The sequence below is a fragment of the Burkholderia sp. BCC1638 genome, from assembly GCF_902833195.1.
In the GTDB taxonomy this organism is placed as follows: domain Bacteria; phylum Pseudomonadota; class Gammaproteobacteria; order Burkholderiales; family Burkholderiaceae; genus Burkholderia; species Burkholderia diffusa.
Genome location: NZ_CADFEC010000042.1, coordinates 1 through 43,513 on the forward strand (window position 1 = coordinate 1; position 43,513 = coordinate 43,513).

A 43,513-nucleotide genomic window follows, 5' to 3' on the forward strand; every position below is an offset into this window, starting at 1 on the left:
GATGATCGCTCGTTTCGGAAACCGGTGATCAGCGATCACCTTCGACCGAAACGGCCGATCACCATCAATCGGAACCACTGATCACGTTCAACCGAAATCGCTGATCACGTTCGCCGAAATACGCACCATGCGGCTCTGGCAGCGATGCCAACCCGTCTTTGTCGCCTTGCGACAGGCAAGCCCGACCTCACGGGAGTCGTACCGACTAGGACTTCACGACTTTCTTCCAGCGGTAATTGAATTGCCTCGGCGTGAGTCCGAGTATCTGAGCTGCGCGCGACTTGTTTCCGCTCGTGCGCAACGCTTCCTTAAGTTGCTCCGCCGTATGCGAATTGTTCGTCAGATAAGGCCGCGCGACGGAGGCGTGATGATGTCCCGGCAGCGACCGTTCCACCGAAGCCTTCTTATCCACGAGTTCCGCAGCGGGCATGAAGCGATCGATATCGTCAGCCTCCAGAATAGCTTTTTCCGCAAGTAGCACGACTCGCTCGATGAAGTTCGACAGTTCGCGAATGTTTCCTGGCCATGTATGCTCTTCCAGACGCCGATAGGCGTCGGCCGATAGGCTGACATTACGCTGGTTCGCCTGATTCGTCCGGTTGAGGAAATGCAGCGCCAACGCACGAATATCGCTTTTTCGCTCGGCAAGCGACGGGAGTGTGATCGGAATGACATTCAACCGATAAAACAGATCCTGCCTGAAGCGCCCTTCGCTCACTTCTTTTTCGAGCGTTCGATTCGTCGCCGCGACAAGCCGGATATCAACGCGAATCTCGTGCTTCCCACCGAGTCGTGTGATCATCCCCTCCTGAAGTGCGCGCAATAACTTGCCTTGCATCGACAAGGGTAACTCACCGATTTCATCGAGAAAAATGGTCCCCGACGACGCCTGCTCGAATAGGCCCTGTCGGCCTGTGTTCGCTCCAGTGAATGCACCACGCTCATACCCGAACAGCTCCGACTCGAATAGTGAGTCGGGAATTGCCGCGCAATTCACCTTGATGAATGGCTTGTCGCGTCGCCGGCTCGCGAGGTGGAGCGCCCTCGCGAATAGTTCCTTACCAGTGCCCGATTCCCCAAGCAACAGGACGCTAGCCGTCGCATCCGATACTCGTTCGAGCTCGGATATCGCCTTGAGCAATGGCGCCGATGTCCCGACGATCCCATAGCGAGCGCTTTCGTGTTCCAGCGCATGCAAAAGGATGCGATTTTGTTCTTCGAGTGCGCGTGTCTTTGCTTCGAGAATCGTCTGTAGTTGCAGCAACTGTCCAATCAATGTTGCGAGGATGCGTAGCATCGACACATCGTTCGCGATCGCGCGATGACGTGTGCGAATGCGATGGCAGGCGAGTACGCCGACCGTCTGATCGTCGATGCGAACGGGCAACGCGATAAACGAAACAGGACCCGGCGGTAGATCTTTGCGCGCGACAGCACGTGCAAGGAAAACATCGTCGCGATCGATATTTTGCACGATCACCAATTGTCCATGGGCGAGCACGTGGCCTGTCACGCCTTCGTCGAGACGGTAGCGGCCACGGTCGATTTCGGACCGCGTTAAGCCGTATGCATGCCTGATCCGGCAGGTCTCGCCATCGGGATCTTTGAGAACCACACGGCCACGATTCAAACCGAGCAGTTCCGACATCAAATGCAAGATCTCCCTCAGGACGATATCCGGAGTAAGGCTCTTCCCTACCAGATTCATGACATTCTGGAAGAGCAACATCTCCTGCTCGCGCCAAAACGCAGGAGAATCACTTTCACGACTCAATTGCTTGTCAGGAAGTTTCATACGGGACCACACACCAGAGCGATGCATCGAGTCTACTCGCGCCAATTTTCCCCGCACAATTCCGATCGCACCGATCGGTTCAAGGTTCGGGCTGGTTCACTCCGGGCAGCGACCGAAGCGGAATCAGCGGACTCAACACACAACTCATCAAGTGCACTGACCCCAACAGCAGCTTCTCGGCGCCTCTCGATTCTGCCTCCACATCGGTGACAATCAGGAGTGCCAGCGCCATCAGTCACTTCCAAAGGCTTCATGGCACTGCCGTTGTGAGGTCGGGCAACAGTCACAGCACAATTCTTCGATCCGGTCAGTGGAACAGCGGTGCATGCGAACTCGAAGCACGGCCGTGCCTCTGCGTCGCCTGGCAATTATCGGTGTAGCCCTCACACGCAACGTTTCAGAAAGCCACTCCTCGCCCTCTCAATCCGGCACTCGTTGGTCGACCGACGAGAATTGCCTGAAGGTAAGAAAAGACAATGTCAACAATGCGCTTCCGATACCAACGGCCAGCGGAAAAATCCAGTTGGCATGGGGCATGACCTGTGGCAAAAGACCGACCGCAAGCGCAGGAGTAACGTACACGCGACTGAGACGCAACGTCACGACCCCGGCCAGCATAGCAAGGATCGTTGATTCGAAGCCTGGTCCAAAGAGAGCGAGCGCAGCTACACCAGCCGCTGCTGTGATCATGCAAACACATGGCAATATAATAGGACGTTGCGCCCATGGCCATATGTCTGCGTGCGCAAACATCTCGAAAGCAATGACGACGAGGGGTGGGAAGAAGATCATCCTGATCCCCACCCACGTCGAAACAAGATATGCAAGCAGCAAGAATGCTGTAAAGAACGGCACCCATGTGAATTGCCGAGGTACACGCTCCAGTTCGTCATCGAGAACGTCAACCGGGCTAGACCGTGTTGAAAGTTCGCTGGCGGCAAAAAGCCCCTGGTGCGCCATCGACAGACCAGCGAGTAAGCAGGTTCCGACTAGTATCGAAGCAGGATACTACCAACTCGTCTCGCCTAGCGCCAACGCCAGAAAGCAGGCTGAAATTGCTGGCGCCACGGGTGATCGCAGTACCTTGATGATCGCGATCGACCCGAGGACGCATGCTGCGATCGACCAAGGTCCATATGGCATGTAGTGGGTAACAGCTACGCCCAACAGAGCTGCAATTACGGGCGTGATCGTGAGCATCAATGGCGCGCGCGCCCATATCCGCACGGCCGGACGAAGACGTCGTAAGAAAGCGCCGCAAGTTCAGGAAATAGGATCGACGCAATACCAATCACCGACGCAGCCTTGGCGATACCGCCCATGAAGCAAAGAGAGGCAAAGATGCCCAACAGGAGGATTCGGGAGTCTGGCTTGAACATGGAGCGGACTTCTCTGGAGCGCAGTAGGATTGAGACTTGTTGGACTTTCACCGCCAGGTCGCCTGAAAACCACGACACCATTGCGACTTGATCGTAGTTTTGCGTAGAGTCGACCGAACGGGCCACACAATGACTTTCATTGAACCCGGGGACTCAGCGGCGGAGTCTGAAGGAAATTGCAAAAGCGGGCGAGAGCCTCAGGGGACTGACCCGACCGTCAGCACGACGGTTTCCTCTAGTGGGAATGTCAAGCAAAAAATGTTCTTTTGAACACCGTGACTCGCACGCAAGAGTTCAATCTCAGCGAGAAATTCCAGCGGCTTTCAACGAGAGTCAGCGCATGATTGACGTTGTAGCTGCCGGTGGGAAGATAAACGAAAGGCTTGATGCCAAGATGGCGATTGCTGCCCGGATCGTTGAGCAACCACACTGTTCGGCGTCTTCGCGCGGGCCGTCTGACTGTCGATGAACAAAGGCAAGCGGCGTACTGCTCAACCCGTATCGCCGCCCGCGACCGGCAGCACCGTGCCGGTGATGTAGCTCGCCTCGTCGGACGCGAGGAACAGGATCGGCGCGATCTGCTCGTCGAGGCTGCCGTAGCGCTTGAAGTACGTCGATTCGGTCACCTGCCGCACGGCCTCGCCCATCCATGCCTGTTCCTGTGCGCTGTCGCCGGCCGCATTGCGCGGCACGCGGCGCGGCGGCGCGCTGGTGCCGCCCGGCGCGGTGGCGACGACACGAATGTTGTGCTCCGCGTACTCCATCGCGAGCGCCGACGTCAGCGCGTTGACGCCGCCTTTCGCCGCCGAATACGGCACGCGACGGATGCCGCGCGTCGCGTTCGACGAGACGTTGACGATCGTGCCGCCGCCGCGCGCGATCAGGTGCGGCAGCACGGCGTGACAGGTATAAAGCGTCGGCATCAGCGAGCGGCGGATTTCCGCGTCGATCTGCGCCGGCTCGAATTCGGCGAACGGGCGCATGCGAATCGCGCCGCCGACGCCGTTGATCAGGATGTCGATGCCGCCGAACGTCTGCACCGCATACGCGATCGCCGCGTGCGCGCCTTCGTAGGTTTCGAGATCGGCGACGAAGCCCGCCGTCTCGCCGCCGGGCGCCTCGGCCGCCACCTCGGCGACGAAATCCGCGCGATCGACGAACAGCACGCTGCCGCCCTCGGCCGCCGCGCGCAGCGCGACGCCTCGGCCGATACCCTGCGCCGCGCCGGTGACGACGACGACCTTGCCGGAGAATCGTTGCATAGTCATGCCGCCTTTGCCGTGACGTTGGGGGTGAACTTCTCGTAGTGGAAGCTGTTCGGCTTCACGCCTTCGTCGTCGAAATACTTGCGCACCGCGTCGACCATCGGCGGCGGCCCGCACAGGTACACGTCGACGTCGCCGTCGTTCAGCGCATCGGCCGGGATGTGCTGCGTGACCCAGCCCTTGCGCGGATGGTCCGACGCGGCATCCGCGATGACCGTCGCGAAACTGAAGTTCGGCAGTTTCGCCGCATACGCTTCGATCGCGTCGACCAGCACGAGGTCGAGATCACGCGTCACGCCGTAGATCAGGTGCACCTTCTGCTGCGAGCCGCTGCGCGCCAGCACTTCGAGCATCGACAGGAACGGCGCGAGACCCGTGCCGCCCGCAAGGAACAGCAGCGGCCGCTGCACCTCGCGCAGGTAAAAGCTGCCGAGCGGCCCGTGCAGTTCCAGCGTGTCGCCCGGCTGCGCCGATTCGAGCCACGTGCTCATCACGCCGCCGGGAATCTTCTTGATCAGGAAGCTGACCTTCGCGTCGGCCGGCGCCGACGAGAACGAATAAGAGCGATGCTGGCCGCTCGCGGGCACGTCGATGTTCACGTACTGGCCCGGCAGGAACACAGGCGCGGCCGCGCCGACGTCGAGTTCGAGCACGACGGCCGCGTCGTTGTGCTGCTCGACCTTCGTGACCGTCGCGGCAAAGCCGCTCTGCCCGGTCTTGCACGCGACCGACGAAGTCGGCACCGCGATCACGCAATCGCTTTGCGGCACCATCTGGCACGTCAGCACGAGGCCGCCGTCCTTTTCATCCTCGGTGAGCGCGTCGTCGATGTAGTCGTCGCCGAGGTCGTAGCGGCCGCTTTCGGCGCGGCACTTGCAGGTGCCGCACACGCCGTCGGAGCAATCCATCGGCAGGTTGATCTTCGCGCGGAAGGCGGCGTCGAGTACCTTCTCGCCGGCCTTGCAATCGATAAAGCGGGTTACCCCGTCCTCGAAATTCAGTGCAATCTTGTAGGTGGACATGGTGTCACCTCCACTTCTTTTCATGACAAAACAACAGCGTCAGACGTGGTAAACGTCGAGCACCTGCCGGATGTAGTCGTTCTTCAGCACGATCTTCTTGTGCGAAATCAGCAGCGCATCGCCTGCGCGGCGCAGCGTGACGAACATCGTGCCGAAGAAGTGATCGGTCACGCGGTAGCGGTGGTTGAGCGTGTGGAAGTTGTAGCGCACGTCCACCTCGCCGTCGCGCTCGGCCAGCACCTCGACATTCGTCACGTTGTGGCTCGTGCGCGGCTCGGGCGTCGACGCGCCGCTGCGCTCGGTCTTGATCCGGAACACGCGATCCTCGAGGCCGCCGCGATCCGCGTAGTACATCAGCGAGATCTGGCTGTGCGGATCGTCGGTCAACCGGTCCTCGTCGTCCCACGCAGGCATCCAGTATGTGACGTCCTCCGCGTAGCAGGTCAGCCACTCGTCCCACTCGCGTTCGTCGAGCAGGCGCGCTTCGCGATACAGCGTCGCGCAAATGGTCCGGTAATCGATGTTCATGCCGCCACCTCCCCGCGTTCCTTCTTCAGCGCATCGCGCATCACGTGCACCCAGTGTTCGTGCTGGCACACGAACAGCCCTTCGTCCTCGCTGCGCTCGCCCGAAATGCGCGGGTTCAGTCCCATTTTCCTCGCGTTGTCGTCCGGCCCGTCGACCCACAGCGGTGCGCCGCGCGACAGGTCGTTCCACATCGCCGTGATGCCCGCATAGCCAGCCTGGCACGCGCGGAATTCCTCAAGGTCGTCGGCCGTGCCCATCCCAGTCACGTTGAAGAAGTCCTCGTACTGGCGGATCCGAGTCGCGCGGTCCGCTTCGCTCTCACCCTTCGGCGCGAAGCAGAAAATGGTGACTTCGGTCTTGTCGACGCCGAGCGGACGCACTACGCGGATCTGCGTGCTGAACTGGTCCATCAGGAACACGTTCGGGTACACGCACAGGTTGCGCGTCTGGTTCACGATGAAATCGGCCTGCACTTCGCCGACGCGTGCCTTGATCTCGTCGCGGTGCTGGTACACCGGGCGCACTTCCGGGTTCATCGTCTTGGTCCACAGCAGGATGTGGCCGTTGTCGAATCCGTACACGCCCGCGACCGACTTGCTCCAGCTGTTCGCATCGACCGCCTTGGTTCCGGCTTCCTTCCGGCGGCCCATCGTGGCCGCGTAGTTCCAGTGCACGGTGCTGACGTGATAGCCGTCGCAACCGTTCTCCATCTGCATCTTCCAGTTGCCTTCGTAAATGTAGGAGGAGTTGCCGCGCAGCACTTCGAGCCCGTTCGGCGCCTGGGCGACGATCTGGTCGATGATGACGCGCGTCTCGCCGAGGTAGTCCTCGAGCGGCAGCACGTCGGCGCTGAGGCTGCCGAACAGGAAGCCGCGATAGTTCGCGAAGCGCGCAACCTTCTTCAGGTCGTGCGACCCGTGGGTGTTGAACTGCACCGGATACTCGGTGGTCTTCTCGTCCTTCACCTTCAGCAGCTTGCCGGTGTTCGAGAAGGTCCAGCCGTGGAACGGGCACGTGAAGCTGCCCTTGTTGCCGTGCTTGCGCCGGCACAGCATCGCACCCTTGTGCGCGCAGGCATTGATCACCGCGTGCAGCTCGCCGGTCTTGTCGCGCGTGATCACGATCGGCTGGCGGCCGATCCACGTCGTGTAGTAATCGTTGTTGTTCGGGATCTGGCTCTCGTGGGCCAAGTACACCCAGTTGTTCTCGAAGATATGCTTCATCTCCAGTTCGAACAAATCGGCGTTAGTGAAGATATCGCGGCGGCAACGAAAAACACCGGCCTGCCTGTCATCTTGCACTGCGGTCGACAGCAGATGATCCAATTCGTTAGCTCTGTCAATAATGATGGACATGTTTGCTCTCCAGAACGCGAATCTGATCGTGCACAGAGTTCGCGCATCTATGTCGAATGACTCCACATTTCCCCGATTGGCGGCAGTGCTAGCGCACCGCTGCCATACCGGGCAGTTACGCCGTGGCCGAAGCGCGCCGGCGATGGACAATCTGGTTATCAACGCCCTGAACCAGCGGGGTCAGCACGAAGTTGAACTCGATGTCCTGATATGTGTCGGCCTTCAGGCCCAACGCCGTACCACCGGTCATGTCCGCAACATGAGGAATCAGTTCCTCGCGTGTGGCGTACGCGAAGTCGTCCCAGATAAGCGGATCGCCTTCGATGTTGAACTGGGTCGTCAGCTTGCGGTGATTGCGACTGGTGACAAAGAAGTGCACATGCGCAGGACGATTGCCATGGCGGGCAAGTTCATTCAACAGCTGCTGCGTCGCACCGAGTGGCGGGCAGCCGTAACCAACCGGCATCAGCGTGCGGAATTCGTACCTGCCGTCGGCACCAGTCCTGACCGCGCCGCGCAAGTTAAATTCGCTTTGAGCGCCCGTCGGATCGAAATGCGAGTAAAAGCCCTTCGAATTGGCATGCCAGCATTCGACGACCGCCCCGGCAACGGGCTCTCCATCTGGTCCGGTGACAGTACCGCGGATGACAAGCGGGCCTGAATCCGCATCAGGATTGATGTCGATCCTGGATACACCATCGCGCAGCGGCGCCCCAGCCACATAAAGAGGTCCCTCAATGGTTCGCGGTGTACCGTCGTTAATGCCGATAGCCTTATCCTCGGCGTCCATGCGGATGTCGAGGTACTTTTCGAGTCCCAAGCCGGCAGCAAGAAGCGCAGCTTCTCCGTCCTGGCCGAGCTTGTTCAGGTAGTTCACGCCGGCCCAAACTTCGTCGGGCGTAATATCGAGATCAGCGATGGCCTTGAAAAGATCACCCAGCAGGCGATGAACTATCTCCTTGGCGCGAAGATTGCCGCTCGTGGCTTCAATATTGGCCGCGGCTTTCAGAAGGTCCCGTACTTCTTTCGTGTCGAATACTTTGGAATTCATAGCTACCATCTCCAGTTCTCAATCCTCAGAATAATTGACTGAAGTCACGCCCACCTACTCGGAATCATGTTCCTGAAAACTTCTGGAGAATCTCGAACGAATTCTTCTATTCATTCAATCGATCTCAAATCGTGGCGCAAACTGCAAGAGTGAAGTTCGTTTAGTCTATTTATACGCCCCACCCAGTCACAGCGTCCAATACTTTGGATAACAGACTTCTATATCAGCCAGGTATCGCGCGTACGCCATTGGCGTAATATCGCTCAGACTGCCCGAACGAATGAAACGTACACCCCCTAATGGAACAACTCAGTCGGCGACGCGCGGCAAGCTCCCGAAATACGTGGCGATGTTGACGATGTCGCGGTCTGACAGCGGTTTTGCCATCGCATTCATCGTCGGGTTCTGGCGCGTTTGCCCGTCGCGGTACGCGTGCAGCGCAGCCTCCAGATAGTCAGAATTCTGACCCGCGAGATCCGGCACACCAGGAATCCTCGCGATTCCGTTTGTGTTATGACAGGCGAAGCAGACCGCGGCGCGGCGCGCACCGGCACCTACATCGGGAACCGTGTCGATCGCCTGCGCGTGGGCAGCGTTATTAATAATCAGCAGCGTGAGACCAGCAAAAAGAGTCGATTTCATGTGAACGATTTCTGAAGCATTTACCGCAGATCAAATGAAGCTGTTGCGATACGAGATCGCAATCCCGTAGGCGAGGAACACGGCTATCCAGAGCCCAAGCACCGCCAGCGCTCCAGTACCAAGGCGCCCGACCGGGCGCTCGGCGGTGTAGCAGTTCTGGACCCTGCCCGCACGGTACAGCAGCATCAGATAGAAACCGCCGACAAACCCACCGATTCCCGTGAGCGTTGTAAAGAATAGGAACGTTGACGGCCAGTCGAAGTGGACAGGGTAGCTATGCACGTCATAGCCGAATGGTCGCAGGTAGGCAATGCGAATGACTTCCCGCCACAGCGAGAGAATTGCAAGCAACGCAACGCTCGCGACAGCCGGCAGGTAGCCATGCGTTTCCGGCGCGAACCGATGCATCCACCACGCCATCACGACCAGGCCAGCGACGAGCAACCAGCCAACCGGGTGCTGCGTGAGCCCGCTCGCGTGCGGCAAATCGGCTTGCCATGCGAGTGATGTCACGACAGACAGCGTAAATCCCCATCGAGCGATACGCTGCCCGAGTCCACACACGAATGAGAGATATCCCGGTTCACGATCGGCGCGACCGGCGAAGTATTGCGCGTAGACGAGCAGGAACACGCCGACACCCGGCACAGACAAGCCCATGATGAACAAGTAGCGCGCCCATTCAATCGCGTGTAGCGCCGCTCCGCGCGTATCAACAGCGCCGCCCTGCGCGTACCACTGAATCCACTGCTGCGGCAGAAGTTCCTGATAGGACAGTGCGTGCATGATGAGACCGTCTAGGCAGAACAGCGCGAGCGCACTCCATGCGTAAAGGCCGATACGCGCCTTAGAACCCGAGTGATTGCCGTGGTAGAAGGCGAACCAGCAGCAATAGCCGACGATTAGCGTAAAGATGAATGCAATCGCCCAGCGCCCAGACAGCACGTTCGACGTGTACCACTGCGGGTCGTAGATCACTTGCGTAAATAGCAAGGGGCCGACGCCGAGCACTATCAGTAGCGACACTGCGACCTTCGCAACCTTGGTCAACGCGAACGACAGCCGCTCCCAGTACGGGCCCACGCCACGCCGGTGAAACGCGACAATAGCGAGCCCAGCGCTGCCGAGCGCTAGATGCACGAATGCGATATGCAGGACCCAGGTAATCACCATCAGCACCTGAAACACGATCGGCTGGGCGGGCAGTCCAGCTGGATCGCGCATCGTGTTCATCACAGTTCCGATATCCATGGCCTTACTTCCTTGTCGATGCGGGTACGATCGACGCTTGTTGCTGTGCAATCATTCGGTTCACGTTTTTTCCGGCGTTCACCGTCGCGAGGTAGCTGGAGATTGCGCGGATCTCGTCGTCGGGCAAATCGATGCGTGGCATGTATGGCTGTGTGCCATGCTTGAGCGGGCCCTTCATGAAGGCGGCGATCATGTCCGCGTCGGGCGCATAGTGAAACTTGCCGGGCAGGTTTCGCAGCGGCCCGCCCGGCTCTAACGAGTGGCAATTCGCACAGGCCATCTTTGCCAGCAGCCGGCCTACCTCGAGTTCGTTCGCATCCGTCACGGCGCGCAGCCGGTCTGGCACGAATGGGTTCAGCTTCAGCAGACCGTATGCGGCGATCGTGTCGACCTCGGACTCGATCCCCTTTGCCGGCACGTCACGCGCGATAACCTGGTTGCCGTAAATGTACTGGCCGGCGACGTAAGGCTTACGCATCGATTCGCGCATCCGCTCCTCCGGCCAGACTCCAAACACCGCGATAAAGAGGAACATCGCCACCGCTAGCGATGTGGAGACCTGCTGCGGGCGCCACCACGCGAAGAGCAGCCACAGCGTCGCGACGACGAACACGCAAACCATCTCCTTGCCGTAGACTGGAAGAAGATTCGCGTTGAGCATAACAATCGCGTTATTCGGCAGCGTACGCAGGTAGTACAGGAACATCAGCACCGCGACGAGACCTCCGACGAGCCCAAGGGGGGCTAGCAAGCGCACGACGTCTCGGCGCTGGTCAAGGTCACTCACTCGGCTTGCTATTAGCAGGCCGACGACCGCGGCCATCACCAGCATCGCGCCGGTGCGCGTGCCGAGTTGGGCGAAGAAATTGACATTGAAGAATGCATCGCTCGTCGAGCCGGTCTGGTACCAGCGATCGCTTCCAGGCCACATCATGAACGACAAGATTCCAACAATCAGAAGCATCGTCGCCCACGACGCGAGCGCGAACGACCAGGTGAGCTTCAGGTGGGTCTTTGGATCGACCTTGCCGATCAGGTAGACGAGCGCGTATACGCCAATCACCTCGACAGTGAAGTAGACCCATTCGCTCGCCCAGACCCACACGAAGTTGTGGATTAGGCCGCTAACACCGCGCGGGCTCGCGACGGTTATCGCATACCAAATACCTGGACCCGTGATCGAGCCGATAATGTACGAGAAAACGAGTAGAAACATCCCGTACTTCTTGATGAATTCCATCAACTGCGGTTTGTTTTCACGATAGGCGCGTGTTTCGAGCAGGGCGAACAGAAACGATGCACCGACCGACGTATGGGACGCAACGACGTGAATCACGCCGATGATGCCCATTACCCAGGCTGTGCCAATGCCTGGAACGTAGAAAGTCGGATACATGCCAAGTACCGCCATACAAATATTCCTTTTCTTATAGACAACTACTAAAATCAACTGGCCGCTAAATCTCTCAGCGTACCGTCATATTTCACCTTCTCGCATCTCATAATTTCCCACGCAATGGTCGGTCTCGATCGAATGACCTCGTTTCAACTCAAATGAGCTTGCGCCAGACTGATAGCGCGTACCGTTCCACGGCTTCTTTCCATCAGCCACGGTTTAAGAACTGCTTGATGTATTCGCGTTCGCGTTGGCCAGGTACGTGCTCACGTGCCGATCCGAGCGTTTCTCAGGTGAGCTGTTGCCGCTGCGCTTCATGTTTCAGGTGACATGAGGCGTATCGTGATATCGACGACATTGTGAATGTCTGCGCGAGCCCCTTCTCGAAATCGAATATCTTGCGGGCGTGCGACAGCGACGTCACCACGCCAATGCGAGCGCCCGTTTGCTGCGGCCCGCGATAGACCACAACACCGCACCGAAAACAGCTGGTAAGCGCATTGGCATGACGTCTGCAACCTGCACCACATTGCTCGCGGAGGTACCGAGGGCACTGTAGTCCGGCGTCCGCGCCAGCAATAGAGCTGGACGCGGAATACGCTTTCGGTGAGCCCAGCGCACCTAGCAAGTCATCGCATGAAGATTTGAGGAGTAGCTTGTGCGGTATCACCGCTCAAGCGAATCTCCTTGATTTTCTTCATTGTGTCCGCATCGATTACGCTAATTGAATTAGCCGCTCCTGCTACATATACCTTCTTGCCGGCTTTATTCAGCGCCAACACGTAGTAAGTGTGATCAAGCGGTGCCTCGCCAACAAGCTTTTCGGTCTTCGAATTGAATTTCGCGAGTCGATTTCCGACGACATACACAATATCCGGATTTGTTGGAGAACGTACACCACTGAAAAACACTTCCGCAACAGGAGCGAAGTCCTTCAGCGACACCTTGCCGGTCGCAAGGTCGATGTCAATGTAACCATACATCGTTTCATTTGTACCGGGAGTCTTCTTCTCGTCTTTGAAGCGATCGGCAGTGTAAATCGAATCGAACGAATTCTGTGGAAGTTGCTGCGGCCACGCATTCAAAACGTCTGGCTGCCCATAAAGCGGCCTTTTCCAGTTCCGAACCGCAACAGCGACGTCGAGTTTCCCGGATTTCACGTCCATGCGGTAGACATCCGCACCTGAAATATACAAAGATCCGTCGTTCGCAGCCATCATAACCCCGAGTTGACGCGGGACAGGAAACGTTCGGATCGGCTTTGCATCCATGCCACCACTGGTCGAGTACACTTGTAGACGCGGAGTCTGAACTTCATAGGTGTCGCGATTGAGCTTGGTTGGGTTGACGACGCTGTATACCTCCTTGCCATCAGGGCTCACCGCAATGGAGAACATCGATTTCACGCGTTCACCGGGTCGGTCCGAGAGATCCGCATGGAATACAACCTTGCATGTATCAAGCTCTACACCGTAAAGATCGCCGTATCGATTGTTCAGTACATACGCGCGCGTTTTATCTGGACTAATCGTCACCGTCCCCGGATTAAACGCATCTGGCAACGAGCATGTCTTATATATCTCATCGCTGGATGTGTCCACAACAGTCAGAGTATTAGGATAACCAACAATCGCGAGATACTCGCGCCCTGTCTTTAGCGCGCCATTCGTCGCAGCTACACTCACCATCGGGCCAGTCGACAGAATCGCTGACACGATAGTCATACCCAAAAACTTCTTCATTGACATATTTATTCCCCAGTGTGTGCGGTGTCGATTACTTATCCTTCGGAAACACGCTGCCAAGCTTGCGCCAGTCGGTGCTAGCTACGGAATCGGATTTGTTCCAGTTCGGGTAAGTGATCATCGTGTCCGGCACCTGAGCGGGCCACCAACACGGATCAGAGCAGCCATAAAGATCCGCCTCCATTGGCTGGCACAATGACGCAATGCCTCCGAATGCATCGGTTTCCCAGCCTGGGTCGGTTGTAGCAGTACAGCCTGCAACAGACGTCATCGCGACAACTTCTTCGAGCCGGTCTTCCTTCGCGGCTTGCTCAAGCTGCTTTGCCTTGTTGTTAAGCGGCTTTAGGTGTTTCATGTCAGTGCGCCTTCCGCGGAGTAATGTAGTTGTCGATGAATGCCGGGTTTCCTGCAATGATGCGGCTGTAGACCTCAATGCCGAAATCGATCCAGTCACGCATCAACTCACAGTAGTGATAGGTCGGGTGCGCCGGGTCGCCATAGCGTGCATAGCTCTCGTGATAGCAACCGCCCGAGCACAGATTGCGGATTCGGCAGCTGTCGCAGCCTGTGCCGCTGCGGTCGAGGCGCTGCGACAGGAAGTCATTGAGCTGATCCTGCGCGACACCATCGCGTACGTTGCCGAACGTCGGCAGTGTTGAGCCCGTGAAGCGGTGGCACAGGTTCAGGTCGCCCTTGTGATCGACTGCGAGCATCTTGAGCCCCGCGCCGCACGGCAACGACTTCTTGTTCCCTTCGTGCAGGTCGGTGATTAGTTGATGCAAGTTCGAGAAGCCGATGTTGCGGTTTTCGAGCGCCGCCGTCAGATAGCGGCGGCCGAGCGCCTTCATGTTCGCGAATACCTGCGCAAGTTCGTCTGGGCCTAAATTGAACGAGTCAAGTTGACCCGATGTGACGGGCGCAAAGCCGACTTCCGCAAAACCAAGCTCGTTGAACAAGTGATTCCAGATCCCTTCGATGTCGGTCACTCCGCTTGTCAACGTCACGCGCGCGCCGACAGGGCGGCTGCGGTAGCGCTTAAGCAGCATATCGACCTTGCGGCGCACAACGTCATACGTGCCCGAACCACCAACCGTTCGACGATTCAAATCATGAATCTTTCTCGGCCCATCAATGCTGATCGACAAACCGAAGCGATGCGCGTCGAGCCAATCGATGACCTCTTCAGTCAGAAGCGTGGCGTTGGTCGTCATTACAAAATCAACCTGCTTTCCGAGCGCGCCGAAGCGAACCTCGCAGTATTCGACCATGTGCTCGATCAATTTTCGGTTGCTGAGTGGCTCACCGCCGAAGAACACAACCGTGTAGCGCGGTTCATCCGGCGACTCTTTGAGCAACATCTCGACCGAAGCCTTCGCAGTCTCGACGTCCATCCGACGCCCAGCAGACGGCGTGTCGAGATCCTCCTTGTAGCAATATGTACAACTCAGATTGCAGCCGGTGTTGACGTTAAGCACGACGGTATTGATCGCGGTTCGCTCGATGCGCTTCGTAGCGAATTCCGGCGTCAACGGGGAGCCATCACTAACAACTTCAAGCGCCATCAGCTCATTAAGCGTTTCGGATATGTCACCACGCGGGGACGTACCTAGCCGGGCGAATAGTTCTTCGGCAGTGCAAGTACTAGCACGCAATGAGTCGATGATGGCCGCCGTGAGCTCGTCGGCAGCGAACAGTGAGCTACTCGGCACGTGGAACATCAGACGCTCATCGTCGACGCGCACTTCATGCACATTGCGCTCGACTACATTCAACAGCGCGCCCATGGGAATCTCCTAGCAATCTCTAAGTTTTGGTCGGACCGAAGCCCTGGAGAATGCCGCTCGGACCGCCTGCGCGGCCCGACGGCAAAGAGACAGCACAAATCATGGCAGCGGCGGATTATTCCAGCGCTGAACCGAAACGACCATCTGCCCCGTGCCAGTAACGGTGCGATTACCGTTGGTGACCGATGCGATGACCTTCAGATTGCCCGTGTTGTTGTTGGACCTGCGCCGCTGAGGGTTCGGCCCAGCGTTGGCCGGCGTGAAAATACCGGTCGCGCTCTGCATCACGCCTGCGTACTTGACGTCGTTGTCGTTCTTCGCCTGATCGTCGAATGGTGCGACCGACCATTGCGCCGGCATATAGCCGATTCGGAACGGCTTGCCAGCCGCATCCACCCCCCAAGCCTCCGCATCAAAGCGCCCTTGCACCTTCGGCATTGGACCGCCATTGCCTCCGATCCGAGCAATTGCGTAGTTAGGCAGAACCTTGACTTCCTTGACCTCTTGATAGACTGCGAAACCATCAGATTGCGCTGTGCCGACAGAAACCTGTCGCGGACCAGCGACGCTATCACTGCTGGACTTCACTCGCACTCGAAGATACTCAGGCGTGCGCTCGAGCACAGATGTAACCGTTACACCCGAGCCCAATGCCGGGGTTCCTTCGAGATTCGGACCGACAATCGTCACCGTCGACTCACTACCAGCCTTCACATACGCCGGCTGAACAGCAAGGATGTGCGCCTTGCCCAGTTTTGCCGCACTAAAATCGAGACCTCGTTCGCTGTGCTCGTCTTCGTACATGCGGCCGCTCAATTGACCTTCAGCGGCCATCAATACCTGGTGCATCAGCACGCCACCAACCTTGACATTGGCACGCCATTCGTAGCCGGTATAAAGCGTAGCGGTACCAGCACCAACTAACGGGCTGCCGTCCGCAAACTGTCCCTTCAACTTCACCTTGAAGCCATCCTTGTCGCCGCCCGTCACGGTCATCAAACCGAATGCGTCGCCTTTCCCCGGCATGTGTCCGCTGAAGCTCCATGTACCGGCCAGCGACGTCGCCGGCGGCTGGTTTTTCTTCCAGTCGTCCCACGCCTTGCTGTCATACGGAAAGTTCTTTGCGAGGTACGGCGCAATGTCGGTCACCGCGATCTTGAACCAATCGCGGTCGCGCCCCAACGACGAATATTCGATCGATGGGAATTGTCCAACGTGGAAGTTCACAAGCCGCTCCCACTCCTGCACTGGACGGCGCTGCAGCAATGGTCGTGCGGCGGAGTGACAACGCGCACACATCTGTTTGAACTCATCCGAGCCAGCGGTCTCCTGAGTGTTCAAGCGTTGTTCGGGCGCGTAGCGCAGGTCTTTTGTTTCCGAAGGCGCAAGCCCTTGCGTATCCGACAAATATTTAACGAGAATTCGCCGTTCTTCGTCGCTAATTGTCAAGCCATGCATCGTCTGCATCCGGCCGATCGTCAGCAACCAACCCTCCGGGGTTTTACGCTGATGGCTGATACGACTCCACGAATCCTTTGATTCCGCGGCGTGACAGGCCGCGCATGTCTGACTCAGAATCGCTCGCGCATCGCGGGGCGCTTGCACTTGTGCATGAGCCGCACCCGAAACCAGCGCGACCGGCATGGCCGCCGCCATGATGCCCATCAACCTGCTGCGTCGAATGAACGTTTTTAACAAAGCGCTGCTCCTTTGAGAGGGGTCTTGATTCGCCTAGGATCGAAGGGAACTGGCGTGGGATTACCGTTATAAGCAGGTTCCGTGCCAACGATAAACCACACGTCGGGCACCCTAAAAAACGTCCTAAAAACGCTGGCCCGCATTTCAAATACTGCGGGAAAATCCCTATTCAATTTTTTTCTTAAAAATACATCGACACCGCATCTCTCCAGGTTGGCGCAGGCCCCTGTTCCCGCGTCCCACTCCCGTCCCACGAGAATTCCCAAAATGGGACAAAGGGTCGACCTTGAGCGACACCGGCATCGCTCGATAATGCGTCGGCGGGCTCGCTCGCAAAAGGATGGGAAACCTCGCACAAGTTGAAGAGGCAACAGCCCTGAAGCTGGCATGCAATGTGCTTAATCAACCATCTGCAAGTTGCGCTGCTGCGCTCGCACGGTTTATATGTAATGCCTACCGTGGCGGCAGGCTCTGCTGGTGGCTCCTGCAGACGATTAACCGTTTTGCGTGGCGGCGTGCCTCGCAGGCATGTCATGCGCTTGATCGGGCGTCGCCGTTAAGAGTGGTTGAAGTTTCCGATCCATCATCGTGTGGGGTTGGTGGTCGGGCGACGAGTGTCGGAACGGCCAATACGAATCCCTCCGATCGGACAGATAGCGCGACCTGATTCATTCATCGATAATTTTGAGACTAGCAATCCCTATGAAGCATCAACTGAATCGCTCCCGACGCAGCTTTGTCATCGCAGTTGCCGGCACCGTATCCGCACTAACCCTCGCCAGCACAGCACGAGCGGAGGCGCCAATGCTGGACGAGAACGACCCGGCGGCAAAAGGACTGGGATATCGCGCCAACGCTACGAACGTTGAAAGGGTCAAATACCCGCGTTACCAGGCGGGGCAAGACTGCGGGAACTGCAGCTTCTATCAAGGAAAGCAAACGGACACGGCAGCTGCTTGCCCCCTCTTCGCCGTCAAGCGAGTGTCCGGGAAGGGCTGGTGCAGCGCGTACAACAAACGCGCCTGATCATGTGCGCGACGCGCCACCACACGCGTCGCGCCAAACCACGGCATCAACCGCCAATTGCGCCGTGGAGACCAGCGGCTGACGGCCAATACTCATTCCGAAGTCGACCGCGGATGTCGAATTCGGAGAAGGCAACGTCGACCGTCAAACTGTTCCGCATTTGACCAACGAGCAATCCTCCGAGCCAAGGTCCCATGTTGATGAGGTTCATTCTGCGCTTCGTGCAAATCGATGATCGAGCACAACTCGCGCGTTCGCTTGGCTGGCTGTACGGCTTCGTGCGGCCGCACCGGCTCGCGATCGCCGGCCTGCTCTCGCTGTCGGCCTGCGCGTCGCTGCTGGCGCTCTCGCAGCCGTGGCTCACGAAGGAGCTGATCGACCGCGGGCTGGTCGGCAAGGACTTCCGGATGCTCGTCGCGGTCGCGTTTGCGATGGTGTTCGCGGGCTTCGTCGGCACGCTGCTCGGCGGCATCAACCGTTACCTGCACACACGACTGTCCGGCCGCGTGCTGTTCTCGCTGCGCAGCGCCGTCTATGCGCACCTGCAGCAGCTGTCGCCGTCGTTCTACGGGCAGCGCCGTCTCGGCGACCTGCTGTCGCGCCTCGACGGCGACATCGCCGAGATCCAGCGCTTCGCGCTCGACGCGCTGTTCTCCGCCGTGTCGAACGTGATCGGGCTAGTCGGCACGCTCGCACTGCTCGTCACGCTGTCGTGGAAACTGTCGCTGCTCGCGCTGCTGCTTGTTCCGTTCGAGATCCTGTGGCTGCGCACGATGCGCCGCAAGGTCGAGCGCGATGCGCGCTCGGTACGCGAAGGCGCGGCCGACGTGTCGTCGTTCCTCGTCGAAACGCTGCCCGCGATGAAGTTCATCCAGGCCGCCGGCCGGCAGCGCGCGGAACAGGCGCGGCTCGACGGTCTCGGCGACCGCTACATGGAGCGCCTGCTGAAGCTGCAGGTGACCGAATTCGTCACGCAATCGGTGCCCGGCACGCTGACCTCGCTGTCGCGCGCGGGTGCGTTCATTGTCGGCGGCTACTGGGTGATTCGCGGCGACTGGCCGCTCGGTTCGCTGATCGCGTTCTCCAGCTATCTCGGGATGGCGATCGGCCCAGTGAAGAGTCTGCTCGGGCTCTACGTCGCGCTGCAGCGGATGACGGTCAGCCTCGGCCGCGTGATGGAGCTGCAGCGCGCGCCGGTGGCCGTGCAGCCGCCTGCCGCCGCGCGCGAGCTGCCTCCGCGTGGCGATCTCGAATTCGTCGATGTGTGGTTCGGGCACGACGAGCGCGCGCAGCCCGTGCTGCGCGGCGCCGGCGCGCGCGTACCGGCCGGCAGCAAGGTCGCGCTGTCGGGAATGTCGGGCAGCGGAAAATCGACGCTGATCGATTTGATGCAGCGCTTCTACGACCCGCAGCGCGGCAGCGTCCGGATCGACGGCATCGACCTGCGCGACGTCGATCTCGACGCGCTGCGCCGCCACGTCGCTGTCGTCAGCCAGGACACCGTGCTGTTTCGCGGCAGCCTCGCCGACAACATCCGCTACGCGGCACCGCTCGCGACACACGACGACATCGTACATGCCGCACGCGCCGCGCAGCTCGACGAACTGATCGCGACGCTACCGGGCGGACTCGACGGGCCGGTCGGCGAACGCGGCCAGCAGTTGTCCGGCGGCCAGAAGCAGCGCATCGCGATCGCACGCGCACTGCTGCAGGCACCGGCGATCCTGGTGCTCGACGAAGCGACGTCGGCCGTCGACGAAACGACCGAGCGGCAGGTCATCGCGCAGATCGACACGCTGTTCGGCGATCGCACGCGCATCCTCGTCAGCCACCGCGCGTCGACGCTCGCCGGCGTCGACCTGCATTTCGAGCTCGCGGACGGCCAACTTACGCGACGCGTGCACCGGGATGTCGCACATGCCTGACGATCGCGCCGTGGATCGCGCCGTGCGCGTGGGCGTCGTCGACAGCGGCTATCCGCCGTCGCTGAGCGCACGCGTCACCGACGCGCGGCGCTTCGCGTTCGACGCTGCGTCGGTGCTACATGCCAGCGCCGTCGAGCCGGACCGGATCGGCCACGGCAGCGCGATCTGCATGACAATCGCGGCTGCCGCGCCCGAAGCGGCGCTGGTCGTCGCGCAGGTGTTCGAGGCGCGCGGCGTGACGAGCGCCGCGCAGATCGCGCACGGAATCGACTGGTTGCTCACGCAACACATTCGCGTGATCAACCTGAGCCTCGGCGTGCGCGCCGATCGCGACACGCTGCGTGACGCTTGCGCGGCAGCCGTCGCGCAACGCGTGATCGTGTTCGCATCGAGCCCCGCGCAAGGAACGCCGGTGTTTCCGGCCAGCTATCCGGGGATCGTGCGCGTCACCGGCGATGCGCGCTGCACACCAGGCCAATGGTCGTGGCTCGACAGCCCGCAGGCCGATTTCGGTGCGGTCGTGTCGAGCGGCGCACCGCGTGCGCTGGCCGGCTCGAGCATCGCGTGCGCGGCGCTAAGCGGCTACGCGGCGCGCTGGTTCGCGCATCATCCCGATGGCGATACGACGGCACTGCTCGACCATTTACGCGCGAACGCTGCCTACCTTGGCGTCGAACGGCGCACCCACGCCTCATGAGCCGCCCGTCGATCGTCGTGCTCGGCGCGGGACCGGCGGGCGCCGCCGCCGCGCTCGGCCTCGCGCGGCTCGGCTATCCGGTCACGGTCGTCAGCGAATGGCGGCACTTCGATGCGGTTGAAGGCGTGTCCGATCGTGTGCTGCAGGGGCTGCATCATGCCGGACTCGTGCAGGCCGCCGCATGCGCATTGCCGCCGTGTGCGCGCACAACGCGCTGGAACGGCGACACGCGCACGCTCAATCACGAACACCTGATCGACCGCAGTCGTTTCGACGCGGCGCTGCGCCGCGATCTAGCCGGTGCGGGCATTGCGGTGCGTGAAGCAACGGTTCGCGTGGTGCACGCCGACGGCGACGGGCACGCGATCCGCATCGACACGCCGACCGGCGAGGAAACGCTGTACGCGGCGTTCGTCGTCGAGGCGCGCGGCCGGCTCGCGCCGCTCGCGCGCGATGCGAGCCGCGGGCCGCAGACGCTGAGCCTGCTGAACGTGTGGCAAGGCACGCCGGGCGATGCAGCATCCGGGATCGAGAGTATGCCGGACGGCTGGGCTTGGATGGCGCGCCTGCCCGACGGCCGCTGCTACTGGCAGGCAACGCTCGACGTCGCGACCACGACGCTGCCGCCGCGCAACGCCCTGCCCGGGTGGTGCGCGACGCTGCGGCAAACGCCGTTCGCACGTGACTTCTTCGACCTGGACGCCCGCGCCGAGGCGCGCGTGTTCGGTCGGACCAGCAGCGCGACGCTGTGCGGCGACACCGGCGGCACGAACTGGCTGCGCGTCGGCGACGCGGCGATGGCCGTCGATCCGCTGTCCGGCAACGGTATCTTTCAGTCGCTGTCGTCCGCGCTGCAGGCGCCGGCCGTCATCCACACGCTGCTCGCGCACCCCGAGCGCGCGGCGCTCGCGCTGCGCTTTCACGAGCGGCGGATTACCGCGCTGTTCATGCGCTTCGCGCGGATCGGCCGCGACTTCTACACGCTCGACACGCAGTGGGCGGACCGACCGTTCTGGCAGGCGCGCCGCGCGTGGCCCGACAACGCGCCATCGCATCGCGCGCCCGATTTCAACTCGCTCGCGATCGAGCGGGCGCCCGTGATCGACGGCGACACGATCGCCGAGGCCGACGTCGTCACGAGCCCCGACCAGCCGCTCGGGATCTGGCATCTGCAAGGCATCCCACTTGCGCCAATCGTCGCTGCACTGCAGCTCCAGCCGACCTGCGAAGTGCTCGCATCCCTCGATCCACGGCAAGCAATACTCGTTCAAAACTGGCTTGAATCACATGGCTATCGCCGCGAACAACCATAACAACATCTCCTACAACCTCACTGCGAATCCGCGTACTGCCCACGAATTCAGTTGACTTTGCCAACAAGTCAAACCACTTCGCCGATGTCCATGATATTTGATTTGGAATGCTTATATTCATGCATGAGAAAATCCAATCCATTGACTGTCGACATGGCTCAATAACATCAACTCAACGAATCTACGAAAATCTAACCCAACCCCATATCAACGGAGGAAATGCCACCAATTCCCGTTAAAAACAACACAAAATTTATCGTTCGGAGATTTTTATGAAAAAGAAGGTTTTCAACCTTATTTGCGGATTTTCCACCTGCATTTACGGTCATGCATTCGCGCAGTCCTCAGTTACCTTGTACGGCGTTTTAGACAACTCCATTCAGTATATCCACAATAACGGAGGATCCAACAACGGAATCTCTATGCAAAGTGGCCAGATGTCACCTACTGTTTGGGGCATGCGTGGCAATGAGGACTTGGGTGGCGGTTGGTCGGCCCTTTTCACTCTTGAGAATCAATTTGACATAAACAATGGAGCATCCTCAGATTCGCACCGTCTGTTTACACGTCAATCATATGTTGGATTGAAAAACGATAAATATGGGGCATTGACATTTGGCCGGCAATTTGACGGCCTTATAGATCTAGTTATTCCAGTTCAAGGTAACTCTCTTTTGGAATACTTTACGGCGCCCGGCGACATAGATCTGGCAGACGGAACGACGAAGATCGACAATGCTGTTAAATGGGTAAGTCCCACTTGGGGAGGACTGCAGCTCGCCCTCCAATACGGGTTCGGCAACGTTGCGGGCAGCGTCGGTTCCGGGCACTCATACAGTGCCGCGTTGAACTATTCAATCGGGTCTTTGACGCTGGCCAGCGGTTACTTCCATGCAGACAACGGCAACGCTCGTTCCGCGAGTCGCGGAGCATCAAGCGCGTCTGGCAACTTCTTTAGCCCAGTCAACTCCGCTTATGCCAGTGCAAGCAAATATAACGTTGCACGAGCAGGGGCAGCATACGTGGTTGGCCCAGTGACGATTGGTGGGTACTACAGCTACGCCGAGTATCTTGCCGACGCAGATTCAACCTTTAGAGGGGCCGAGCGATTCAACAATGTATCGGTCTTTACCGCGTGGCAGGTGTCGCCGGCGACTTTGCTTGAAGTCGGCTACGACTACATGAAGTCGCACGGTGATTCGTCCGCCACCTATCATCAGGTAACCGCTGCGGCCGACTACGCACTGTCAAAACGAACAGACCTCTATGCTTCGGCCGGATACGGCCATGCCTCTGGCTCAAATGGCCTCGGCCCTGCTCAAGCCGTAATTGCTGATACGTACACCGCCGGAGGCACAAGTACCCAGACACTCGTGATGCTCGGCATTAGGCACCGCTTCTGAGGATCTCGTTCTAGCTCTCCCGGGCTGGTCAATCTTCCAGTCCACAGGATGAGTCTTCCCCGCGGGAAGACTCATCCTTATCGCCTTTCCGACGCCGCCAATTACACTTTTGCGTACATGCATCGCGATGACTTGTTGCGCCGCTCGCAACACGACCTCACCTTCGGCTACAAGACAGAACGGCTCCAGCTGTCTGCCACGATAGGTCTATCACTAGGCGAACCTGTCCACATGAGCAAGCATTAACGACGCTGCAAACCTCGTTACCATCCAAACTCGTAGCTGCACGTTAGAAAGGTTAGATGTCTGCCCCTTGAAGCTCACCTTCAGTGGTCGGCATGTTGACCGAAGCCGGATCGCCTTTGTCGATGTGAATGTGTTTGCCTGACGGGAAACGAGTGTGTTGGGTGATTTTGAGCATCGCGAAATGGATTTCGCCGAGCTCGATAGCTGGCACGTGACCATCCACCAGGATCCTGCGGGCCCTGGCGACCGGCTCGAGCACACTGACTCGACAGCACCTGCTGCGGAACGTCTGCGTTTCGTGCTGGATTTCGGTTACGCGACCGATCTGCGTGCACAGGAACTGGTGACGGCGACGGTGGGTGACATCACGACACATGCCCGCGGGTGCGTTTTGCCTCGCGGTGACCGGCAAGGGGTCGAAGTCCGAGCGCGTGGCACTGCCACCACTTGCGCGCCCGCTGGCATCCGGCCGCACCGTCGGTGGCAGCCCTCACGGAGGAGCATCGTTCAAGAAGCCGTACCAGCGCTGGCATCAGCGGCACGCCTAAGGCAGATACGTGTGGAGTTTTTCCGCGAGGCCGCAGAACGCGTGAACGCACGCCATACACCGAGCACTTCGCACATCGCTTCTACAGAAAATTTCCTGCGGTATGTCTTGGTGAACTTGTACGCTAGTCGTGTATTCGGATACCGTGGCGACTTCGTCATTTTCGCCACCTGAGGCATCATCCGTCAGTTGGTTATAGACTCTCCACGAAATCCTGCGAACTCCATACCGAAGATTGGCTTGATGCCGACCCTCGCCACTGGATCTTTGCGGTGAAGCTGAGGGGAACTCAATGCAGGTTGCTTGCACTCAAGTCGATCGACGATCGTTTCGGAACGATTGCTCATTTAGCCATCGTTACGCTAAGTATTCCGCGGGCAGACGTACACACGATTCAATACGGAAGGCGTGCCCAAACGTCGTCAATCCGCAGGTCGTCGACACATCCGTCTCATCGGCAGAACTGTGGTTTCTCGCGAATCAGATGGAATTCCAACGAGTAACCGTATTCGTGAGCTACGCGTATCAGGATCGTGCAAAAGTGGCCAATTGAGACGTCGTTAACCCTGAATTTCCTTAATTTTTCGATAAAGCGTAGACCGGCCAATGCCCAGAGTCTTTGCAGCTTCAGCCACATTTCCGTCGTGCTTTTCCAGTGCATCGCGAATCAAATGAGCTTCTTGCTTGCGAATCAATCCAACCGAATTTGCTGGAGCCAGGCAGGCATCGGCGTCAACAAACCCAACGCACATATGATCCAGCCCAAGCTCGATCTCGCCGTCGCACCGAACCGCCAACGCAGTCCGCAACACCATTTCGAGTTGGCGAATATTGCCTGGCCACTGGTGCTTCCGAAAAACTCTCGCTAGCTCGTCACTGATACGCACCTCCGGCGCCCCGAGCCTCTTCAATATCGACAGTACAAGCAAATCGATGTCGTGCCTCTCACGCAACGCAGGGAGACGAATCGAGAAGCCATTGACCCGATAGTAAAGGTCCTCCCGAAATATCTTGTCGCGCACAAGCGTTCTCAAGTCTCGGTGGGTCGCGCAGATCACTGCCACGTCGATATCCTGTTCGCCGCCGGGGCCCAATGGAGCAACTTTGCGTTCCTGTAGAACCCGCAATAGGCGAGCCTGCAGAGCAGTGGGCATGTCTCCGATTTCGTCTAAAAAGAGCGTCCCTCCATTCGCTTGCATCAGGCGCCCAACGGCTCCTCCCTTTCTAGCCCCGGTGAAAGCCCCCTCCCGGTAGCCGAACAGTTCCGACTCGATTAGCCCTTCGGGAATAGCAGCGCAGTTCACTGCGACGAACGACTTTCCAGCACGCGTGCTGGCATCGTGCAACCCCCTCGCAACCACCTCCTTACCCGTACCCGTCTCTCCTTGTAGCAAGACCGGCACACCGTTGTTCAAGCCCTGGCGCGCCATCTGCAATGAGCGCAGCAACTGGCGTTCTCCACCGGCAAGCGCGGCCAAAGGAGATTCGTCCTCCGCCGCTCCCGTATGTGCGTTGGCGCGCACAATTCCAGGGACAGAATACCGAGGCAATGCAAGAACCTTGAACCGAAAATCATGCTGCATGCCAGAGATCTGCAGTCCGTGAGCTTGTTCTAGGACAGTCATAAATGTCGTGCCACGCAGCTGCAACGGGTCGCCGCATTGGCGACCGACGATTTCCGACCTCTCAAGATTCAACAGCTCACATGCCTGGAAATTGGCAGCCACGATCGTACCGTCATCTGTGATGGCCAATAGACCGGACCATGCCGAATCGAGATATTGCTCGTATGGGTGTATAGCAACCAGAACATGCTCGGGGAACGTAGCAGCGAACACCCGGCGCTCGATATGTCGTGCCACCGTATTCATCAGCATAAAGGTCGTGTCTTGGAACGGAAGCGGCCCGTCACGAGTCACATCCAGCACACCGAGAATCTTGCCATACGCGTCCGCGATAGGCATCGATCTGCATGAAACGCGGTTCAAACTGTCCAGAAAGTGCTCGCCGCTATCCACAAGTACGGATCGGCCTTCGATGAGCGCCATCCCGAGAGCGTTCGTTCCTCGCAGGGATTCACTCCAGCAAGCGCCAGGACGCATGTCGCGGATTCCAATTTGCTCCTTGAATCGAACCACGTGACCATCAATTTTCAGGATCGCCGCATCGGCGTCGGTCAGAATGACAACTTCTTGTGGGGAGCAACGCTCCGCAAGAAAGCGGAGTTCAGGTGTCGCTGCATCCAGCAAAGCGCGGTTCATCTCACGCATCTCTTCCTGGCACTTCGCATCCGGAAGATCCAGCAATGAATGGTCATACCAGCGAACACCCTGGTCGATGCTTCGTCGCCAAGACGCCTCAATATCCTCCCGCAGCACGCCTTCGGGCAGCACTCCGTCTGAGCGCAACTGATCGCGCACCAGATTCGCGACTTGCAACTGGTACGAGACCGAGGTTTCGGTATGGGTAAGACCGCGGACACCTCCCACGGCTCTTAGGAGCTGAGCAGCCAATTGAAATTCCACCACCACTTAACAAGCAAAATCTGCCACGATCGGCTAGCCTCGACAACTAGGGGAACCCCCTTCAAGCCGATTGCACAATATCGCCACGCGATTGGCGACGTCAACTTGTTCAAAATTGACGCGCATCCAGTCCACGCCGAGGACGTTTCCATGAAGGCCGGCCTCGCAACGTACATTGATGCTTTGTCTCCAAGCAGCCAATGGTAGCGTTCGGTACGAGACACGCGCTCACCGAAGCACGACCACACTGAGCCCGAGAGTCATCGGTGCCACCCACGATAATCGCTCCCTATTTTGTATTTGGACGGTCTGCCGTCGCCACCGATGAGCGACCCGACGAACATGGTTGACATTTCGTACCGCTCGTTCCATAATGCCTCGCAAGGTGATAGGTAAATCGCAGTTGAAGTGGAGGTAGTCTATGGCGCGGCCGCGAGAATTCGACGCCGCAGAGGTTTTGCACCAAGCAATGGGCGTGTTCTGGCGTAAAGGCTATGAAGGCACCTCGGTTACTGATTTGGTAGCAGCGACAGGACTGGGCAAGAGCAGCTTGTACGGGGCATTTGGCGGAAAGCGCGAACTGTTTCTGGCTGCGTTCGACGCATACCGGGGTGAGCGCGCTCACGACATGCGTCGTATTTTGGAGCATGGGCCGGCTCGCCACGCCATCGAAGTTTTTTTTCGAATGATCGTCGCTGATGCCCGCGCACCGGAGTTCACACGCGGATGCATGAGCATAAATCAAGCTGTCGAGATGGCTCCGCACGATTCTGAAGTTCGAGTGCGGGTTCAACAGGATTTCCAGTGTATTGAAGACGCTCTGACACGCGCGATCGAACGCGGTCAAGCAGAAGGATCAGTGAAGAGCGCCAAGCCGGCACGTGACACAGCGAGGCTGTTGGTCGTAGCGTTCCCAGGACTCCAGGTGATGGTTCGCGCCGGTTACGATTCTGAGCGACTTGATGACGCCTTGCGGCTGCTATTCTCGAATCTCGACTGAACGTGTGCGTGCGTCTCGCACGCACTTTTTTTACTTCATTATGTAACGATCGGTACTTAACCCCCCCACGCAGAAGGAGCGTCCCCATGAAGATCCAGCAAATCCGCAATGCGACAGTCATCGTCGAAATCGCCGGCACGAGGTTCCTCGTCGATCCCGTGCTGTCCCCCAAGGACACCTACCCCGGATTCGAAGGTACGGCGAATAGCCACCTGAATTGGCCGACCGTCGAACTGCCCCTCCCTGTCGATCAGATTCTCGACGTGGACGCCATCATCGTTACCCACACCCATCTGGATCACTGGGATGACGGCGCCAAATCCTTGATCCCGAAGGACATGCCGATCTTCGTCCAGCATGAAGAGGATGCCAACATCGTGAAGGAATCGGGCTTCACCGACGTTCGTCTGATGACTGAGAGCACCGAATTCAACGGATTGACGCTCATCAAGACGCCTGGCCAACATGGATCGGACGAAGCGATTCACGCCATCGGCCATTTGCTCGGACAAGTGAGCGGTGTCGTTTTCAAGCATCCGGAAGAAAAAACTCTGTACCTGGCTGGCGACACGATTTGGAACAAGTATGTGGAAGACAACCTGAAAGCCTACAAGCCGGAGGCCATCATCCTGAACAGCGGCGATGCGCAAGTTCCCGGCTTGGGTTCGATCATCATGGGCAAGGAGGACGTCTATAAAGTCCATCAGGCCGCGCCCCAAGCTATGCTGTTCGCAACGCACATGGAAGCGGTCAATCATGCGACCTTGACCCGAAAGGAACTGCGTGAATTCTCCGCCGAAAAAGGCATGACCGGGTTTCTGCTCATCCCGGAAGACGGCGAGACCTGCACTCTCTAAAGGCTTGTCGACGCAACTCGATTCATTTCGCACGAAAGGTACAAAATCATGTCAGCCGACACAAACCAAGAAATGGGCCGCGCACTCCAAGCGGCTCTTCAAGTTGAAGCGAACAAGGACATTGTCCGGCAGTTCTACGCCGCCCTGCAGCGAGAGGACTATTCAGCGGCCGCAGCCTTGTGTCATCCGGACTTCGTTTTTTACTTGCAGGTCGATACCCCGATTCAAGGCGCGGAAGGGTTCGTCGACTCAGAAAAGAAGAACTTCGACGCTTTCAAAGGTTTCCAATTCCCGCTCGAAGCGCTGCTCGCCGAGGGTGACCAAGTTGCAGCCTATTTGACCTTCGAAGGAAAACAATCAGGTCCGATCGAAGGAGTGGAGCCGACCGGCAAGACGCTACGCTTCTCGTTGATGATGCTTCTTAGGATTGCAGACGGAAAGATCATCGAGAAGCGAGCACACTTCGATCGACTGGACATTCGTCGACAATTGGGTGCTCTGGCATAGTTCTCGTAAATTGACGCCGAGGGCTTACCCGAGAGAGCCCTGAGTTCCCGTCGTGAATTGTGGGAGCCATGATCGTTTGGAGCTAGCATGCAGCCGCGCTCGACAAGCGGCTGCATGGAGACATCGCAGTCGAAGTCGTTCAATTTCAGCCGACGGAAGATATATGAGTGGGAATACGAACAAGAAGCTTGGACTGACGACAAGCTTAGTGCACAAAGACCGACTGACTGGTATCGAATACGGTGGGCTGAGAGCGCCTATTCACACCTCGGTTCAATACGGGTTTGATCGGGTCGAGGACCTCATCGGTGTCTTTCAGGGGACGAAGAAGGGTAGTTTCAACTACGCGCGCCAAGGCACGCCCACCACTGCTGCCCTGGAAACAAAGATCACGGAACTGGAACAGGGCATTGGGACGGTGTGTTTCGGTACCGGAATGGGGGCACTCTCCGCAGTGTTCTATACGCTTCTGCGTGCGGGCGATCATCTAATCTCTAGCCGCTTCATCTTCGGGAACACCAACAGTCTGCTTGGAACCCTGCGCGGATTGGGGGTTGAGGTGACGATGGTGGACACCTCATCGGCGCAATCGGTCGCAGATGCAATGACCGAAAGAACCCGGATGGTGTTCCTCGAAACGATCGCCAATCCTGGCACGCAGATTCCAGATCTTAGGCAAATTGGCGAACTTTGTCGCGAACGTGGCATTCCATATGTCGTCGACAACACGATCACTTCGCCGGCACTCTTCACCCCCAAGGCAGTCGGAGCGAGTTTGGTCATCAATTCGCTAAGCAAAACGATTGCTGGTCATGGTGCGGCGCTGGGAGGTGCAGTCACTGATACCGGTATATTTGATTGGCAGCTCTACCCCAACATAGCCGAAGAATACCGTCGAGCGCCTGCGGCGCAACAGGGCCTGCTCCAAATTCGCAAGAAGGGCCTTCGGGACATGGGGGCGTCACTCTCCTCGGAGCAAGCGCACCAGATCTCGCTCGGCATGGAGACGTTGGAGCTCCGCGTGCAAAAATGCAGCGAGACTGCACTGCTTCTGGCCGAGTATCTTCAAGGCCATGCCGCTGTCAGGCAAGTGAGCTATCCAGGTCTCGCCGATCACCCGCAACACCACATCGCCAAGACGTTATTCAGGGCGAACTCCTGGTTGCTGTCTTTTGAGCTCACCCGTGCTGACGCGACCGTCGATTTTCTCAACTACCTTCGCATTCCAATCAAGGCAACAGGTCTTGGCGACACCAGGACACTCGTCATTCCGGTTGCGTCGACCATATTCTGGGAAGCTGGAGCGGCGATTCGTTTGTCGATGGGAATTCCCGACGGGATGATTCGAGTTTCAGTCGGAATCGAAGATGCGGAAGACTTGATCGAAGATTTCGAACGGGCACTCAAGTTTGTTGACTCACCAAAGTAGAGATTTATCGTACCGTCGTCGATCATATGATTGTTCAAATATGTTACTGCCGACGGACTCATTGCATCAACGCTTTCCGTGCGAGCCTCGCTCGAGGAGCGTTCAGGCTCGGAAAGCCAGAGTGACTTGATAGCCTTTCTGGATCACTTTCAAGTCTGCAGAGAACTACGAATTCTGACGAATGAGGTACAGCAATCATGAGGCGTTCCTTTACCACATCAGAGTTCGAGCCGTGCGATCGGCTCGCCGCTTGGGAGAAGTGGATCGCGGAACACTGCGTACCCATGTCGATGTCGATAGCGAGCGCACCACGATCCCCCTTCGAAGCACAGGTTGACATGATCGATAACGGTCAGATATGCATGGCACATCTCCAGGCGTCCGACCACATCGCGAATCACCGATACGGTCTTTCAGAAGGTAAAGATGGCGATCATGTTCTCTTGTCAGTGCAATTGAGCGGGATCAGTGTGGTGTCACAAGATGGTCGGACTGCGCAGCTCCGACCGAATGACATGGTGCTATTTGACGCCTCTCGGCCGTTCGTATGGCAATACTCTGGTCAGCAATTCACGGTGCGTTTTCGCAGGACACTCTTGTCGTCACGCGGCCCTTGCGACCGGCAACATACTGCCATCAGCGTGCCCGCACAGAGCGGCCTCGGGCGCGTCGCAGTTGAACACATCAGCGCGATGCATCGAGAGGCAATCGGCATTCAGCATTCCTCATCGATCATCGAGCATCTTTCCGGTGTTACTGCTGACCTCGTCGCGACAGCACTTTCCGAACATTTCAACACCTCTCCGGTACTCATGTCGGATGTCAGGGAAATGCATCTCCGCCACGCTCGTACCTTTATCTGCGAGAATCTTCGCGACCCTAGTTTGTGCCCTTCCCAAGTCGCATCAGCTCTCGGCATCTCTCGACGCTATCTGTACCGAATCTTCTCTACCAGCAGCGAATCCATCAGCGATATGATCCTTCATGAAAGGCTCAAAAGATGTGCAAAGTGGCTTGCTCAACCGGCTTGGCAACATCGCTCAATTACTGAAATCGCCTTGAGTTGGGGATTTAACAATACCGCACACTTTAGTCGAGTCTTTCGACATCACTTCGGCGTATCCGCACGCGAGTACCGTACACAATATTCCGACTCAATCGGCGGTGTCGCATCCTTGCAAACGGAATCGAGAAATGCCGATCTCGAGATCCAATAGTGTGAGACTGAGTAACAGCCGGCACGCAAAGCCGCTCACGACCCACAAGCCCAACGATGCATGGCGTATGCGGCGTCGGCCGGCTCACAGCATCGGCTGCAGTAGCAACGGTGGTCGACGCGCGGCAATTCAAGAACGGCCGCCGTCGCGCTTGATCGAAACGGCAAGCGTCTGTACAACAAGGCACTAGCCAGCGACGAGGCCAAGCTGCGTGCCCTCATCGCCGAACTCAAAACTCACGGTCGACTCCTATTCGTCGTCTATCAGCCCTCCACCATTGGCGCCCTTCCATTAGCCGTTGCCCACGGCGAAGGCGTACTCGTCGCCAATCTGCCTGGACTGGCCATGCGTCGCATCGCCGATCTGCAGGCAGGTGAAGCCAAGACCGACGCCCGCGATGCCGCGATCATTGTCGAAGCCGCCCGCTCGATGCCACATACGCTGCGCTCGCTTCGGCTGGCCGGCGAGCAGCTAGCCGAGTTCACCATGCTGTGCGGCTTCGACAATGATTTTGCAGCCCAAGCCACTCAAACCAGTAACCGCATTCGCGGCCTGCTCACCCAGATCCATCCAGCGCTCGAACGCGTTCTCGGACCGCGCCTCGACCATCCGGCAGTACTCGATCTGCTTGAGCGCTACCCATCCCCAAGCGCGCTCGCCGCTGCCAGCGAGAAGACGCTCGCCAACCGCCTGACCAAGCTCGCACCGCGCATGGGTAAGAACTTGGCGACCGAAATCGTTCAAGCGCTGAACGAGCAAGCCGTGATCATGCCCGGCACGCAGGCTGCCACCATCGTCATGCCCCGCTTGACCCAGCAACTCGAGGCCTTGCGCAAGCAGCGTGACGAAATCGCCGCCGAAGTCGAGCGGCTGGTGCTTGCTCACCCTCTTTGGCCGGTCGCGACCAGCATGCCGGGAGTCGGCGTCAGGACCGCCGCCAGACTCCTGACCGAAGTCGTACACAAAGCGTTCGCTTCGGCTGCTCATCTGGCCGCCTACGCTGACCTCGCGCCGGTCTCCCGGCGCTCAGACTCGTCGATCCATGGCGAACACCCCTCCAGACGGGGCAACAAGGTGATCGAGCGCGCCTTGTTCCTTTCCTCCTTCGCGGTCTTACGGGACGCAGTCTCACGGGTCTATAACTCGCGCAAGATCCAGCAAGGCAAGCGCCACAACCAAGCGCTCATCGCACTGGCACGGCGACGCTGCGACGTCCTGTTTGCCGTGCGGCGCGACGGCACCATTTACCAACCCAAGTCAACCCCTAACGCCTGACGAAACACGTAGCCCCCGGCACTCTTGCATTGACCCCGCAGCACGAGACTCCCACATTTCGCTTACCAGCCAAATACGCAACTGTCTTGCGGAAATTGATCCGTAGAGTACGTTGCTCACGGCAGCCAGATTGCTGATCGCTTTGCTTGAGCGCCTCTGAACACATCGCTCTGATGTCGCGCACAAATCAGGCTCGCTAACTCAATGGCACGAACCGTCAACGATCTGTTCCCCGACAGACAAGACGGTTTGAAATTGGCTGTCGACACTGCAATCACGGTGACGCACATCGCGGTCAACTTCAGATGCTCGCGAGCGGCAGCCGCCAGCCCAGCAACTGATCTAACCGCGCCACGCCTCCGATAGCGATAGCAAATTCCCAACCGAGGTACGGCGGCACAGACAGTACTGAGACGGAGTTAGGCAGCCTTCGGTGAAATCGCATTACCGAGTCAGAGGTCGATGTGGATTAATTCGTCGGCGCAGCACGCACGAAAATATAAGCAAAACAAGTACAAGGCCAAAAAGAGCAAAAATCCACGTCAATCAAGAAGTATTGGAGGCAAGTATGGCAAAGCGTTTCAGAGCAACTATTCCGGCAATGGCGCTCGCAATGTCGGTTTCATCGATGGCGTTCGCCCAAAGCTCGGGCAGTTTTATCGCATCATTGGGTCCAACTTGGATCGATTTTGGACGATCGCATTCCACGGAACTTCAAAGTCAGTCGCCGTACGGAACCTTCACGTCAGCAGGGACAGATGCTCAAGTACATAACGTCGTTACTCCCGAACTCACCCTCTCCTACTTCGTCACCGACAACGTCGCGCTAGAAGCGGTTCTGGGCGTGCCTCCAAAACTGAATCTCTATGCGCAAGGCAACGTAACCCCACTGGGTTCTGGCGGTCCGGTGCTTCCAATGGGTGATCTACATCCGTTCGCGACGACTCGCGCATGGGCACCGATGCTTCTTGCGAAATACTTTTTCGGCCCAGCAAACAACCGGTTTCGCCCGTTCGTCGCAGCAGGCTTAAACTACACATGGTTCTCCGCGGTCCAGTTAAACCCGAACATTGCTGGCGTGCTGACGCAGTTTGGTGGCCCAGGCGGCCATGCCGAGGCGTCGCTTAGCAACTCTTGGAATCCCGTATTTTCCGTTGGTGCGTCATATCGGATTTCGGATCGCTGGTATATGACTGCATCCGCGACCTATCTCCCGCTTGTAACGCATGCGCACTTCAATGCAGTATCACAAACGGGTCAGACGACACTGACAAACTCGAGCAAGATCACCGGTGACCCAATCGCAGTTTTCGTCGGGATTGGCTACCGCTTTTAAAGCCAAACTGGGCATCCATGCATGTGTGCGTCAATCGCTAGCGACGGCACGCTACGAATAATGCTGGGCGATTCGGACAGTGCCTCATTGATAGTTTCCCCGCCGCTGTCGGAATTCCCTGGGACTCACGCCTTCCTGGCGGCGGAAAAAGCGCGAGAAGTATGCTACTTCGGAGAACCCAAGTAGGTTGGGAATCTGCGCCACCGCCATCGCCGTATATCCGATGAATTAGGATATTGAGTTTCGAACGCCACTTCGAGCATACCCGCTAAAATCGGCACAGAGCCGCCCTCGCGCAAGGCCTGGGTGGTGCTCGCGCCAAGGGCGATCTGATAGGTGATCCACCTTCAATGCTCGGCCCGAAGCAACCCTGCCGTCGTAGTCAACACCGGGGGCCGGTAAACCATCGGTTGCACGCGGAGGTTCGGAGCCAGTCATTCAACTCGGCCTCGCACCGACTGAGCCAGCGAGTGGGGCGCCTCGGAGCACTTGTACAACTGTCCTATCGAACCCAAACGTTGACGTTCCTTGCCCCCACTCCGCAATGACTGGACAGACGGCATTGCTCAATAACCAACAATACCGGATCTAGTAGGTACATTTCTCTACAAGCGTAGTTTCGATGAGCTTTTGTCGCCAGATTGAAGTTCTGCCACCACTCCGCCTTCCACCGCCAGCATGCCAAGCTCGCGTAAGCGGTGCAACCGCGCATAGACAGTTGTACGAGAGATTCGCAATTGCCGCGCCACCGCAGCAACGTTGCCGTTATGGTCACGCATAGCTTGCTGAACAGCTCCGAGCATTTTTTCCTCGAGGCTTTCTCCGCCTCTCTGCAAGCTGGGCTCGGCGTTGCCGGAAAGCACGGATTCGGCCTCCAGATCTTCCACCGTGAAATCCGAATTCATGCGACGCGCTGTGCTGCGATTAAGCGGCCCACGCGCATAAAGGACCCACAAGTGAGTACCGTCTGCGCAACAAATGCGTTGAGGACCGCGTTGCGGCCTCAGCACTCGGCTTAGGAGAGTGGTCGGCGCATCGCTGAACAGGTCGCGCAGCGTGAGCCGACCAACAGATACGTTTTGCGGCAACGAGAGCATGCGACGCGCCATACGGCTCGCAGCGCGCAGACAACCATCCTCCTCGACCGCGAGCACCCCCGAGAGGGGAGTTGCGAGCCAACGAGAATCATGATGCACACGCAGAAGATGGCAACCGCGCAATGTTGCGAATAGGCGCTGCTCAGCGGCTAATGCCGCGAGCCGGAATTGTTCACGTATTTGCGCCAAATCGCGCTGGCCAGTGCCTGTGATATCCAGCGCGCCTACCACCTCGCCATGCAGCCCAAAAAGGGGCACGGCAAGACACGACACATGCTCGAAATCGTTGAGGTAGTGCTGACCGCAGGTTATCGTCGCTTCAGCCCCCTCGTGGAGCACGCAGCTCGGTGCCGTCGTGCCGAGATGGGATTCGAGAATACGTCGGCCAGCGACAATCGGCCGGATCAAAGCGTCATCACATCCCGGGCTACGGCGCGCATGGATCACCGTACCGTGTGCATTCGCGCAGAAGATCGTCCAGCTATCGCCGCCAAACGCGTCCCAAAGCTGCTCGATTTCATCAACGATACAGCTATACAGACGTCGATCATCAGGCGTTTCAAGTGTACTGCGTGTGCCGCTGAGCAATTCGTATTCAGGCGCCTGACCTGGCACCAAACCCGCGTCCCGGGAACGCACCCACGAGCGCGCCACGGACTCAGGTAGCAAATTCGGTGTCAACTCATCGGGCAGTTGCCCACCGTCACCAAAATGCTCACGGGCCAGTTGCAGTTGCGTGAGTACGTTACCGCTCATCGACTCGGGTGCGGACGTTCGATTCATTCAGGCTCCCGTTGATGCATTGCGCTAAAAGCGGAAGATTGGCAGCAAGGCTAAGTCAACGCAAGAAGACAAGCGACACCACGTCTTTTGTGGGTCCGACTCCATCATTTCGAGTCGATCGACGTGCGCTGGATGCTGAGCTTGCCGGACACAAGCTAGGATACCTCGGCTCGGCAGCGCTCGGGCGGTGGTGGGATGCACCCTGTATGCGCCATTGCACATACCGTAAGAAACGCAGGATCTGCTTGAGCGTGACATGATGCGCGCAATCTTCAGTAGCGTTGTCGATTTGCGCCTCTCAGACGAGCATAACATGTCATTTAACCAATCGTGACAGAGTTCATAAAGCGGCAATACGCTTAAAGCCCGCAGATGTCGCCATGCTCCAGCACCGCAAAACTGCCACCCATACCTTTCTCGACTACAAAGGCGCGCAACTCGCTTCGCGTGAGCGGTCTCGTCGCCAACAGTGTCGGGTTCGGCCGATGCCATAGCCGGCAACAGATAGCGTGCTTCCTTGTCGGTCACGAGTTCAAGAGCGATGCCGAGCCCCACTTTGCAATTTTCACCGACGCGAGGATGCGCGACCACAGATGTCAGTTGCTCTGCGATATATCAGCCCACATCGGCGGGCCTGGAGTTGCCCCTGTAACTCAGGACACGCAGACACCGTTACGTTGATGATACCGCAGCACGCCTAAACTCGCGAGGCCGGCGGTATTTCAGGGCTTTATGTGGATGGCGCTCATTGTAATGTTCAAACGCGATAGCCAGACGCGAGAGCGCCGTCGGTGCGTCAGGCTTATCCATATAGGCGACGTAATTGTGCTTCATGGTCTTCACGAACGATTCGGCCATGCCATCGCTCTGCGATGAACGTATCGGTGTGGTCAGCGGCTCAAGGCCCAGTTCGCGAGCGAAGCTGCGCGTGTGATGGTCGATGTAGGCCGAGCCGTTGTCCGACAGCCATTCAATGGGTTGCGCGGCCTGCGTGGTGCCGAAGCGCTGTTCGACGGCGGCCAGCATTACGTTGCGCACAACGTCACCGTTATGTCCGCCGGTGGTCGCCGCCCAGCTAATTGCCTCCCGGTCGCAGCAGTCCAGCGCGAACGTGACGCCCAGCGGCGTGCCGTCGTCGCACCGGAACTCGAAGCCATCGGAGCACCAGCGGGTGTTACTGCGCTCTACCGCAACGCTACCGTCATGGCGCCGCTTGTCTCGCCGCACGCCGGAGCGGCACAGCAGCAACTTGTGCTCGTGCATCACCCGACACACCCGCTTCGCGTTGATGCGCGGTGCGCCGGTCTGTTCTCGACTACTGCGCAGCAGCGCCCAGACACGCCGATAGCCGTAGGTCGGCAGATGCGCCACATGCCCCAGAATTTCGTCGACCAGCCCAGTGTCATCAGTCTCGCGGGTACGGCGACCATCGCGCCAGTCAGATGAGCGAACCCGCTTCACCACCACAGCAGAGCGCGCCACGCCGAGAACTTCGCAGACCGTCTTCATCGGTCGCCCCTGGCAGCAAGGGCGAGCACGCAATCGGGTCTTTTGATCGCCCCCAATCCACGGCTTCTTTTAGGATTTCCACCTCCAGCGTCTTCTTCCCGCGTAGCCGTTAGAGTTCCTTGATTTCCTTGATGGCGGCGGCCAGTTCAGATGCGGGTACAACAGATTCACCTGCCTTCACCACCGCCAGACTGCCTTCCCGGTATTGCTTGCGCCAGCCGAACACCTGGTTGGCGTTGACGCCGTGCCGACACGCTACGGCCGACACCGATACTCCCGGCTCCAGTGTCTCTTGCACGATGTCGATTTTTTCCTGCGCCGTGCGCCGACGGCGGCGCTCCGGCTCGGTCAGAATTTCGATGCTTTCCACGTAATGACCAGGCTTACTGATAGGCACAAGACTATCCCTTATTTTGAGAGAGTCTTCGTGTCGTCAGATACGTAGGGCCGCTCCAGATCCGCTCGACGAGGCCGTCTTTAGTACGATGTGACGGCGATCGAACTCACTCAGTGGGCCTTTGATTTTCATCGCCCTCTACTGCTTCAGTGAGATTGAGACTGGCTCAATATTTCATCGTTTTGTTCATTCCCATATCTCTTGAAAAAACCATTTGCAATGCCAACGACAGCGGCGACAAGCACTAACCACGGCAGCTGAGTTGAAAGACCTTCCGTCGTTCCACTTAGAGATCCAAAATTAGTGACTGCGATAATTACGACAACAAGCAGCCCAAGACCGCCGAATGCTGGGGCGATGAAGCCTTGCCAGAGCATGCGTTTCCCAGTGCGGGCGAAGTATCCAATGACGCCGGCAGCACCGAGCGTTTGCAAGACCAAAACACCCAGCGTGCCAAGTGCAACCATCCACATGTAAATGACTTGCACGGGGTCAGCTTTGCCGAACATGAAAGCGGCAAGGACCGCTGTACAGGATATCGTCAACACGACGCTTGCAGCATGCGGGCTGCCGTGACGCCGATGGATCTTGGTTAGAGGCGCAGGTAGGAAATTTACACGAGCGAGCGCAAAGAAGTACCGGCAAAGCGCGTTGTGGAACGACAGCAGCACCGCGAACACGCTCGTAAGGACGAGTACTTGCATTGCCTGAGTCGACCATTCACCAACAAATCGCGTATTTGCCGTAAAGACGAAAGTGATGGGATTAGCGGTAGCCTCGTGCTGGATATTTTGTCCAGAGTATGCAAGTGCGAGACACCACATCGTCAGTGTGTAAAAGACGCCAATCAAGCCGATCGCAATATAAGTCGCACCCGGAATCGTTCGCTGAGGATTCCGCGCTTCCTCACCATAAATCGTGGTTGACTCAAAGCCTACGAAGCAGGAAAACGCGAACATGAGAGCGGTACCTATGCCGGAAGACTTGAGTGTCGTTGCCGAGAAAATTTGTAGATCATTCGCGTGTCCTCCCGTCTTTACGAGGACAGCGCCATCGAAAATGACGAGGATCAGGACCTCGAGGATCATCAACACTCCGAGGACCCGTGCAGAGAGGTTGATGTCCATGTAGCCAAGCACGCCGGTCATAGCGACAGCTACGAACGCAAGCATTCGCCAGTCGAGTTCGAGGCCAGTAAACGACTTGATCGTGTCGGCACCAAACGCGGCAAACTGGGCGTAAATACCGATCAACATACACACGTACGCCAGTAGCGCTACGCCGGCGGCCGCGTTGCCCGCGTGCTTGCCTAGCCCGCGACTGACGAGTTCAGCAAACCCCCCGGCACTAACCACGTATCTACTCATTGCGGCAAACCCAACAGCAAAAAGCAGAAGAATGCAAGATGCGATGAAGTACAGCCCCGGGGCAGCATTTCCGCCCATAGAAAATACAGCTGGACCGGCTCCCAATGTCGCCCCGAGGGGAGCGGCAGCGGCCACAACGAAGAACACGATGTCCGCGATACCCAACGAAGACGCCTTTAACTGCCCTGTCGACTTCTCTCGATCCATGATCCCACTCCAGTCAGATTAGTTCTTGTGCAAATAGCGTTCGGTGATTATTGGCCTGCACATTGTGTCCAGCAACGAGTCCTTACTGATCATTCAATCGCGTTTGGTGATCGAATCCGCGAGCATCAGGGGCACCGCGCTCCGCAGCCGCCTTCGGAAGCCACTTCCAAGATCGTTGCGATGAGCGTGTGGGACTGCGCAGACCTTTGGTACCATTGTTGTATGGTGCACTGACAGTGTTCGCACCCTAACTTTAGAGAGCCTGCGGTGAATGGCAGGGCGTGCTCCATGGATACGCGACAGCTTTTGTTGGCAATACGCCTCGCCGAGACCTTGCACTTTGGCAAGGCGGCGGAGATTGAAAACGTGGCTCAGTCGGGACTGAGCGCACAAATCGCGAAGCTCGAGTCGGAACTCGGATTCGCGATCTTCGAGCGAACAAACCGCAGAGTTGAGCTAACTGACGCAGGGAAAAGCTTCATCGAGCGCGCCCGCGAGATTCTTGGCGACATGTCGAACACGATTATCGAGTGCCGGGCGATCGCGGAACGAAGCCGGAGTGTCTTAAAGCTTGGTTTCTTCGGCGAGGCGGCCGGCGAGCTTACGCACCTGATCTTGGACATGTTTAGACATACCAATCCTACAGTTCGGCTGGTCTGCACCGAACTTACAATGACGAATCAAGTTCAGGCACTAATCAGCGGACGCGTTGATGCAGCACTCTTGCGATTGCCGATCAATGACGACCGGCTGGAATTCAACGTGATGTACAACGAGCCCCGGGTCGCGGTCGTACCAGCAGATCACCCGATGGCGCGCGCGTCTCTTTTGGAGGTTTCCGATCTCTTCGGGCAACCATTTGCCGTAGCAGCGGCCGGGGCACCGTCCGAATGGGCCTCGTACTGGTGCCTGGAACCGGAATGGCATGAACAAACTCGCGTTGGCGCGTTTGTTCAGTCCATACCAGAGAGTCTCGCCGCCGTTGCATATAGCGGTGCATGTGACACGTTTCCCTTGAGTGCAACGAGGCTATTCTCGCATCCTGGTGTTCGATACGTACCACTGAAAGATGCGCCGCGCAGCGCACTCGCACTTGTCAGCGTGAAGGGAAATCGAAATCCCGCAGTTCGCTCACTACGTGAGTGCATTTCGCGAACGCTGGACACATCGCTTGCTCAGTTACCCGAAGCGCGCAGGGACATCGAATAACTGATGCCACAAGCGGCTCTTTTCGAGACGACAACCAAGGCAGGCACGCTGGCGGCAAGTTTGCTACCGGTCCCGAGCTGAGCCCTCTCTGCGAAAAGATGCTCGGTCGCGCGAGTTCCGTAAGCGCGACGCGATTACCACAAGACGCGTTAGTCCCGCCCGATGTTGCTTAACCCGTGCTTGATTACTAGGTCATTACGTACAGCCTCAATCCACTGAGAGTGTTGCGATGTCGGCCGATGCTTCGCGCAAAGCGCAGCCGAAGCGCCGAGACGCCGCAACTAGTTTCGTGAACGTTGCCCCGTTGACGAAGTCCCTTACACCACACGTCGCAATGTGGCTGTAGTCAAACGGCCGCATAGCTGGTGCCGTGGCGATGCGCGAGAACGCCGCACGTGTGCGACAAATTCCGAACACTCATCCGCGCCTGCAAGTGCGAACGCGGACAGGTGGTGCCCGATAGCAACTCGCGTTTATACTCAAGCAGGAGTTAGTTGGCGCCCAGCACTTTAAAAATTCCATTTTATGGATTATCGAATTACTATTTTGGATGCCAACTTAGATTAATTAATTGCCATTTGAATAAATCAGAAGAATAATATCCTTGGTGGTCTCGATGTAGCCATTGATATCTTCGTCCGTCATCGGAAGCGTCAACCCCAATTGACCGCGATGCACCGGAAAATAACCTCTAGTTGCCATTTCGAGAGCATAAATATTCATGCTGTTTTCATCGATCTTGTGCCAATAATCTCGGTGCGTAGTAACCTGCTGCCCGACGGTTTTTGTAAAAGCATAACCTAAGACAGAGAACGAACCAAACACGGTAAACGGAAATCCACACGCCTCTGCCCAAGAGTTGAGTTCGCGCTTAACCTTTTCCGCCATCGCATTTAGCCTTTGATAGGCTTCAGCATCCATCACCTCCAGGCACGCACTTCCCGCCGCACATGCGAGCGGGTGCCCGTGGTGCGTACCTGAGATCATGACCTGATTCTCCTCTACCACGCGGAAAATTTTTCGACTTCCTCCGATAGCACCGATCGGCAGACCGCCTCCAATCATTTTCCCAAGCACGGTCATGTCAGGCTTCACTTGGTACACGCTCTGCAGTCCGCCGTAGGCCGCGCGCAACGTAATTGTTTCGTCAAAAATGAGCAGAATATCCAGCTCTTCTGTCAGAACCCGGAGTTTTGACACAAAGTCTTTCTCAAGCTCAACTATGCCTCCTGCGCACGATTGCAACTCCATGATGAGACATGCGATATCCTTCGCATTAGCCCTAAGTATCTTCTCGCAGGACTCGAAATCATTTTGAGTGAGTACGACAACATGGTCGCTCTTGTAAGATGGAATTCCATCAGAGTCGGGCAAGGACTTGGGGTTGGAACTCGGGCCGGGAAAGTTTTCAGGGCTGGGGTGAGCCGAGACCGCGAGATCGTCAGTAAAGCCGTGGTATCCGCCCTCGAATTTTGCTATTTTTCTTCTACCCGTATATCCCCTGGCAATACGGATTGCCCCCAAGCAAGCCTCGCTTGCTGAACAAAAGAATTTAACCTGGTCGACCGAGTCGATGCGCTCGCAAATAAGCTTGGCGAGTTCCAATTCGGAGTCGGCAGGGTTGCCAAACGAGAACCCATTTTGCAGCGTCTCCTGAATGGCCGCCAAAACTCCAGGATGATTGTGCCCCAATACATTGGTGGAAAAATTATTATTTAGATCGAGAAGCTTCCTTCCCTCGATCGTATGAATATATTGCGCCTCGCCCTTTTCGACAAAGATCGCGTGCGGTCCATATCCAAACGTGCGCCGACTGAATCCTCCGGGAATATGATCTTTACCCTGCTGCGTCTTTATTTTTGATAGATAAAAGGCGTTGGAAAAATTGTCGAGTGACTGCTGGTAGCTAAGATTCATGATTCCAGTGATCCGGAAGTGTTAATAGGATATGAGAAATCAGCCAAGGAAGCAGCGGGCTTTCATCGGATTATATGTCCAGCGATGTCTCGCCATGCACCTTCCCGCGATAGTATGCGCGACCTCAATTCGAAGAAAGGTTAGTTTTGATTCTCACCAAGGCCCTTCTCGTTACGCACCGACGATTGACAAAAACGCTCCACGAGGAAGGGTGGTTCATATTATTTTCACAATCAACCACACGTCAACCCAGACCTCGTGATTAATCAATCATGATTCGCGATTGATTAAAAAATATGTGAAATATAAAGACTTCCCGATAGAGCAATCGCACGTCTAAATAGCGCCCACGGACCCCACATAAATGTCCGCTTATTTGCATTATCGATTCGTGACCACAATACTTACGCGCCCACTCGACAGCATCTACGAGACGCTAAAAAACATAATTGCGCCACGCAAAATTTCGCGAACAGCATCACCAATCGATAATAGAATGGATTACTTCGACCACTACCGGCAACACTTATCAAATTAGCCGCCCCTATACAAGCAACAGAGTGGTCCGACCTTGCAGGACGTAGTTTAAATTCGTTTAAATATTGCATCCAATCCAGATAAAACCAATTCCCTATCGCCGTGCAACATACAAATCGATGCGGTCGTTTAAATGTGTGATTCAGATACCTGCGTATTTCGGCGAACGTGATCAGCGATTTCGGTTGAACGTGATCAGTGGTTCCGATTGATGGTGATCGGCCGTTTCGGTCGAAGGTGATCGCTGATCACCGGTTTCCGAAACGAGCGATCATC

Annotated in this window: 34 protein-coding genes and 3 pseudogenes; 14 read left to right on the forward strand and 23 right to left on the reverse strand. The window is 57.6% G+C overall.

Annotation, left to right across the window (positions count from 1 at the left end; all coding sequences use genetic code 11):
- Window positions 1-205: 205 nt before the first annotated feature.
- The 16 genes from HWX22_RS29245 to peaA form a co-directional block, all read right to left on the reverse strand.
- On the reverse strand, window positions 206-1,795 hold the full coding sequence (locus HWX22_RS29245; RefSeq protein ID WP_051889733.1) for a sigma-54-dependent Fis family transcriptional regulator: 1,590 nt from the start codon (window positions 1,793-1,795) through the stop codon (window positions 206-208).
- A gap of 420 nt (window positions 1,796-2,215) precedes the next feature.
- Entirely contained in the window at window positions 2,216-2,755 is a 540-nt protein-coding gene (locus tag HWX22_RS29250) for a hypothetical protein (RefSeq protein ID WP_051889734.1), read from the reverse strand.
- Between the two features lie 239 nt (window positions 2,756-2,994).
- On the reverse strand, window positions 2,995-3,255 hold the full coding sequence (locus HWX22_RS29255; RefSeq protein ID WP_208456632.1) for a hypothetical protein: 261 nt from the start codon (window positions 3,253-3,255) through the stop codon (window positions 2,995-2,997).
- 166 nt (window positions 3,256-3,421) lie between these two features.
- A complete protein-coding gene (locus tag HWX22_RS29260; RefSeq protein ID WP_175865953.1) occupies window positions 3,422-3,604 on the reverse strand; it encodes a transporter in 183 nt (60 codons plus the stop codon).
- 61 nt (window positions 3,605-3,665) lie between these two features.
- Entirely contained in the window at window positions 3,666-4,442 is a 777-nt protein-coding gene (gene benD / locus HWX22_RS29265; protein WP_175912438.1) for a benzoate diol dehydrogenase BenD, read from the reverse strand.
- Entirely contained in the window at window positions 4,439-5,461 is a 1,023-nt protein-coding gene (gene benC / locus HWX22_RS29270; protein WP_175912436.1) for a benzoate 1,2-dioxygenase electron transfer component BenC, read from the reverse strand. Before benC ends, benD begins: the two co-directional genes overlap by 4 nt.
- Window positions 5,462-5,500: 39 nt before the next feature.
- On the reverse strand, window positions 5,501-5,989 hold the full coding sequence (gene benB, locus HWX22_RS29275; RefSeq protein ID WP_175912433.1) for a benzoate 1,2-dioxygenase small subunit: 489 nt from the start codon (window positions 5,987-5,989) through the stop codon (window positions 5,501-5,503).
- On the reverse strand, window positions 5,986-7,344 hold the full coding sequence (locus HWX22_RS29280) for a Rieske 2Fe-2S domain-containing protein (RefSeq protein WP_175912432.1): 1,359 nt from the start codon (window positions 7,342-7,344) through the stop codon (window positions 5,986-5,988). The genes benB and HWX22_RS29280 overlap by 4 nt, the downstream gene beginning before the upstream one ends.
- A gap of 115 nt (window positions 7,345-7,459) precedes the next feature.
- A complete protein-coding gene (gene catA / locus HWX22_RS29285) occupies window positions 7,460-8,395 on the reverse strand; it encodes a catechol 1,2-dioxygenase (protein ID WP_175912431.1) in 936 nt (311 codons plus the stop codon).
- Between the two features lie 309 nt (window positions 8,396-8,704).
- Complete coding sequence (locus HWX22_RS29290) at window positions 8,705-9,037, reverse strand: cytochrome c (RefSeq protein WP_175912430.1); 333 nt, start codon at window positions 9,035-9,037, stop codon at window positions 8,705-8,707.
- 30 nt (window positions 9,038-9,067) lie between these two features.
- Window positions 9,068-10,288, reverse strand: a complete 1,221-nt coding sequence (locus HWX22_RS29295; protein WP_043179565.1) for a hypothetical protein — start codon at window positions 10,286-10,288, stop codon at window positions 9,068-9,070.
- Between the two features lie 4 nt (window positions 10,289-10,292).
- Complete coding sequence (locus HWX22_RS29300) at window positions 10,293-11,699, reverse strand: cytochrome c (protein WP_175912429.1); 1,407 nt, start codon at window positions 11,697-11,699, stop codon at window positions 10,293-10,295.
- A gap of 614 nt (window positions 11,700-12,313) precedes the next feature.
- Window positions 12,314-13,426, reverse strand: coding sequence for a quinohemoprotein amine dehydrogenase subunit beta (gene peaD / locus HWX22_RS29305; RefSeq protein ID WP_175916900.1), 1,113 nt, complete (start codon window positions 13,424-13,426; stop codon window positions 12,314-12,316).
- A gap of 34 nt (window positions 13,427-13,460) precedes the next feature.
- Window positions 13,461-13,784 carry a quinohemoprotein amine dehydrogenase subunit gamma gene (qhpC, locus tag HWX22_RS29310; RefSeq protein WP_175912428.1) on the reverse strand — a complete coding sequence of 108 codons (324 nt, stop codon included), beginning with the start codon at window positions 13,782-13,784 and terminating at the stop codon, window positions 13,461-13,463.
- Window position 13,785: 1 nt separating this feature from the next.
- Window positions 13,786-15,213: a quinohemoprotein amine dehydrogenase maturation protein gene (peaB, locus tag HWX22_RS29315; protein WP_043179570.1), complete on the reverse strand. Its 1,428-nt coding sequence runs from the start codon at window positions 15,211-15,213 to the stop codon at window positions 13,786-13,788.
- Between the two features lie 99 nt (window positions 15,214-15,312).
- Window positions 15,313-16,911 (reverse strand): quinohemoprotein amine dehydrogenase subunit alpha, encoded by a 1,599-nt coding sequence (gene peaA, locus HWX22_RS29320; protein WP_208456499.1) that lies wholly within the window; start codon window positions 16,909-16,911, stop codon window positions 15,313-15,315.
- Window positions 16,912-17,625: 714 nt separating this feature from the next.
- Here peaA and HWX22_RS29325 point away from each other — a divergent pair.
- The 5 genes from HWX22_RS29325 (at window position 17,626) to HWX22_RS29345 (ending at window position 23,275) form a co-directional block, all read left to right on the forward strand.
- The gene (locus tag HWX22_RS29325) at window positions 17,626-17,937 is read left to right on the forward strand and encodes a high-potential iron-sulfur protein (protein ID WP_155291860.1); all 312 of its coding nucleotides are present in this window, start codon (window positions 17,626-17,628) and stop codon (window positions 17,935-17,937) included.
- A 200-nt stretch (window positions 17,938-18,137) separates the two neighbouring features.
- A complete protein-coding gene (locus HWX22_RS29330; RefSeq protein WP_175825373.1) occupies window positions 18,138-19,862 on the forward strand; it encodes an ABC transporter ATP-binding protein in 1,725 nt (574 codons plus the stop codon).
- Window positions 19,855-20,559 (forward strand): S8/S53 family peptidase, encoded by a 705-nt coding sequence (locus tag HWX22_RS29335; RefSeq protein ID WP_043181296.1) that lies wholly within the window; start codon window positions 19,855-19,857, stop codon window positions 20,557-20,559. The genes HWX22_RS29330 and HWX22_RS29335 overlap by 8 nt, the downstream gene beginning before the upstream one ends.
- The gene (locus HWX22_RS29340) at window positions 20,556-21,872 is read left to right on the forward strand and encodes an FAD-dependent monooxygenase (RefSeq protein WP_043179573.1); all 1,317 of its coding nucleotides are present in this window, start codon (window positions 20,556-20,558) and stop codon (window positions 21,870-21,872) included. Before HWX22_RS29335 ends, HWX22_RS29340 begins: the two co-directional genes overlap by 4 nt.
- 272 nt (window positions 21,873-22,144) lie before the next feature.
- Window positions 22,145-23,275 (forward strand): porin, encoded by a 1,131-nt coding sequence (locus HWX22_RS29345; protein ID WP_051889737.1) that lies wholly within the window; start codon window positions 22,145-22,147, stop codon window positions 23,273-23,275.
- Between the two features lie 298 nt (window positions 23,276-23,573).
- Here HWX22_RS29345 and HWX22_RS29350 read toward each other — a convergent pair whose 3' ends face one another.
- The gene (locus tag HWX22_RS29350) at window positions 23,574-23,780 is read right to left on the reverse strand and encodes a hypothetical protein (protein WP_155291809.1); all 207 of its coding nucleotides are present in this window, start codon (window positions 23,778-23,780) and stop codon (window positions 23,574-23,576) included.
- An 18-nt stretch (window positions 23,781-23,798) separates the two neighbouring features.
- On the opposite strand from HWX22_RS29350, the pseudogene HWX22_RS32400 reads away from it, so the two are divergent.
- Window positions 23,799-23,976 (forward strand): annotated as a pseudogene (locus HWX22_RS32400) (integrase); the annotation flags it as partial.
- A 652-nt stretch (window positions 23,977-24,628) separates the two neighbouring features.
- Here HWX22_RS32400 and HWX22_RS29355 read toward each other — a convergent pair.
- On the reverse strand, window positions 24,629-26,581 hold the full coding sequence (locus HWX22_RS29355; RefSeq protein WP_230624140.1) for a sigma-54-dependent Fis family transcriptional regulator: 1,953 nt from the start codon (window positions 26,579-26,581) through the stop codon (window positions 24,629-24,631).
- 433 nt (window positions 26,582-27,014) lie between these two features.
- Between HWX22_RS29355 and HWX22_RS29360 the strand changes: the two genes are divergently transcribed.
- The 7 genes and pseudogenes from HWX22_RS29360 (at window position 27,015) to HWX22_RS29390 (ending at window position 34,214) form a co-directional block, all read left to right on the forward strand.
- A complete protein-coding gene (locus HWX22_RS29360) occupies window positions 27,015-27,593 on the forward strand; it encodes a TetR/AcrR family transcriptional regulator (RefSeq protein ID WP_043179577.1) in 579 nt (192 codons plus the stop codon).
- 86 nt (window positions 27,594-27,679) lie between these two features.
- On the forward strand, window positions 27,680-28,450 hold the full coding sequence (locus HWX22_RS29365) for an MBL fold metallo-hydrolase (RefSeq protein ID WP_175912581.1): 771 nt from the start codon (window positions 27,680-27,682) through the stop codon (window positions 28,448-28,450).
- 48 nt (window positions 28,451-28,498) lie between these two features.
- The gene (locus HWX22_RS29370) at window positions 28,499-28,957 is read left to right on the forward strand and encodes an ester cyclase (protein ID WP_244135311.1); all 459 of its coding nucleotides are present in this window, start codon (window positions 28,499-28,501) and stop codon (window positions 28,955-28,957) included.
- Between the two features lie 163 nt (window positions 28,958-29,120).
- The gene (locus HWX22_RS29375) at window positions 29,121-30,386 is read left to right on the forward strand and encodes a cystathionine gamma-synthase family protein (RefSeq protein ID WP_175912579.1); all 1,266 of its coding nucleotides are present in this window, start codon (window positions 29,121-29,123) and stop codon (window positions 30,384-30,386) included.
- A 197-nt stretch (window positions 30,387-30,583) separates the two neighbouring features.
- A complete protein-coding gene (locus HWX22_RS29380) occupies window positions 30,584-31,603 on the forward strand; it encodes a helix-turn-helix domain-containing protein (RefSeq protein WP_279610153.1) in 1,020 nt (339 codons plus the stop codon).
- 141 nt (window positions 31,604-31,744) lie between these two features.
- Window positions 31,745-32,878, forward strand: a pseudogene (locus tag HWX22_RS29385) (IS110 family transposase); the annotation flags it as partial.
- A 568-nt stretch (window positions 32,879-33,446) separates the two neighbouring features.
- Entirely contained in the window at window positions 33,447-34,214 is a 768-nt protein-coding gene (locus HWX22_RS29390; RefSeq protein WP_080741459.1) for an OmpW family outer membrane protein, read from the forward strand.
- An 84-nt stretch (window positions 34,215-34,298) separates the two neighbouring features.
- On the opposite strand, the gene HWX22_RS29395 is transcribed toward HWX22_RS29390, so the two are convergent.
- The 4 genes and pseudogenes from HWX22_RS29395 to HWX22_RS29410 all read right to left on the reverse strand — a co-directional run bounded on the left by HWX22_RS29395 (window position 34,299) and on the right by HWX22_RS29410 (window position 39,574).
- Complete coding sequence (locus tag HWX22_RS29395; RefSeq protein ID WP_175916901.1) at window positions 34,299-34,424, reverse strand: helix-turn-helix domain-containing protein; 126 nt, start codon at window positions 34,422-34,424, stop codon at window positions 34,299-34,301.
- A 395-nt stretch (window positions 34,425-34,819) separates the two neighbouring features.
- Complete coding sequence (locus HWX22_RS29400) at window positions 34,820-36,094, reverse strand: helix-turn-helix domain-containing protein (protein WP_175825375.1); 1,275 nt, start codon at window positions 36,092-36,094, stop codon at window positions 34,820-34,822.
- Window positions 36,095-36,766: 672 nt separating this feature from the next.
- Window positions 36,767-37,964 (reverse strand): annotated as a pseudogene (locus tag HWX22_RS29405) (IS3 family transposase).
- A gap of 182 nt (window positions 37,965-38,146) precedes the next feature.
- Window positions 38,147-39,574, reverse strand: a complete 1,428-nt coding sequence (locus tag HWX22_RS29410) for an APC family permease (RefSeq protein ID WP_175912591.1) — start codon at window positions 39,572-39,574, stop codon at window positions 38,147-38,149.
- Between the two features lie 288 nt (window positions 39,575-39,862).
- Here HWX22_RS29410 and HWX22_RS29415 point away from each other — a divergent pair, with 288 nt between their 5' ends.
- Window positions 39,863-40,783: a LysR family transcriptional regulator gene (locus HWX22_RS29415; protein WP_175912592.1), complete on the forward strand. Its 921-nt coding sequence runs from the start codon at window positions 39,863-39,865 to the stop codon at window positions 40,781-40,783.
- A 567-nt stretch (window positions 40,784-41,350) separates the two neighbouring features.
- On the opposite strand, the gene HWX22_RS29420 is transcribed toward HWX22_RS29415, so the two are convergent.
- Window positions 41,351-42,700 carry an aminotransferase class III-fold pyridoxal phosphate-dependent enzyme gene (locus HWX22_RS29420; RefSeq protein ID WP_175912594.1) on the reverse strand — a complete coding sequence of 450 codons (1,350 nt, stop codon included), beginning with the start codon at window positions 42,698-42,700 and terminating at the stop codon, window positions 41,351-41,353.
- Between the last annotated feature and the right edge of the window lie 813 nt (window positions 42,701-43,513).

Excerpts from the sequence above, each read along its gene's own strand:
- HWX22_RS29245 (WP_051889733.1), bottom strand. The coding sequence starts at position 1,795 with ATGAAACTTCCTGACAAGCAATTGAGTCGTGAAAGTGATTCTCCTGCG.
- HWX22_RS29250 (WP_051889734.1), bottom strand. The coding sequence starts at position 2,755 with ATGGCGCACCAGGGGCTTTTTGCCGCCAGCGAACTTTCAACACGGTCT.
- HWX22_RS29255 (WP_208456632.1), bottom strand. The coding sequence starts at position 3,255 with ATGGTGTCGTGGTTTTCAGGCGACCTGGCGGTGAAAGTCCAACAAGTC.
- benD (WP_175912438.1), bottom strand. The coding sequence starts at position 4,442 with ATGACTATGCAACGATTCTCCGGCAAGGTCGTCGTCGTCACCGGCGCG.
- benC (WP_175912436.1), bottom strand. The coding sequence starts at position 5,461 with ATGTCCACCTACAAGATTGCACTGAATTTCGAGGACGGGGTAACCCGC.
- benB (WP_175912433.1), bottom strand. The coding sequence starts at position 5,989 with ATGAACATCGATTACCGGACCATTTGCGCGACGCTGTATCGCGAAGCG.
- HWX22_RS29280 (WP_175912432.1), bottom strand. The coding sequence starts at position 7,344 with ATGTCCATCATTATTGACAGAGCTAACGAATTGGATCATCTGCTGTCG.
- catA (WP_175912431.1), bottom strand. The coding sequence starts at position 8,395 with ATGAATTCCAAAGTATTCGACACGAAAGAAGTACGGGACCTTCTGAAA.
- HWX22_RS29290 (WP_175912430.1), bottom strand. The coding sequence starts at position 9,037 with ATGAAATCGACTCTTTTTGCTGGTCTCACGCTGCTGATTATTAATAAC.
- HWX22_RS29295 (WP_043179565.1), bottom strand. The coding sequence starts at position 10,288 with ATGGATATCGGAACTGTGATGAACACGATGCGCGATCCAGCTGGACTG.
- HWX22_RS29300 (WP_175912429.1), bottom strand. The coding sequence starts at position 11,699 with ATGGCGGTACTTGGCATGTATCCGACTTTCTACGTTCCAGGCATTGGC.
- peaD (WP_175916900.1), bottom strand. The coding sequence starts at position 13,426 with ATGAAGAAGTTTTTGGGTATGACTATCGTGTCAGCGATTCTGTCGACT.
- qhpC (WP_175912428.1), bottom strand. The coding sequence starts at position 13,784 with ATGAAACACCTAAAGCCGCTTAACAACAAGGCAAAGCAGCTTGAGCAA.
- peaB (WP_043179570.1), bottom strand. The coding sequence starts at position 15,213 with ATGGGCGCGCTGTTGAATGTAGTCGAGCGCAATGTGCATGAAGTGCGC.
- HWX22_RS29330 (WP_175825373.1), top strand. The coding sequence starts at position 18,138 with ATGAGGTTCATTCTGCGCTTCGTGCAAATCGATGATCGAGCACAACTC.
- HWX22_RS29335 (WP_043181296.1), top strand. The coding sequence starts at position 19,855 with ATGCCTGACGATCGCGCCGTGGATCGCGCCGTGCGCGTGGGCGTCGTC.
- HWX22_RS29340 (WP_043179573.1), top strand. The coding sequence starts at position 20,556 with ATGAGCCGCCCGTCGATCGTCGTGCTCGGCGCGGGACCGGCGGGCGCC.
- HWX22_RS29345 (WP_051889737.1), top strand. The coding sequence starts at position 22,145 with ATGAAAAAGAAGGTTTTCAACCTTATTTGCGGATTTTCCACCTGCATT.
- HWX22_RS29360 (WP_043179577.1), top strand. The coding sequence starts at position 27,015 with ATGGCGCGGCCGCGAGAATTCGACGCCGCAGAGGTTTTGCACCAAGCA.
- HWX22_RS29365 (WP_175912581.1), top strand. The coding sequence starts at position 27,680 with ATGAAGATCCAGCAAATCCGCAATGCGACAGTCATCGTCGAAATCGCC.
- HWX22_RS29370 (WP_244135311.1), top strand. The coding sequence starts at position 28,499 with ATGTCAGCCGACACAAACCAAGAAATGGGCCGCGCACTCCAAGCGGCT.
- HWX22_RS29375 (WP_175912579.1), top strand. The coding sequence starts at position 29,121 with ATGAGTGGGAATACGAACAAGAAGCTTGGACTGACGACAAGCTTAGTG.
- HWX22_RS29380 (WP_279610153.1), top strand. The coding sequence starts at position 30,584 with ATGAGGCGTTCCTTTACCACATCAGAGTTCGAGCCGTGCGATCGGCTC.
- HWX22_RS29390 (WP_080741459.1), top strand. The coding sequence starts at position 33,447 with ATGGCAAAGCGTTTCAGAGCAACTATTCCGGCAATGGCGCTCGCAATG.
- HWX22_RS29395 (WP_175916901.1), bottom strand. The coding sequence starts at position 34,424 with ATGGCGGTGGCGCAGATTCCCAACCTACTTGGGTTCTCCGAAGTAGCA.
- HWX22_RS29400 (WP_175825375.1), bottom strand. The coding sequence starts at position 36,094 with ATGAATCGAACGTCCGCACCCGAGTCGATGAGCGGTAACGTACTCACG.
- HWX22_RS29410 (WP_175912591.1), bottom strand. The coding sequence starts at position 39,574 with ATGGATCGAGAGAAGTCGACAGGGCAGTTAAAGGCGTCTTCGTTGGGT.
- HWX22_RS29415 (WP_175912592.1), top strand. The coding sequence starts at position 39,863 with ATGGATACGCGACAGCTTTTGTTGGCAATACGCCTCGCCGAGACCTTG.
- HWX22_RS29420 (WP_175912594.1), bottom strand. The coding sequence starts at position 42,700 with ATGAATCTTAGCTACCAGCAGTCACTCGACAATTTTTCCAACGCCTTT.